The organism is Bacillus sp. SRI_025 (genome assembly GCF_057592095.1).
Genome location: NZ_JBYEGB010000008.1, coordinates 1 through 55,638, shown reverse-complemented (window position 1 = coordinate 55,638; position 55,638 = coordinate 1). Strand labels below are relative to the sequence as shown.

At 42.1% G+C, this 55,638-nt stretch carries 71 protein-coding genes, 1 pseudogene and 2 other annotated features (1 of these 74 only partly in view); all 72 genes and pseudogenes read right to left on the bottom strand.

Translation table 11 applies throughout. From position 1 onward, the window contains the following. Nucleotides 1–749 carry the 5' portion of a serine hydrolase gene (locus AC20OE_RS18120; protein WP_372556299.1) on the bottom strand. 265 nt of this gene lie to the left of the window's left edge, so only the first 749 of its 1,014 coding nucleotides appear in the window; its start codon is at nucleotides 747–749; its stop codon lies off the left edge, out of view. A gap of 106 nt (nucleotides 750–855) precedes the next feature. Next, nucleotides 856–1,329: a GNAT family N-acetyltransferase gene (locus tag AC20OE_RS18115; protein WP_156417735.1), complete on the bottom strand. Its 474-nt coding sequence runs from the start codon at nucleotides 1,327–1,329 to the stop codon at nucleotides 856–858. A 124-nt stretch (nucleotides 1,330–1,453) separates the two neighbouring features. Next, entirely contained in the window at nucleotides 1,454–1,978 is a 525-nt protein-coding gene (locus AC20OE_RS18110) for a GNAT family N-acetyltransferase (protein WP_372556298.1), read from the bottom strand. 175 nt (nucleotides 1,979–2,153) lie between these two features. After that, entirely contained in the window at nucleotides 2,154–2,546 is a 393-nt protein-coding gene (rpsI, locus tag AC20OE_RS18105) for a 30S ribosomal protein S9 (protein ID WP_039175996.1), read from the bottom strand. Between the two features lie 20 nt (nucleotides 2,547–2,566). Continuing rightward, nucleotides 2,567–3,004 carry a 50S ribosomal protein L13 gene (gene rplM, locus AC20OE_RS18100; RefSeq protein WP_003217042.1) on the bottom strand — a complete coding sequence of 146 codons (438 nt, stop codon included), beginning with the start codon at nucleotides 3,002–3,004 and terminating at the stop codon, nucleotides 2,567–2,569. A 165-nt stretch (nucleotides 3,005–3,169) separates the two neighbouring features. Continuing rightward, a complete protein-coding gene (truA, locus tag AC20OE_RS18095; protein ID WP_099662828.1) occupies nucleotides 3,170–3,913 on the bottom strand; it encodes a tRNA pseudouridine(38-40) synthase TruA in 744 nt (247 codons plus the stop codon). A gap of 11 nt (nucleotides 3,914–3,924) precedes the next feature. Then, nucleotides 3,925–4,722 carry an energy-coupling factor transporter transmembrane component T family protein gene (locus AC20OE_RS18090; RefSeq protein WP_034283880.1) on the bottom strand — a complete coding sequence of 266 codons (798 nt, stop codon included), beginning with the start codon at nucleotides 4,720–4,722 and terminating at the stop codon, nucleotides 3,925–3,927. Further along, the gene (locus AC20OE_RS18085; RefSeq protein ID WP_039175989.1) at nucleotides 4,719–5,588 is read right to left on the bottom strand and encodes an energy-coupling factor ABC transporter ATP-binding protein; all 870 of its coding nucleotides are present in this window, start codon (nucleotides 5,586–5,588) and stop codon (nucleotides 4,719–4,721) included. The genes AC20OE_RS18090 and AC20OE_RS18085 overlap by 4 nt, the downstream gene beginning before the upstream one ends. Continuing rightward, nucleotides 5,564–6,406: an energy-coupling factor ABC transporter ATP-binding protein gene (locus AC20OE_RS18080; RefSeq protein ID WP_008356549.1), complete on the bottom strand. Its 843-nt coding sequence runs from the start codon at nucleotides 6,404–6,406 to the stop codon at nucleotides 5,564–5,566. The genes AC20OE_RS18085 and AC20OE_RS18080 overlap by 25 nt, the downstream gene beginning before the upstream one ends. Nucleotides 6,407–6,532: 126 nt before the next feature. Next, the gene (rplQ, locus tag AC20OE_RS18075) at nucleotides 6,533–6,895 is read right to left on the bottom strand and encodes a 50S ribosomal protein L17 (RefSeq protein WP_003216944.1); all 363 of its coding nucleotides are present in this window, start codon (nucleotides 6,893–6,895) and stop codon (nucleotides 6,533–6,535) included. Between the two features lie 75 nt (nucleotides 6,896–6,970). Continuing rightward, complete coding sequence (locus tag AC20OE_RS18070) at nucleotides 6,971–7,915, bottom strand: DNA-directed RNA polymerase subunit alpha (protein WP_003217009.1); 945 nt, start codon at nucleotides 7,913–7,915, stop codon at nucleotides 6,971–6,973. A gap of 175 nt (nucleotides 7,916–8,090) precedes the next feature. Continuing rightward, the gene (rpsK, locus tag AC20OE_RS18065) at nucleotides 8,091–8,486 is read right to left on the bottom strand and encodes a 30S ribosomal protein S11 (RefSeq protein ID WP_003217231.1); all 396 of its coding nucleotides are present in this window, start codon (nucleotides 8,484–8,486) and stop codon (nucleotides 8,091–8,093) included. Between the two features lie 20 nt (nucleotides 8,487–8,506). After that, nucleotides 8,507–8,872 carry a 30S ribosomal protein S13 gene (rpsM, locus tag AC20OE_RS18060; protein ID WP_003217023.1) on the bottom strand — a complete coding sequence of 122 codons (366 nt, stop codon included), beginning with the start codon at nucleotides 8,870–8,872 and terminating at the stop codon, nucleotides 8,507–8,509. Nucleotides 8,873–8,893: 21 nt separating this feature from the next. After that, nucleotides 8,894–9,007, bottom strand: a complete 114-nt coding sequence (rpmJ, locus tag AC20OE_RS18055) for a 50S ribosomal protein L36 (RefSeq protein WP_003156543.1) — start codon at nucleotides 9,005–9,007, stop codon at nucleotides 8,894–8,896. Between the two features lie 31 nt (nucleotides 9,008–9,038). Further along, the gene (gene infA / locus AC20OE_RS18050; RefSeq protein WP_003217190.1) at nucleotides 9,039–9,257 is read right to left on the bottom strand and encodes a translation initiation factor IF-1; all 219 of its coding nucleotides are present in this window, start codon (nucleotides 9,255–9,257) and stop codon (nucleotides 9,039–9,041) included. Further along, nucleotides 9,235–9,541: pseudogene (locus AC20OE_RS18045) on the bottom strand (KOW domain-containing RNA-binding protein). Before AC20OE_RS18045 ends, infA begins: the two are co-directional and overlap by 23 nt. Nucleotides 9,542–9,568: 27 nt before the next feature. Continuing rightward, nucleotides 9,569–10,315: a type I methionyl aminopeptidase gene (gene map / locus AC20OE_RS18040; protein WP_003217210.1), complete on the bottom strand. Its 747-nt coding sequence runs from the start codon at nucleotides 10,313–10,315 to the stop codon at nucleotides 9,569–9,571. Beyond that, entirely contained in the window at nucleotides 10,312–10,965 is a 654-nt protein-coding gene (locus tag AC20OE_RS18035; protein WP_024425604.1) for an adenylate kinase, read from the bottom strand. Before AC20OE_RS18035 ends, map begins: the two co-directional genes overlap by 4 nt. A gap of 55 nt (nucleotides 10,966–11,020) precedes the next feature. After that, nucleotides 11,021–12,313: a preprotein translocase subunit SecY gene (gene secY / locus AC20OE_RS18030; protein WP_007496334.1), complete on the bottom strand. Its 1,293-nt coding sequence runs from the start codon at nucleotides 12,311–12,313 to the stop codon at nucleotides 11,021–11,023. Between the two features lies 1 nt (nucleotide 12,314). Continuing rightward, on the bottom strand, nucleotides 12,315–12,755 hold the full coding sequence (gene rplO, locus AC20OE_RS18025) for a 50S ribosomal protein L15 (protein WP_003216888.1): 441 nt from the start codon (nucleotides 12,753–12,755) through the stop codon (nucleotides 12,315–12,317). A gap of 30 nt (nucleotides 12,756–12,785) precedes the next feature. Next, nucleotides 12,786–12,968 carry a 50S ribosomal protein L30 gene (rpmD, locus tag AC20OE_RS18020; RefSeq protein ID WP_003217067.1) on the bottom strand — a complete coding sequence of 61 codons (183 nt, stop codon included), beginning with the start codon at nucleotides 12,966–12,968 and terminating at the stop codon, nucleotides 12,786–12,788. Between the two features lie 13 nt (nucleotides 12,969–12,981). Beyond that, on the bottom strand, nucleotides 12,982–13,482 hold the full coding sequence (gene rpsE / locus AC20OE_RS18015) for a 30S ribosomal protein S5 (RefSeq protein WP_007496332.1): 501 nt from the start codon (nucleotides 13,480–13,482) through the stop codon (nucleotides 12,982–12,984). A gap of 24 nt (nucleotides 13,483–13,506) precedes the next feature. Then, entirely contained in the window at nucleotides 13,507–13,869 is a 363-nt protein-coding gene (rplR, locus tag AC20OE_RS18010) for a 50S ribosomal protein L18 (RefSeq protein ID WP_008356544.1), read from the bottom strand. 32 nt (nucleotides 13,870–13,901) lie between these two features. After that, nucleotides 13,902–14,438 carry a 50S ribosomal protein L6 gene (rplF, locus tag AC20OE_RS18005; protein WP_008345395.1) on the bottom strand — a complete coding sequence of 179 codons (537 nt, stop codon included), beginning with the start codon at nucleotides 14,436–14,438 and terminating at the stop codon, nucleotides 13,902–13,904. Nucleotides 14,439–14,469: 31 nt separating this feature from the next. Continuing rightward, nucleotides 14,470–14,868, bottom strand: a complete 399-nt coding sequence (rpsH, locus tag AC20OE_RS18000) for a 30S ribosomal protein S8 (RefSeq protein WP_007496327.1) — start codon at nucleotides 14,866–14,868, stop codon at nucleotides 14,470–14,472. Between the two features lie 31 nt (nucleotides 14,869–14,899). After that, nucleotides 14,900–15,085, bottom strand: a complete 186-nt coding sequence (gene rpsN, locus AC20OE_RS17995) for a 30S ribosomal protein S14 (protein ID WP_008356542.1) — start codon at nucleotides 15,083–15,085, stop codon at nucleotides 14,900–14,902. 22 nt (nucleotides 15,086–15,107) lie between these two features. Next, the gene (gene rplE / locus AC20OE_RS17990) at nucleotides 15,108–15,647 is read right to left on the bottom strand and encodes a 50S ribosomal protein L5 (RefSeq protein ID WP_024425600.1); all 540 of its coding nucleotides are present in this window, start codon (nucleotides 15,645–15,647) and stop codon (nucleotides 15,108–15,110) included. Between the two features lie 25 nt (nucleotides 15,648–15,672). Continuing rightward, the gene (rplX, locus tag AC20OE_RS17985; protein WP_008356538.1) at nucleotides 15,673–15,984 is read right to left on the bottom strand and encodes a 50S ribosomal protein L24; all 312 of its coding nucleotides are present in this window, start codon (nucleotides 15,982–15,984) and stop codon (nucleotides 15,673–15,675) included. A 35-nt stretch (nucleotides 15,985–16,019) separates the two neighbouring features. Beyond that, entirely contained in the window at nucleotides 16,020–16,388 is a 369-nt protein-coding gene (gene rplN, locus AC20OE_RS17980; protein WP_003216882.1) for a 50S ribosomal protein L14, read from the bottom strand. A gap of 39 nt (nucleotides 16,389–16,427) precedes the next feature. Beyond that, entirely contained in the window at nucleotides 16,428–16,691 is a 264-nt protein-coding gene (gene rpsQ / locus AC20OE_RS17975) for a 30S ribosomal protein S17 (RefSeq protein WP_003216906.1), read from the bottom strand. 25 nt (nucleotides 16,692–16,716) lie between these two features. After that, complete coding sequence (gene rpmC, locus AC20OE_RS17970) at nucleotides 16,717–16,917, bottom strand: 50S ribosomal protein L29 (RefSeq protein WP_003217155.1); 201 nt, start codon at nucleotides 16,915–16,917, stop codon at nucleotides 16,717–16,719. Then, a complete protein-coding gene (rplP, locus tag AC20OE_RS17965; RefSeq protein WP_003156478.1) occupies nucleotides 16,907–17,341 on the bottom strand; it encodes a 50S ribosomal protein L16 in 435 nt (144 codons plus the stop codon). Before rplP ends, rpmC begins: the two co-directional genes overlap by 11 nt. A 1-nt stretch (nucleotide 17,342) precedes the next feature. Next, on the bottom strand, nucleotides 17,343–17,999 hold the full coding sequence (gene rpsC, locus AC20OE_RS17960) for a 30S ribosomal protein S3 (protein WP_003217241.1): 657 nt from the start codon (nucleotides 17,997–17,999) through the stop codon (nucleotides 17,343–17,345). 3 nt (nucleotides 18,000–18,002) lie between these two features. Further along, a complete protein-coding gene (gene rplV / locus AC20OE_RS17955) occupies nucleotides 18,003–18,344 on the bottom strand; it encodes a 50S ribosomal protein L22 (protein WP_007496316.1) in 342 nt (113 codons plus the stop codon). Between the two features lie 17 nt (nucleotides 18,345–18,361). Next, entirely contained in the window at nucleotides 18,362–18,640 is a 279-nt protein-coding gene (gene rpsS / locus AC20OE_RS17950; protein ID WP_003216920.1) for a 30S ribosomal protein S19, read from the bottom strand. 57 nt (nucleotides 18,641–18,697) lie between these two features. Then, entirely contained in the window at nucleotides 18,698–19,531 is an 834-nt protein-coding gene (gene rplB, locus AC20OE_RS17945) for a 50S ribosomal protein L2 (protein ID WP_024425599.1), read from the bottom strand. Between the two features lie 28 nt (nucleotides 19,532–19,559). Continuing rightward, nucleotides 19,560–19,847, bottom strand: coding sequence for a 50S ribosomal protein L23 (gene rplW / locus AC20OE_RS17940; RefSeq protein WP_003217016.1), 288 nt, complete (start codon nucleotides 19,845–19,847; stop codon nucleotides 19,560–19,562). Next, nucleotides 19,847–20,470 (bottom strand): 50S ribosomal protein L4, encoded by a 624-nt coding sequence (rplD, locus tag AC20OE_RS17935; RefSeq protein ID WP_007496312.1) that lies wholly within the window; start codon nucleotides 20,468–20,470, stop codon nucleotides 19,847–19,849. The genes rplW and rplD overlap by 1 nt, the downstream gene beginning before the upstream one ends. A 27-nt stretch (nucleotides 20,471–20,497) precedes the next feature. After that, the gene (gene rplC, locus AC20OE_RS17930; RefSeq protein ID WP_024425597.1) at nucleotides 20,498–21,127 is read right to left on the bottom strand and encodes a 50S ribosomal protein L3; all 630 of its coding nucleotides are present in this window, start codon (nucleotides 21,125–21,127) and stop codon (nucleotides 20,498–20,500) included. Nucleotides 21,128–21,164: 37 nt separating this feature from the next. After that, complete coding sequence (rpsJ, locus tag AC20OE_RS17925) at nucleotides 21,165–21,473, bottom strand: 30S ribosomal protein S10 (RefSeq protein ID WP_003156464.1); 309 nt, start codon at nucleotides 21,471–21,473, stop codon at nucleotides 21,165–21,167. A 218-nt stretch (nucleotides 21,474–21,691) separates the two neighbouring features. Further along, nucleotides 21,692–22,651, bottom strand: a complete 960-nt coding sequence (locus AC20OE_RS17920) for an alpha/beta fold hydrolase (protein WP_212044442.1) — start codon at nucleotides 22,649–22,651, stop codon at nucleotides 21,692–21,694. Nucleotides 22,652–22,761: 110 nt separating this feature from the next. Then, nucleotides 22,762–23,952 (bottom strand): elongation factor Tu, encoded by a 1,191-nt coding sequence (gene tuf, locus AC20OE_RS17915; RefSeq protein ID WP_034283892.1) that lies wholly within the window; start codon nucleotides 23,950–23,952, stop codon nucleotides 22,762–22,764. A gap of 118 nt (nucleotides 23,953–24,070) precedes the next feature. Next, a complete protein-coding gene (gene fusA / locus AC20OE_RS17910; protein ID WP_048240166.1) occupies nucleotides 24,071–26,149 on the bottom strand; it encodes an elongation factor G in 2,079 nt (692 codons plus the stop codon). Nucleotides 26,150–26,203: 54 nt separating this feature from the next. After that, entirely contained in the window at nucleotides 26,204–26,674 is a 471-nt protein-coding gene (gene rpsG, locus AC20OE_RS17905) for a 30S ribosomal protein S7 (protein ID WP_003216884.1), read from the bottom strand. A 121-nt stretch (nucleotides 26,675–26,795) separates the two neighbouring features. Further along, nucleotides 26,796–27,215 carry a 30S ribosomal protein S12 gene (gene rpsL / locus AC20OE_RS17900; protein WP_003216962.1) on the bottom strand — a complete coding sequence of 140 codons (420 nt, stop codon included), beginning with the start codon at nucleotides 27,213–27,215 and terminating at the stop codon, nucleotides 26,796–26,798. Between the two features lie 113 nt (nucleotides 27,216–27,328). Continuing rightward, nucleotides 27,329–27,577 (bottom strand): 50S ribosomal protein L7ae-like protein, encoded by a 249-nt coding sequence (locus tag AC20OE_RS17895; protein ID WP_024425593.1) that lies wholly within the window; start codon nucleotides 27,575–27,577, stop codon nucleotides 27,329–27,331. 145 nt (nucleotides 27,578–27,722) lie between these two features. Continuing rightward, a complete protein-coding gene (gene rpoC / locus AC20OE_RS17890) occupies nucleotides 27,723–31,322 on the bottom strand; it encodes a DNA-directed RNA polymerase subunit beta' (protein ID WP_039175975.1) in 3,600 nt (1,199 codons plus the stop codon). A gap of 61 nt (nucleotides 31,323–31,383) precedes the next feature. Beyond that, nucleotides 31,384–34,965, bottom strand: coding sequence for a DNA-directed RNA polymerase subunit beta (gene rpoB / locus AC20OE_RS17885; protein WP_003217223.1), 3,582 nt, complete (start codon nucleotides 34,963–34,965; stop codon nucleotides 31,384–31,386). A gap of 255 nt (nucleotides 34,966–35,220) precedes the next feature. Next, nucleotides 35,221–35,826, bottom strand: a complete 606-nt coding sequence (locus AC20OE_RS17880; RefSeq protein WP_039175972.1) for a class I SAM-dependent methyltransferase — start codon at nucleotides 35,824–35,826, stop codon at nucleotides 35,221–35,223. A gap of 96 nt (nucleotides 35,827–35,922) precedes the next feature. Next, on the bottom strand, nucleotides 35,923–36,288 hold the full coding sequence (rplL, locus tag AC20OE_RS17875; RefSeq protein ID WP_008345418.1) for a 50S ribosomal protein L7/L12: 366 nt from the start codon (nucleotides 36,286–36,288) through the stop codon (nucleotides 35,923–35,925). 48 nt (nucleotides 36,289–36,336) lie between these two features. Beyond that, a complete protein-coding gene (gene rplJ / locus AC20OE_RS17870; RefSeq protein WP_041084739.1) occupies nucleotides 36,337–36,837 on the bottom strand; it encodes a 50S ribosomal protein L10 in 501 nt (166 codons plus the stop codon). A 69-nt stretch (nucleotides 36,838–36,906) separates the two neighbouring features. Further along, nucleotides 36,907–37,047, bottom strand: a sequence feature (ribosomal protein L10 leader region). A gap of 49 nt (nucleotides 37,048–37,096) precedes the next feature. After that, entirely contained in the window at nucleotides 37,097–37,795 is a 699-nt protein-coding gene (rplA, locus tag AC20OE_RS17865) for a 50S ribosomal protein L1 (protein ID WP_007496292.1), read from the bottom strand. A 99-nt stretch (nucleotides 37,796–37,894) separates the two neighbouring features. Beyond that, nucleotides 37,895–38,320 carry a 50S ribosomal protein L11 gene (gene rplK, locus AC20OE_RS17860; RefSeq protein ID WP_003216956.1) on the bottom strand — a complete coding sequence of 142 codons (426 nt, stop codon included), beginning with the start codon at nucleotides 38,318–38,320 and terminating at the stop codon, nucleotides 37,895–37,897. Nucleotides 38,321–38,491: 171 nt separating this feature from the next. After that, nucleotides 38,492–39,025: a transcription termination/antitermination protein NusG gene (gene nusG, locus AC20OE_RS17855; RefSeq protein ID WP_003217197.1), complete on the bottom strand. Its 534-nt coding sequence runs from the start codon at nucleotides 39,023–39,025 to the stop codon at nucleotides 38,492–38,494. A gap of 171 nt (nucleotides 39,026–39,196) precedes the next feature. Next, nucleotides 39,197–39,373 carry a preprotein translocase subunit SecE gene (gene secE, locus AC20OE_RS17850; protein WP_008345422.1) on the bottom strand — a complete coding sequence of 59 codons (177 nt, stop codon included), beginning with the start codon at nucleotides 39,371–39,373 and terminating at the stop codon, nucleotides 39,197–39,199. A 34-nt stretch (nucleotides 39,374–39,407) separates the two neighbouring features. Next, on the bottom strand, nucleotides 39,408–39,557 hold the full coding sequence (gene rpmG / locus AC20OE_RS17845) for a 50S ribosomal protein L33 (RefSeq protein ID WP_008356502.1): 150 nt from the start codon (nucleotides 39,555–39,557) through the stop codon (nucleotides 39,408–39,410). Between the two features lie 76 nt (nucleotides 39,558–39,633). Continuing rightward, entirely contained in the window at nucleotides 39,634–40,290 is a 657-nt protein-coding gene (gene sigH / locus AC20OE_RS17840; protein ID WP_008345424.1) for an RNA polymerase sporulation sigma factor SigH, read from the bottom strand. A 63-nt stretch (nucleotides 40,291–40,353) separates the two neighbouring features. Further along, nucleotides 40,354–40,866 (bottom strand): ribosome-dependent mRNA decay endonuclease Rae1/YacP, encoded by a 513-nt coding sequence (gene rae1 / locus AC20OE_RS17835; protein WP_024425589.1) that lies wholly within the window; start codon nucleotides 40,864–40,866, stop codon nucleotides 40,354–40,356. Between the two features lie 2 nt (nucleotides 40,867–40,868). Continuing rightward, nucleotides 40,869–41,618 (bottom strand): 23S rRNA (guanosine(2251)-2'-O)-methyltransferase RlmB, encoded by a 750-nt coding sequence (rlmB, locus tag AC20OE_RS17830; RefSeq protein WP_024425588.1) that lies wholly within the window; start codon nucleotides 41,616–41,618, stop codon nucleotides 40,869–40,871. Further along, entirely contained in the window at nucleotides 41,602–42,033 is a 432-nt protein-coding gene (locus AC20OE_RS17825) for a Mini-ribonuclease 3 (protein WP_024425587.1), read from the bottom strand. Before AC20OE_RS17825 ends, rlmB begins: the two co-directional genes overlap by 17 nt. Nucleotides 42,034–42,036: 3 nt before the next feature. Beyond that, a complete protein-coding gene (cysS, locus tag AC20OE_RS17820; protein ID WP_034283904.1) occupies nucleotides 42,037–43,437 on the bottom strand; it encodes a cysteine--tRNA ligase in 1,401 nt (466 codons plus the stop codon). Then, nucleotides 43,434–44,087, bottom strand: coding sequence for a serine O-acetyltransferase (cysE, locus tag AC20OE_RS17815; RefSeq protein ID WP_059376229.1), 654 nt, complete (start codon nucleotides 44,085–44,087; stop codon nucleotides 43,434–43,436). The genes cysS and cysE overlap by 4 nt, the downstream gene beginning before the upstream one ends. 82 nt (nucleotides 44,088–44,169) lie before the next feature. Then, nucleotides 44,170–44,400: a binding site (T-box leader), on the bottom strand. Next, complete coding sequence (gltX, locus tag AC20OE_RS17810) at nucleotides 44,400–45,851, bottom strand: glutamate--tRNA ligase (RefSeq protein ID WP_059376227.1); 1,452 nt, start codon at nucleotides 45,849–45,851, stop codon at nucleotides 44,400–44,402. Its footprint overlaps the feature before it by 1 nt. Nucleotides 45,852–45,945: 94 nt before the next feature. After that, on the bottom strand, nucleotides 45,946–46,422 hold the full coding sequence (ispF, locus tag AC20OE_RS17805) for a 2-C-methyl-D-erythritol 2,4-cyclodiphosphate synthase (protein ID WP_003216928.1): 477 nt from the start codon (nucleotides 46,420–46,422) through the stop codon (nucleotides 45,946–45,948). Between the two features lie 6 nt (nucleotides 46,423–46,428). Then, nucleotides 46,429–47,115, bottom strand: a complete 687-nt coding sequence (gene ispD / locus AC20OE_RS17800) for a 2-C-methyl-D-erythritol 4-phosphate cytidylyltransferase (RefSeq protein ID WP_041084742.1) — start codon at nucleotides 47,113–47,115, stop codon at nucleotides 46,429–46,431. Between the two features lie 13 nt (nucleotides 47,116–47,128). Then, nucleotides 47,129–48,229, bottom strand: a complete 1,101-nt coding sequence (locus AC20OE_RS17795; RefSeq protein ID WP_047203808.1) for a PIN/TRAM domain-containing protein — start codon at nucleotides 48,227–48,229, stop codon at nucleotides 47,129–47,131. Nucleotides 48,230–48,382: 153 nt separating this feature from the next. After that, nucleotides 48,383–49,462 (bottom strand): DNA integrity scanning diadenylate cyclase DisA, encoded by a 1,080-nt coding sequence (gene disA / locus AC20OE_RS17790; RefSeq protein ID WP_024425581.1) that lies wholly within the window; start codon nucleotides 49,460–49,462, stop codon nucleotides 48,383–48,385. 2 nt (nucleotides 49,463–49,464) lie between these two features. Then, nucleotides 49,465–50,844 (bottom strand): DNA repair protein RadA, encoded by a 1,380-nt coding sequence (gene radA, locus AC20OE_RS17785; RefSeq protein ID WP_025092231.1) that lies wholly within the window; start codon nucleotides 50,842–50,844, stop codon nucleotides 49,465–49,467. 93 nt (nucleotides 50,845–50,937) lie between these two features. Next, entirely contained in the window at nucleotides 50,938–53,373 is a 2,436-nt protein-coding gene (gene clpC, locus AC20OE_RS17780; RefSeq protein WP_047203805.1) for an ATP-dependent protease ATP-binding subunit ClpC, read from the bottom strand. Continuing rightward, a complete protein-coding gene (gene mcsB, locus AC20OE_RS17775) occupies nucleotides 53,370–54,461 on the bottom strand; it encodes a protein-arginine kinase McsB (protein WP_039175958.1) in 1,092 nt (363 codons plus the stop codon). Before mcsB ends, clpC begins: the two co-directional genes overlap by 4 nt. A gap of 4 nt (nucleotides 54,462–54,465) precedes the next feature. After that, nucleotides 54,466–55,023, bottom strand: coding sequence for a protein-arginine kinase activator protein McsA (mcsA, locus tag AC20OE_RS17770; RefSeq protein WP_064497446.1), 558 nt, complete (start codon nucleotides 55,021–55,023; stop codon nucleotides 54,466–54,468). Nucleotides 55,024–55,037: 14 nt separating this feature from the next. Next, the gene (locus tag AC20OE_RS17765) at nucleotides 55,038–55,502 is read right to left on the bottom strand and encodes a CtsR family transcriptional regulator (RefSeq protein WP_003217184.1); all 465 of its coding nucleotides are present in this window, start codon (nucleotides 55,500–55,502) and stop codon (nucleotides 55,038–55,040) included. Nucleotides 55,503–55,638 lie beyond the last annotated feature (136 nt).

Below are 55,638 nucleotides of genomic sequence, written 5' to 3'. Positions count from 1 at the left end.
CCCTTTTCTTCTGTTGTTAACAGCTCATCCTGCAGACGTTTCATAAAATGTGCATATTGATTGGTTGTAGACTTTGTCAACTTTTGTGTCAGTAATGATTGAATACGAAAGCTTAATAAGTCCTTTTCCATTATTTTTTCCTCTAACATCTTTTTATGCTCTGGGTCATTTTTCATGATATTAAAAATCTCATTCATTAGAGATTTATATTGTTCATGAGATACACCGCTCATTTGCTTTAATGCATCCTGCTCATGATCAGATACATAAGCAGGCCACAACAACTTTGGGGTCAGCGGAATGAGTTCATCATGTTCTGTGAGACCTGCTTGTTTCATCTGATCATTGATCTTTTCTAAGTCGAGCAAGTCAATCAAATAATCAGTACAAGCATTCGAACTGAATTGCATCATTCCTTTGGCAACATCTAATAAAGTTGCATGCTCAGAAAAAGCGTTGACCTCTAGCCAGTATGTGTGAGCACCGCCATCTGTTCTATCAATATAAAACCGCTCTATGTCCGCCAATGCCACTTTTTCATCTAGCTTGATGTCACCGCTGGATACAGCTTTAACAAAATGAAACAAAACCATTAATTTTACCGTACTTGCAAGTGGTGTTTTTTGATCACCATTCCACTCTAACACCACATCTTCATTTTCAATGATTGTTACTGATACGTCCTTTTTGTTTTTTGTGACAAATGTCAAAAGGTCTTCTTTTGTTTCCTTTAAACCGATTTTCTGCAACATGTTTCTCCTTTCAAAATAGGATTTATATATTCAATATAACAAATATTTCAAATAAAGGCACAAAAAAGGCAGAGGCTCTTGAATCCTCCGCTTCTTGATATCCTTATTCATGGGGCAAATGCAGCTTCATTCCTTCATGAGTGGCTTCAAACCCTAATTTCTCATAAAAATGTCGTGCTTCTGGCCTCTGTTTATCTGTTGTCAGCTGAATCATATGACAGCCGCGGTCGCTTGCGCGTTGAATGGCCCACTTGATAAGCAGCGAACCGACTCCTTTTCCTCTATGACTCGAAGCCGTACGAACTCCTTCAATGGATGCTCTCCATCCCCCTTGATGTGTAAGAAATGGCGTCATGGTTAACTGAAGAACACCAACTGCTCCTTCCTGATCACACGCAACAATGAGTTCAATATTTGGATCAGCTTCGATTGAATGAAAGGCTTTGATATAGCTTTCTAATAATGGGCGAGTGTAACGCTCTCTCTTTTGACCTAACTTATCATCTGAAAGCATGAAGACGATTTTGTCGAGGTCTTCTTGCACGGCTTCTCTAAATGTCAATTGATTTAAATTCAATGAAAGCACCTCCTATGATGGATGGAAGACTGTTTTCACTTACCAAAATACCAGTTAAGAGCGTTCTCATATAAGATTTGATCAGCTGCTTTTTCATCAAAGTATTTCATACTATGAAAACTGATCAAGCCCTCTTCACGAACCATTCCTCTTGTAAGATGGCATAGTAACACTCATCCCACCACTCATTTCCTTGTGGTATACATTTTTTAAAATACCCCTCTCTCCTCATCCCCAATTTCTCCATCACTCTCCACGATGGCACATTTTCAGGCTGACAAGTCGCAATGATTCGATGTAAGTTCAGAGTGTGAAAACCATGATGCAGAACGGCATAAGCCGCTTCTGATGCATAGCCCTTGTTTTGATAGGCAGGATTGAAAACCCAGCCAATCTCATATGTGTGCTCACCAAAAGTTGGATGGAACACGATATGCCCGATGCATATCTGATCTACTTTTAATATGACAGCAAAATTCTTGGCTGCTTTAAGACGATTATTTTTAACAAATTCCTGCGCATTTTCTTTAGAAAAAACACCTTCCGGAATATACTTCATTACCGCCGGATCAGATGTATATGCATAAACATCATGCCAATCATCCTCAGAAAATGATCGAATGATACACCTTTCTGTTGTTAGATTCATATGACACCCTCCATAGACTTCGTTTTTTAAACAGAAACCTTGCTATGATCCTATTTTATATGTTTCCAAACAGAAAAAAACACAAATAAAAAAGCACCAGCAGGATGCTGATGCTTTTTTTATAAGGTTTGTCTGTAACAAACCTTTGTAAAACGTCCATACAATATAAAATTGATTAACGTTTTGAGAACTGAGGTGCGCGACGTGCGCCTTTAAGACCGTATTTCTTACGCTCTTTCATACGTGGGTCACGAGTAAGAAGTCCAGCACGTTTAAGTGATGTACGGTACTCAGGATCTACTTCTAGAAGAGCACGAGAGATACCGTGACGAATTGCTCCAGCTTGACCAGAGAATCCACCACCGTGAACATTTACAAGAACATCGTAGCTGTTAGCTGTTTCTGTGATGTTCAAAGGCTGTTTCACGTCTTCGATTAAAGCAGCGAATGGAATGTATTCAGTAATTTCACGATTATTAACGACGATACGGCCTTCACCTGGAACTAAGCGAACGCGCGCTACAGAACTTTTACGACGACCTGTACCGTAATATTGAACCTGTGCCAAATTGTTAACCTCCCTTATAATTAACCGCGAAGTTCGTAAACTTCAGGTTGTTGTGCTTGATGTGGATGCTCAGAACCACGGTACACATTTAATTTTTTGAACATTTGACGACCTAGTGGACCCTTTGGAAGCATACCTTTGATAGCAAGCTCCAACATTTTTTCAGGGTAGTTTGTACGCATCTCAAGAGCAGTTCTTTGTTTCAAACCACCTGGGTGCATAGTGTGACGGTAGTAAATTTTGTCCGTCAATTTCTTACCAGTTAATTCGATTTTCTCAGCATTGATGATGATGACATGATCACCTGTATCAACGTGTGGTGTATAAGTTGGTTTGTGCTTACCGCGCAAAAGTGATGCTACTTCAGTAGAAAGACGACCTAGAGTCTTGCCTGCCGCATCAACAACTAGCCATTTGCGCTCAATTGTGCTTGCGTTCGCCATTGGTGTTGTACGCATGAGTTTCCCTCCTAAATAAATCAATGAATTTTCCTTGAATCAAATGCTACGTTCTATTTCAAAACACAGATAAGTCTTCCGGGGCTTATTTGTGGGGTTGAAATACATACCATATGATATCTTATAACTTTCTGCTTCCTGTGTCAAGAACATGTTACACCTGGTTTAGTTGTCATAGAAAACTTCCCATAAATACAGTCCGTGACTAGGCGCAGTCTTGCCTGCCGCTTCGCGATTTCGGGCGGCAAGCATGGCTTTTATCTCCTCAGGGTGAAATTTACCAGAACCGATTTCAAGCAACGTTCCAGCGATAATCCGCACCATGTTGTATAAAAAACCATTCCCTCTCACACGCATTTCAAGCCCGTCTGAGACGTTTTTCCACTCGAGGGCATAAATAACCCTCACCTTGTCCTGAACCTCTGTATTGGCCGCACAAAAGCTTGTAAAGTCATGTGTCCCAATCAGGAGCTCAGCGGCTTCTCTCATTTTATCGATATCCAGCCGGTAAGGATAGTGGCAGGCATACTGTCTCGTGAACACATTTTGGTGTGTTTCTGTTGAGACCTTATAACGGTACTCCTTCGAAACAACACCAAATCTGGCATGAAACGAGTCATCGACCTCCTCAGCCTTTAAAACACGGATATCATCCGGCAGCAGGCTGTTGAGGGCAAAAGGCCATCTCTCCATCGGGATCGAGAGCGGGGTCTCAAAATGGATGACCTGTCCTTTTGCATGAACACCGCTGTCTGTCCGGCCGGAAGCCACAATCGGAATCGGTTCATCCTGTTTGTGCATTCTTGCAAGGGCAGACTCGATCTCCGTCTGTACGGTTCGCTGCCCTGGCTGCACCTGATAGCCTTTAAAATGTGTCCCATCGTAGGATACAGTACATTTGACCTTCATCTAGGAATCACCTAATTTCTAAGCAGCACAAGAAGCGCTGTTAACAGGATGAATAGAAGCAGCGTGAACGTATCCTTCATACCCCAGACGAGCTGACGGTATTTCGTCCGTCCTTCTCCCCCTCGGTAGCCCCTCGCTTCCATCGCGGTCGCCAGTTCCTCTGCACGCTTAAACGCACTGACGAAAAGCGGAACAAGCAAAGGAACGATGGCTTTCATGCGATCCTTTAGAGGTCCGCTTGTAAAATCAACGCCTCGTGCCATTTGTGCCTTCATGATTTTGTCCGTCTCTTCTAATAAAGTCGGAATAAACCGAAGAGAGATGGACATCATGAGAGCAAGCTCATGAACGGGCAGTTTGATTTTACGAAATGGGTGCAGCAGTTTCTCCATTCCGTCTGTCACTTCTATAGGCGTTGTGGTTAACGTAAGAAGTGTCGTCATCATAATGAGATAGACAAAACGGAGTGAAATGAAGATCCCCTGCTTTAAACCTTCTTCATAAATATTCAGAAAACCAAAGTGGAATAGCAAGGCGCCATCCTTTGTCATGAAAATATGCAGAATAAAGGTAAACAGGACAATCCATAGGATCGGCTTCATTCCCTTGAGAATAAAGTATAGCGGCACCTGAGAAACCATCACCACAAGAATGGTAAAGACACCTAACAGCCCGTAAGTGATGTAATTATTAGCAAAAAAGACAATAAAGACAAAAAAGAAAATTGATAACAGCTTTGTCCTTGGATCAAGACGATGGACAAAGGATGAACCTGGCACATATTTGCCGATAATCATACTATCCATCATGATGTCGTGTCCTCCTGATAAAGAGCTGTTAAGGCTTCTGCCATTTCATCCATGGTCAGAAGCGGCCTAGGAAACGTAATACCTAGCTTTTCTTCTACAGTCTGCTGGAATTTAATCGTTTCCGGGAGGTCGAGACCAAACGAAGACATGTCTGTACGATTGGCAAACAACTCTCTCGGTGTGCCTGTCGCCTTCACTGTCCCTTTATGCATCACAATCATTTGATCCGCATAATGAGCGGCGTCCTCCATACTGTGTGTGACTAGGATCGTGGTGAGGTTTGCCTTTTGATGAAGGTCATAGAACATGTCCATAATTTCCTTCCGCCCGCGTGGATCCAGTCCAGCAGTCGGCTCATCAAGCACAAGCACTTCTGGCTCCATCGCTAAAACGCCAGCAATCGCCACACGTCTCATTTGACCACCGCTTAGTTCAAAGGGAGATCGAGATAATAGGGATTCAGGAAGACCCACCAGTTTCAGCATCTCCTTCGCCTTCGCTTCTGCTTTCTCTTGAGGAACACCGAAGTTCATCGGGCCGAAGCAGATATCCTTGAGGATGGTTTCCTCAAAGAGCTGATGCTCAGGAAACTGAAACACGATGCCTACCTTTTTCCGGAGGGGTTTCATATCCTTCTGCTTTTTATTGGCTTGTAAAACTGTCTCTCCAAGCGCAATGCTCCCCTTCGTTGGTTTGAGCAATCCATTTAAATGCTGCAGCAATGTAGACTTGCCAGAGCCCGTATGACCAATGACAGCGACATAGCTGCCCTCTTTGATGGAAGCATTGACATCATACAAAGCGAGACGCTCAAACGGCGTTTTCATTTGATAACGATGCTCTAATTCTTTGATCGTAATGTCCATAGCTCTTTCACCAATCCTTCTTGTGTCAAATGGGCATTTGCAAGCGGCACACCTTGCTGCTTCAATTGCTTGCTCAATCGATAGGAGAATGGCAGATCAAGTCCAATCTGAACCAGCTGTTCATCTAGTTCAAATACTTCCTCTGGCGTTCCCTCGGCAAATTTCTTCCCGCCATTCATCACAATGACGCGGTCTGCCTTGGCAGCCTCGTCTAAATCATGTGTGATGGAAATGACTGTGACTGTTCCTTGTTCCTTCAGTAGTCTAACAGTCTCTAACACTTCTTCACGGCCAATCGGATCAAGCATTGATGTTGCTTCATCCAAGATCATGATGTCAGGGCTTGCGGCAAGCACACCTGCAATAGCGACTCTCTGCTTCTGCCCGCCTGATAGATGGTGCGGCTCTTGATCAAGAAACTCCTGCATATTGACCTGTTTGACAGCCCAATCTACACGTTCTATCATCAATTCCCGCTCAACCCCGTTATTTTCTAAACCAAAAGCCACATCATCACGAACCGTTGAGCCCACAAATTGGTTATCTGGGTTTTGAAAGACCATTCCGACCTTTTTGCGAATATCCCAGACACTTTCTTCTTTGAGCTCAATCTCTCCAACCTTGACCGTACCAGCATCCGGTAAAATGAGCCCATTCAGCACACGGGCAAGTGTGGATTTACCTGAACCGTTATGACCAACAATGGCGAGCCATTCATTTTGATTCACATGCAGTGACACTTGATCTAAAGCGGGCTTGTCCGCATCCTTGTGATAACGAAATACAATGTCCTTTACGTCAATTAATGTCTTCCCCATCTCTACCGGACCTCCTCTCAGCTCAACCTCTTCTTTGCTTATTCCTAAAAAAAGCCGTAGTACCTAAAAAAGGGCATAGATCCAGTTATGAACTGTCCCGCCCTTTCTTAGATACACGATATGTGATTAAACTAATTCAATGACAGCCATTGGTGCGCCATCGCCGCGACGAGGTCCAAGCTTCATGATACGAGTGTATCCACCTTGGCGATCTTCGTAGCGAGTTGCAACGTCAGCGAATAATTTTTGAAGTGCATCTTGGTTTGTTTCAGCGTTAGCTACTTCATTACGAATGTAAGCTGCAGCTTGACGGCGAGCATGAAGATCTCCGCGTTTGCCAAGAGTGATCATTTTTTCAACTACAGAGCGAAGTTCTTTCGCACGTGTTTCAGTTGTTTCGATGCGTTCGTTGATGATCAAATCAGTCGTTAGGTCACGAAGCATTGCTTTACGTTGTGCACTAGTGCGTCCTAGCTTTCTGTATGCCATGTGATGTCCCCTCCTTAATTAGAGATGCTGTATGAATAAAAAACACACGAAAATCCTAGTTCACAATGAAACTAGTCAATCGTCTTTACGAAGACCCAGTCCAAGTTCTTCTAGTTTCGCTTTCACTTCTTCAAGAGATTTACGTCCAAGGTTACGAACTTTCATCATATCCTCTTCTGTCTTGTTAGCAAGCTCTTGAACAGTGTTAATACCCGCACGCTTCAAACAGTTGTAAGAACGAACAGAAAGATCAAGCTCTTCAATTGTCATTTCAAGCACTTTTTCTTTTTGGTCTTCTTCTTTCTCAACCATGATTTCAGCATGCTGAGCTTCGTCAGTTAACCCAACGAAAATATTCAGGTGTTCAGTTAAAATCTTAGAACCTAGAGCGATCGCTTCTTTCGGTCCTGTGCTTCCATCAGTCCATACATCTAGTGTTAATTTATCATAGTTTGTGATTTGCCCAACACGGGTGTTCTCCACTTGATAAGTCACACGAGATACAGGTGTATAGATTGAGTCGATCGGAATCACACCGATTGGCTGATCGTCTCTTTTGTTTGCATCAGCAGGATTATACCCGCGACCTCTTTGTGCAGTTAAGCGAACACGGAAGCTCGCATTCTTGCCAAGAGTTGCGATGTGAAGATCTGGATTTAAGATTTCAATATCGCTGTCGTGTGTAATATCAGCAGCTGTTACAGTACCTTCATCTTGTACATCAATTTCAAGCGTCTTCTCTTCTTCAGAGTAGATTTTGAGTGCAAGCTTTTTAATGTTTAAGATAATCGTTGTAACATCTTCAACCACGCCTTCGATCGTTGAGAATTCGTGTAAGACACCATCTATCTGGATCGATGTTACAGCTGCACCAGGAAGTGAGGATAAAAGGATACGACGAAGGGAGTTCCCTAAAGTGGTACCATATCCACGCTCAAGTGGCTCTACGACAAACTTGCCATACTTGGCATCGTCGCTGATTTCAACCGTTTCGATTTTTGGTTTTTCAATTTCGATCATCTAATAAAACCCTCCTTCAAAACGTCGAAACCTCGAATAGAATCATATGAGATTCCATCCGAAATTCCTCATTGTTTAGTCCCGTATGTGCTCAGGCAACGAGTCGTGTATTCGTCTCATAAATAACTGTATCATAACCCATTATTGACAGGGACACAAAATCTATACAAACAAATTACACGCGGCGACGTTTTGGTGGACGGCATCCGTTATGAGGAACTGGAGTTACGTCTCTAATTGCAGTAACTTCAAGACCAGCAGCTTGAAGCGCACGAATTGCAGCTTCACGACCAGAACCAGGACCTTTAACAGTTACTTCAAGTGTTTTAAGACCATGTTCGATAGAACCTTTAGCAGCAGTTTCAGCAGCCATTTGTGCAGCGAAAGGAGTAGATTTACGAGAACCTCTGAATCCTAATGCACCAGCACTTGACCAAGAAATTGCGTTTCCATGAACATCAGTAATCGTTACAATCGTGTTGTTGAAAGTGGAACGAATATGAGCAATTCCAGCTTCAATATTCTTTTTCACGCGACGTTTACGCGTATTTTGTTTACGAGCAGCAGCCATTCTTTAACTACCTCCTTTACTTATTTTTTCTTGTTAGCTACAGTACGACGCGGACCTTTACGAGTACGCGCGTTGTTTTTTGTGTTTTGTCCACGAACAGGAAGTCCTCTACGATGACGGATTCCGCGGTAGCTTCCGATTTCAATTAGACGCTTAATGTTAAGTGAAACTTCACGACGAAGGTCACCTTCTACTTTAAGTTTGTCAATGATATCACGGATTTTACCAAGTTCGTCTTCAGTTAGATCGCGAACGCGAGTGTCTTCAGAAACACCTGCTTCTTTAAGGACTTGTTGCGCAGTCGTACGACCAATTCCAAAAACATATGTTAAAGAAATGACAACACGCTTATCACGTGGAATATCTACACCAGCAATACGAGCCATGATTTGGGCACCTCCTTGTTATTAGCCTTGTTTTTGTTTATGTTTTGGGTTTTCACAGATCACCATTACTTTTCCTTTTCTGCGAATCACTTTACATTTTTCACAGATAGGTTTAACAGATGGTCTCACTTTCATGTGTTTCCAACCTCCTTCTTCCGGAGTTGCTTTATTTGTAACGGTACGTAATTCTACCACGAGTTAAGTCATATGGAGATAATTCTACCGTAACTTTGTCTCCAGGTAAAATGCGAATGAAGTGCATACGGATTTTTCCTGATACATGAGCCAAAACTGTATGACCATTCTCTAGTTCAACTTTGAACATTGCGTTTGGCAAAGTTTCTGCTACAGTACCTTCCACTTCAATTACATCGTCTTTCGCCATTCAAGTGTTCTCCCTTCTTCAAATCAGTAACTTGCTCTCTGACAAATGTACAAATGAGAATCTCTCAATTGTTCATCTATCACCCGACCTGTTTTGAATATACTGTTCTGAACTTCCGGAGATACGCAATCATAAAAGGTTATATGATTGATATTTTTTCTTAGGAGAATGAAATTTACGCTTTTCTCCGTCTGCGATTAGTACATGGCAGCCAACGAACATGCCGATGACACCTGTATACTGATCTTGTTCTTTCTTTGGACTATACAGACAACCTGCCCGATTTGGGCCTGAAAGGCTTCAGTGAAGACCTAAATCTTAGTCAGTATATCAAAACCTGTATCTGTAATCGCAATCGTATGCTCAAAATGAGCACACTTTTTCCCATCAACCGTTACAACCGTCCAGTTATCAGCCAATGTTTTCACATATCGACTGCCTGCGTTCACCATCGGTTCGATGGCCAACACCATCCCAGGTTTTAGCCGTGGGCCTTTGTTGGGCGGACCATAATGAGGAATTTGAGGGTCCTCATGAAGATCCTGTCCGACCCCATGTCCAACATATTCTCTAACAACTGAAAAATTCTCATTTTCAACATACGTTTGTATGGCATGGGAAATGTTCGACAGACGTTCGCCTGGCTTTGCTTCCTGTAAGCCTTTATATAGAGATTCCTCTGTGACTTCCAGTAGTTTGCGGTCTTCATCACTGATTACCCCAACTGGATAAGTCCAAGCAGAGTCACCATGATAGCCATTTAACTTTGCGCCAATATCGATACTAATGATGTCACCATCACGTAAAACCCGTTTACCAGGAATACCGTGAACGAGTTCTTCATTCACCGAAACGCAAATGCTCCCGCGAAAACCATTATACCCTTTAAAAGATGGGATTGCACCCTGCTTTGTAATAAAACGTTCGGCAATTTGATCCAATTCTTTTGTCGAAATACCTGGTTTTATGTGTTTCTTCAGCTCTTCATGAGTCAGTGCGACAATACGTCCAGCTTCTCTCATAATCTCAAGCTCGCGAGGAGTTTTACAGATAATCATTTATTTAATCCTCCAAGCAGGTCCTTGATATCTGCATATACATCGTTAATGTGCTTCGCACCATCAATGTTTGCAAGATATCCTTTTTCTGAATAGAAGTTCAGTAAAGGTTCAGTCTGCTTTAAGTTCACTTCAAGTCTAGTCGAAACGGTTTCTGCATTATCATCTGCACGTTGATAAAGCTCGCCTCCACACTTGTCACAAACATTTTCTTTCGCAGGTGGATTAAATACTAAATGATATGTTGCTCCGCAATTTTTGCAAATTCTTCGGCCAGTCAGACGCTCCATCAAAGCATCTTTATCGACTTTAATATTAATGACATAATCAATCGTTCTGCCAAGGTCCTTTAGAATTTCTTCTAAAGCTTCAGCCTGAGCGACTGTTCGCGGAAATCCGTCCAGAAGAAAACCTTGTTCACAATCATTTTTGCCAAGTCTTTCTCTAACAATACCGATTGTGACCTCATCAGGAACAAGCTCTCCTTTATCGATAAAGGATTTTGCTTCGAGCCCAAGTTGTGTCTCCTCTTTCATAGCAGCGCGGAACATATCTCCTGTTGAGATATGAGGGATCCCATAATCATCAACAATTCGTTCTGCCTGAGTGCCTTTACCAGCACCCGGAAGCCCCATTAAGACTAAGTTCATTTCGGATTTCCCCTTCCTTACTTAGAGAGGTTGGGCAGCTGCCCAGCCCTCTGGTTTATTTCATAAATCCACGGTAATTTCGTTTCACTAATTGGCTTTCAAGCTGTTTCATTGTTTCAAGTGCAACACCTACAACAATGAGAAGACTTGTGCCGCCAATTTGTGCAGCGGAAGGTAATCCAGCGAATTGAATGAAAAAGATAGGAAGTATTGAAATCACGGCTAAGAAAATGGCGCCCACAAACGTGAGTCGGTACAAAATGCTCGTAATTCTATCTTGAGTCATTTTCCCTGGACGAACTCCCGGGATATAGCCACCCTGCTTTTGCAGATTTTCAGCCATTTGTTCAGGATTGACTTGGACAAAGGCATAAAAATATGTGAAAGCAACAATCAGTGCTACATAAATCGTCATACCGATTGGCTTAGTATAGTCAAAGTTGTTGGTTATCCAAGTTGTCACATTATTGGTTCCGAAGAACGATGCGATCGTCTGCGGAGTAATAATGAAAGAAACGGCAAAGATGACTGGAATCACCCCTGCTGGATTCACTTTCAATGGAAGGTGCGTTGCTTGACTAGCAGACATTTGTGCACGACCAGTACCTTTTGAATATTGAATTGCAATCTTTCTCACTGCCATTTGAATGTAAATAACACCGATAACAATGACAAGAATGGCAATTACAATAAGGGCAATTTTAAGGATTTGCATGAACAGCTGTCCATCTCCACCTACAAATTGTTGAGCGTACACTTGTTTTAATGTTTGAGGGATACCAGCGATGATACCGGCAAAGATAATAATCGAAATACCGTTACCAACACCGTGAGCAGTAATCTGCTCGCCCAGCCACATTAAAAATGCTGTTCCCGCAGTGAGTACGACCGCAATTAAGAGATACGTTGATACACCTGGGTTTTCAATCAGCATGCCTCCTGCCATATTGTTGAATCCATATGACATTCCTAACGCCTGGATAAATCCTAGAACAATTGTAAAATACCTTGTGAATTGTGCTAATTTTCGGCGGCCAACCTCTCCTTGCTTTGACCACTCAGTAAACTTCGGAACAACATCCATCTGCAAGAGCTGAATGATGATCGAAGCAGTGATATACGGCATAATCCCCATTGCAAGAATGGAGAATTGGAAAAGTGCCCCGCCCCCAAACGTGTTGAGGATTCCGAAAACACTCATTTGATCCTGTGCCTGGAGAACTTCGGCGTTCACATTAGGCACAGGGATGAAAGCACCTATACGAAAGACGACTAACATTAAAAGTGTGAATATAATCTTATTCCGTATATCTTTCACGCGCATAAAATTGGAGATTGTCTTAAACAAGTTAGATCACCTCGGCTGTACCGCCAGCAGCTTCAATCGCTTCTTTCGCAGAAGCAGAGAATTTATTGGCTTTTACAGTTAATTTTTTTTCTAATTTACCGTTGCCAAGAATTTTTACTCCTGCTTTTAACTTGCTTATTGCACCAGTCTCTAGAAGAAGTTCAGGAGTTACTTCCGTTCCTTCGTCAAAACTGTTTAATCTGTCTAAGTTGATTACCGCGTAATCTTTACGGTTGATGTTTGTAAAACCACGTTTTGGAAGGCGTTGGAATAAAGGCATCTGACCACCTTCGAAACCAGGGCGTACACCGCCGCCAGAACGAGCGTTTTGACCTTTATGACCTTTACCAGAAGTTTTACCGTTACCTGATCCGATACCACGACCAACACGGTTGCGTACTTTACGTGAACCTTCTGAAGGCTTCAATTCATGAAGTTTCATTTGGGCACCTCCTTATCGATTAAAAATGTTTTATTGTTCTTTAACAGAAACTAAATGAGACACCTTGTTAATCATGCCGCGGATCGCTGCATTGTCTTCATGTACGACTGTTTGGTTTGTTTTCTTAAGACCAAGAGTACGAACAGTGACACGCTGATCTTCTGGGCGACCGATTACACTGCGTTTGAGGGTAATTTCTAATTTATTTGCCATTATTGTTCCCTCCTTATCCTAACAGGTCTTCTACAGATTTTCCACGAAGCTTCGCTACATCTTCAGCACGTTTAAGCTCACTTAAACCTTGAAGTGTTGCGCGGATCATGTTGATCGGTGTATTAGAACCTAGAGATTTAGAAAGGATATCAGCTAGACCAGCAAGCTCAAGTACCGCACGCACTGGGCCTCCAGCGATAACTCCTGTACCTTCTGAAGCAGGCTTCAATAGAACGTTTCCTGCACCGAATCGACCGATGATTTCATGTGGAATTGTAGTTCCAACCATTGGTACTTCAATTAAATTCTTTTTCGCATCTTCAACAGCTTTGCGGATCGCTTCTGGTACTTCTTGTGCTTTACCAGTACCGAAACCTACATGACCGTTTTTGTCACCGACAACAACTAAAGCTGCAAAACGGAAACGACGTCCACCTTTAACAACTTTCGCTACGCGGTTAACCGTAACTAAGCGTTCTTCTAACTCTAATTTGCTTGGGTCAATACGACTCATTCGGATGTGTCCCTCCTTCTTTTATTAAAATTTAAGTCCAGCCTCACGAGCAGCTTCAGCTAGAGCTTTTACACGTCCATGATATAGGTATCCTCCGCGGTCAAATACCACGTTAGAGATTCCTTTTTCAACAGCACGTTTTGCAACAAGTTCGCCAACTTTCGTAGCAGCTGCAGTGTCAGAACTATTCTCGATCTTTAACTCTTTATCAAGAGTAGAAGCACTTACAAGTGTTACACCGTTAACATCATCAATTACTTGAGCGTAGATATTCTTGTTAGAACGGAAAACGTTAAGGCGAGGTCTTTCAGCAGTACCTGAAAGTTTCGCACGAACACGAGCATGTCTTTTAAGACGAGTAGCGTTTTTGCTAGTTTTCGTAATCATCCGAGTCACTCCTTTCTTCACTTTAAGCGATCTTACTTACCAGTTTTTCCTTCTTTACGGCGAACGAATTCACCTTCGTAACGAATTCCTTTACCTTTGTAAGGCTCTGGAGCACGGACAGCGCGGATGTTAGAAGCTAGAGCTCCTACACGCTCTTTATCGATACCTTTAACGATTACTTTCGTTTGAGATGGAACTTCTACTTCAACTCCAGCCTCAGGAACGATTTCAACTGGGTGAGAGTATCCAACGTTAAGAACAAGTTTGTTTCCAGATTTAGCTGCACGGTAACCGACACCGATAAGTTCTAAACCTCTTTCGAAACCTTTAGATACACCTTCAACCATGTTTGCAATCAAGCTACGTGTTGTACCATGTAATGCACGGTGTTCTTTATTTTCAGACGGACGGCTTACAGTTAAGACGTTGTCCTCAATTTTAATTTCCATATCAGGGTGAAATGCACGAGTTAGTTCACCTTTTGGTCCCTTTACTGTCACTGTGTTATCGTTGTTTGTCACAGTTACTCCTGAAGGGATCTCGATTAGTTTTTTACCTATACGAGACATACCAAGCACCTCCATTCATCTTAAACTTTTTTTACCATACGTAAGCAAGTACTTCTCCACCAGCTTGTTTAGCACGGGCTTCTTTGTCCGATAAAACACCTTGTGATGTTGAAATAATTGCGATTCCAAGTCCGTTAAGTACACGTGGTACTTCATTTGATTTCGCATATACGCGTAAACCAGGTTTACTGATTCTTTTAAGACCAGTGATAACACGTTCGTTGTTTTGGCCGTATTTAAGGAACAAACGGATAATTCCTTGTTTGCTGTCTTCGACGTACTCAACGTCACGGATAAAACCTTCACGCTTTAAGATTTCAGCAATTTCTCTTTTGATTTTTGAAGCCGGTACTTCTAGCTTCTCATGACGTACCATGTTCGCATTGCGAATACGAGTCAGCAAATCTGCAATCGGATCTGTCATAACCATTATTTAATAACCTCCTTCCCATTTATGGGGATTACCAGCTGGCTTTTTTAACGCCAGGAATTTGTCCTTTATATGCAAGTTCGCGGAAACAAATACGGCAAAGTTTAAACTTACGAATAACTGAATGTGGACGTCCACAACGTTCGCAGCGCGTATACTCTTGAACTTTAAACTTTTGTTTGCGTTGTTGTTTCGCAATCATAGACTTTTTAGCCACGATTTCGCCTCCCTTTCATTGATTATTTCTGGAACGGCATACCTACTTGAGTTAATAACTCACGTGCTTCTTCGTCCGTATTGGCAGTAGTAACGATAACGATATCCATACCGCGGACCTTTGTTACTTTATCGTAATCAATTTCTGGGAAGATTAACTGTTCTTTAATACCAAGCGTGTAGTTTCCACGACCGTCGAAAGATTTCTTAGAAATCCCGCGGAAGTCACGTACACGTGGTAAAGACACAGAAATAAGTTTATCAAGGAAATCATACATGCGCTCTCCGCGAAGTGTTACTTTCGCACCGATTGGCATTCCTTCACGTAGACGGAATCCAGCAATAGACTTCTTCGCACGAGTAACGACAGGTTTTTGACCAGCGATAAACGTTAATTCTTCAACAGCAGTATCGATTGCTTTAGCGTTTTGAACGGCGTCACCAACACCCATGTTGATCACGATTTTTTCGATTTTTGGCACTTGCATTACTGAAGTGTATTCAAACTTAGAAACTAATGCAGGTGTAATTTCTTTTACATACTTTTCTTTAAGGCGGTTCATGAGAAAGACCTCCCTTCCTTATTTACTATTTATCTAGAACTTGCCCAGATTTTTTCGCTACACGGACTTTCTTTCCGTCCTCAACTTTATACCCAACACGTGTCACTTCACCCGTTTTAGGATCAAGCGGCATTACGTTTGATACGTGGATCGGCGCTTCTTGTTCAGAAATCCCGCCTTGAGGGTTAGCTTGGGTTGGTTTAGAGTGTTTTTTCACAAGGTTAATACCTTCTACTAAAACACGTTCCTTTTTAGGGAAAGCAGCAAGGATGACACCTTGTTTACCTTTATCTTTACCAGAGATAACCACTACTTTATCGCCCTTTTTAACATGCATTTAATCGCACCTCCTTGAGTCGCGGATTGTATTCATTAAAGTACTTCTGGTGCTAGAGAAACAATTTTCATATAGTTGTTTTCACGAAGTTCACGTGCTACTGGTCCGAAGATACGAGTTCCACGTGGGCTCTTGTCGTCACGGATGATGACACAAGCATTTTCGTCGAAACTGATGTAAGATCCATCGTTTCTGCGAGCTCCGCTCTTAGTACGAACGATAACTGCTTTCACAACTTCACCTTTTTTGACAACGCCTCCAGGTGTTGCTTGTTTAACCGTACAAACAATGACATCACCGATGTTAGCCGTTTTACGTCCAGAGCCACCAAGAACTTTAATCGTTAGTACTTCGCGTGCGCCAGAGTTGTCAGCTACTTTTAAACGAGTCTCCTGTTGAATCATTAATGTTACCTCCTTTCGGAAAAAGAAATCCGAACTTTATTAGATAATAACGGCTTCTTCGACAACTTCAACTAGACGAAAGCGTTTAGTCGCAGATAAAGGACGAGTTTCCATGACCTTTACGATGTCTCCGATTTTTGCTTGGTTGTTTTCATCATGTGCTTTGAACTTTTTAGAGTATCTTACACGTTTGCCATAAAGTGAATGCTTTTTGTATGTTTCAACTACAACAGTGATGGTTTTATCCATTTTGTCAGAAACAACACGACCTTGATACACTTTACGTTGGTTACGTTCGCTCATGTTTGCGGGGCCTCCCCTCTAATTATTATTTATTAGCAGCGATTTCTCTTTGACGAATCACAGTTTTCATGCGTGCGATTGATTTACGCACTTCACGAATGCGAGCAGTATTTTCAAGCTGCCCAGTCGCTAATTGGAAACGAAGATTGAAAAGTTCTTCTTTAAGAGACTTTACTTTTTGTTCAATTTCAGCAGTGGTAAGGTCACGAATTTCATTAGCTTTCATTTGATTCACCACCAATTTCTTCACGTTTTACGAACTTCGTTTTAATTGGCAATTTGTGAGATGCAAGACGAAGAGCTTCACGAGCCACTTCTTCAGACACACCAGAAATTTCAAATAAAACTTTGCCCGGTTTTACTACAGCTACCCATCCTTCTGGAGCACCTTTACCGGAACCCATGCGGACCTCTAGAGGTTTAGCTGTGTATGGCTTAGAAGGGAAAATTTTAATCCAAACTTTACCGCCACGTTTCATGTAACGAGTCATAGCAATACGAGCAGCTTCGATTTGACGGTTTGTGATCCAAGAAGCTTCAAGAGCTTGGATACCGTACTCACCGAAATGTACTTCAGTACCGCCTTTTGCACGACCACGCATTTTTCCACGATGTTCTCTGCGATACTTCACGCGTTTTGGCAATAACATATTATTTTCCTCCTTCCGCAGTATTCTTCTTAGTTGGAAGGACTTCTCCACGATAGATCCATACTTTTACGCCAAGCTTACCATAAGTAGTATCAGCTTCAGCAGTAGCATAGTCGATGTCAGCACGAAGTGTGTGCAATGGAACAGTACCTTCACTGTAATATTCAGAACGAGCAATATCTGCACCGCCAAGACGACCAGAAACCATTGTTTTGATTCCTTGTGCTCCAGCACGCATTGTGCGTTGGATTGTTTGTTTTTGTGCACGACGGAATGAAATACGGTTTTCAAGTTGACGAGCGATGTTTTCAGCAACTAGCTGAGCATCAAGATCTGCTCTCTTGATTTCAAGAATGTTGATGTGTACACGTTTGCCAGTTAGGCTGTTAAGAGCTTTACGAAGTGCTTCAACTTCAGATCCGCCTTTACCAATTACCATACCTGGTTTAGCCGTGTGGATTGTGATATTTACGCGGTTTGCAGCACGTTCGATTTCTACTTTAGAAACAGACGCGTCAGACAAACGCTTGCTGATGAATTCACGGATTTTCAAGTCTTCATGTAAGAAGTCAGCGTAATCTTTTCCTGCGAACCATTTAGATTCCCAATCACGAATGACGCCAATACGAAGACCTACTGGATTTACCTTTTGACCCACGGATTATCCCTCCTTCTTTTCTGATACAACGATTGTAATGTGGCTAGTACGTTTGTTAATTGCGCTCGCACGACCCATAGCACGTGGACGGAATCTCTTAAGTGTTGGACCTTCGTCAACGAATGCTTGAGTAATCACTAGGCTGTTAGCGTCCAACTCGTAGTTGTGCTCAGCGTTTGCGATAGCAGATTTTAATACTTTTTCAATAATTGGTGAAGCAGCCTTAGGTGTAAGGTTTAAGATAGAAACTGCTTCTCCTACTTGCTTACCTCGGATCAGGTCCATTACTAGACGTGCTTTACGAGGAGCAATACGGACTGTTCTTGCGACAGCTTTAGCTTGCATTTAAAAGCCTCCTCTCATTAGCGTCTTGTTTTTTTATCGTCACTAGCATGACCTTTGTAAGTACGGCTTGGTGCGAATTCGCCCAATTTGTGACCTACCATATCTTCAGAAATGAAAACAGGTACATGTTTGCGTCCGTCATAGACAGCGATTGTGTGACCGATGAATTGTGGGAAAATTGTAGAACGACGAGACCAAGTTTTTACGACTTGCTTTTTGTCAGTTTCATTCAATTTCTCGACTTTAGCCATCAAATGATCATCAACAAATGGTCCTTTTTTTAAGCTGCGAGCCATTGTGGAACCTCCCTTCGTGATTGAACTACGGTCCTAAATGAACCGTAGACAACCCCGTTACTTGTTTTTACGACGACGTACAATGAATTTATCAGACTTGTTGGTTTTCTTACGAGTCTTGAATCCAAGAGTCGGTTTACCCCATGGAGACATTGGTGATTTACGTCCGATTGGAGCGCGTCCTTCACCACCACCGTGTGGGTGATCGTTAGGGTTCATTACAGAACCACGAACTGTTGGGCGTACGCCTTTCCAGCGAGAACGTCCAGCTTTACCGATGTTAATTAATTCGTGTTGCTCGTTTCCAACTTGACCGATAGTCGCACGGCAAGCAGAAAGAATCATGCGAACTTCTCCTGAGTTCAAACGTACAAGAACGTATTTACCTTCTTTACCTAGAACTTGAGCAGAAGTACCAGCAGAACGAACTAATTGTCCACCTTTACCTGGTTTTAATTCAATGTTATGCACAACTGTACCAACTGGGATGTTGATAAGTGGAAGAGCATTACCTGGTTTGATGTCAGCTTCTGGTCCAGAAGTAACTTCAGTACCAACTTGGATTCCTTTCGGAGCAAGAATGTAACGTTTCTCACCATCTGCATAGTTTACAAGAGCGATGTTCGCTGAACGGTTTGGATCATACTCGATTGTAGCAACGCGTCCAGGTATACCGTCTTTATCACGCTTAAAGTCGATGATACGGTATTGACGTTTGTGACCGCCACCTTGATGACGAACAGTCAATCTACCTTGGTTGTTACGTCCGCCTTTTTTGTGTAGCGGTGCAAGCAACGATTTTTCTGGTTTGTCAGTCGTGATTTCAGCAAAATCTGAAGTAGTCATGCCACGACGACCATTACTGGTTGGTTTATACTTTTTAATCGCCATTTTGAATTTCCCTCCTTCTTTTTAAGATTTACGCTTCAAAAATTTCGATTTCTTTGCTGTCAGCAGTTAATTTCACGATCGCTTTTCTGCGACGGCTAGTCATACCAGTGTAGCGTCCAACGCGTTTTGATTTTCCTTTGTAGTTTTGAACGTTGACTTTCTCAACTTTCACTCCAAAGATTTCTTCAACAGCGTCTTTCACTTCTGTTTTGTTAGCTCTGACATCAACTTCGAACGTGTACTTCTTCTCTGTCATTAGATCAGCAGAACGTTCAGTAATGATAGGGCGCTTTAGAACATCACGAGGATCTTTCATTATGCAAGTCCCTCCTCTACTTTTTCAACCGCTGCTTTAGTGATCAGAAGTTTGTCGTGGTTGACAACGTCAAGAACGTTGATACCGTTAGCTTCAACAACTGTTACTCCAGGGATGTTACGAGCAGATAAAGCAACTGTTTCGTTTGCATCCGCAGTGACGATCAACGCTTTCTTCTCAACAGATAATCCTTTAAGGATGCCTGCGAATTCTTTCGTTTTCACTGCATCAAGAGTCAGATCTTCAAGAACGATGATGTTGTTGTCGATTACTTTAGAAGACAATACTGACTTGATAGCCAAGCGGCGAACTTTTTTAGGTAATTTATAAGAATAGCTGCGTGGTGTTGGACCGAATACGATACCGCCTCCGCGCCATTGTGGTGAACGGATAGAACCTTGACGAGCACGACCTGTACCCTTCTGCCTCCAAGGCTTACGACCTCCGCCACGTACTTCAGAACGAGTTTTTACTTTGTGAGTTCCTTGACGTAAGGAAGCTCTTTGCATAAGAATAGCATCGAATACTACGCTTTCGTTTGGCTCAATTCCAAACACAGAAGCGTTTAATTCGATTTCACCGTTAGTAGAACCGTTTTGGTTAAATAATGCTACTTTTGGCATGACTTGTTTCCTCCTTTCCTAAGAGAGTTATTTAGATTTAACTGCACTCTTTACAGTTACTAGAGATTTTTTAGCTCCTGGTACGTTTCCTTTGATCAATAGAAGATTGCGTTCTGCATCAACTTTAACGATCTCAAGGTTTTGGACAGTGATTTGCTCTCCGCCCATACGACCTGGAAGAAGTTTACCTTTGAATACACGGTTTGGATCAACAGGTCCCATTGAACCAGGACGACGATGGTAACGTGAACCGTGAGTCATTGGTCCGCGTGATTGTCCGTGGCGTTTGATAGCCCCTTGGAATCCTTTACCTTTTGATGTTCCTGTTACATCTACGATATCTCCATTTGCGAAAATATCAACTTTGACTTCCTGACCAACTTCATACGCATCTAACTCCGCACCGCGTAATTCTTTTACGAAGCGCTTAGGAGCAGTTTCCGCTTTAGCAACGTGGCCTTTCTCTGGTTTGTTAGAAAGCTTTTCACGTTTGTCATCAAAACCGATTTGGATTGCTTCATAGCCATCCGTGTCAACAGTCTTCTTTTGAAGAACAACGTTAGCAGCAGCCTCAACAACAGTTACAGGGATAAGATCACCGTTTTCTGCGAATACTTGCGTCATACCAATTTTTCTACCTAAGATTCCTTTGGTCATTAGTCACACCTCCTATAATATGTGTTTTCTATTTGAATTAAAGTTTGATTTCGATATCTACACCAGATGGTAAATCTAAACGCATAAGTGCATCAACTGTTTGTGGAGTTGGATTCACGATGTCGATTAGACGTTTGTGAGTACGCATCTCGAATTGCTCACGAGAATCTTTGTACTTATGCACCGCACGAAGGATTGTGTAAACTGATTTTTCAGTTGGAAGCGGGATTGGACCAGATACACTAGCACCAGAACGCTTAGCCGTTTCAACAATCTTCTCAGCAGATTGATCAAGAATTCTATGATCATATGCTTTTAAACGAATACGAATTTTTTGTTTTGCCATTATTTTCCCTCCTTTTCGCCTACTTACGTTAGACAGTTCTCCGTGAGAAAAACCTGATCACCTCGCCATGGCAAAGCGGCCGGGTGTGTCAGCAACCTCTCACTTCATCGCAGTCAAAGACCAACATGCACTATTGTACCAAATTGGCCTGCGTGTTGCAATAATAAATCGGATAAATTTATGATTTGCACACTTTTCATATTATACAGGGATTCAGCCTATAAATCAAGCTTTCCCTGAAGATGATGTATAGCAGTCTTTCTGATGATACGTATAAATTCATCTGGCTCCTCGATGTGCGGGGAATGGGCAGAGTCTTTAAAGGTAAACCATTCTTTGATGGGTGCTTTTAATTGATCAACATATGGTTTTGATACAGCAGCTGGGGTAATCATGTCGTGATCACCAATGAGAAAGTAGCACGGTATTAATATAGTAGAAACTCGGTATTGAATACTCTCATTCATGAGCTGATTCCATAGCTTGTCTTGACTAAACTTCTGCCCTTTCATGAACTTCAATTTATCTTTCAGCTGATATTGCTTACTAAAAAGAAACCCTTTTAGCATTTCAAAAACCGGCTTCCATCTATGCGTGAGACCTACGCTTGCAAACTCTTTATATAGAGAGAACAAGGCATGAGCTGATGTCCGTTTCCAAGGAGGCGGCGTCAGTAATCGCAGACACCCAGTAAACAGCCAATTACGATGGTATTTCTTCATAAGAAGGTCGTACGATACGATATCTTCCTTTAACACGTCTACTACCTGACTAATCCCGTAATAAGCATGATAAAGATCTGGACGCTTATGTACTGCTTGTATGGCAATTAATGATCCCCACGAGTATCCTGCGATATACAATTTTGAGTGACCTAGATATGATAGGAGCTTCTCAGTCAGTTCAATCGTGTCTTCTATAAATTGCTTAATGGTCATCGATGCATCGGGAAGATTCTCTTGATAGGAAAGTCCTGCGCCTCGCTGATCCCAATGGACAACTGTAAAGTCCTGATCAAGCTCCTCGTGAAAGGAATCAATATAACTGATTTGAGCTGAGCCGGGCCCGCCGTGTAAAAATAAGAGTATAGGCTTTGTTTCACTCGTCTCATCTTCTTTCATCATAATCCATTGGTCAATCCCGCCGATCAACCATTTTTTTAAATATGTCTTTGCCATTCCAGCGATCCTCTCGGTTCCATTTAGATTCTATAGCTTATAGTAGCCGTTCTGATCTGGAAAAGCAAAAAAAGAGACCCTTTTGCAAGGAGTCTCTTTTGTATGTTTAATTACTTAATGATAGTTGAAACGACACCAGAACCTACAGTACGTCCACCCTCACGGATAGAGAAACGAGTTCCTTCTTCGATAGCGATAGTAGAGATAAGTTCAACTTCCATCTCAGTGTTATCGCCAGGCATTACCATTTCAGTACCTTCTGGAAGATGTACGATACCAGTTACGTCAGTTGTACGGAAGTAGAACTGCGGACGGTAGTTAGCGAAGAATGGAGTATGACGTCCACCCTCTTCTTTAGAAAGTACATAAACTTCAGCTTTGAAACGGCTATGTGGAGTGATTGTACCTGGTTTAGCAAGTACTTGACCACGTTGGATATCTTCACGAGATACACCACGAAGTAGTGCACCGATGTTGTCACCAGCTTCAGCATAGTCAAGAAGTTTACGGAACATTTCAACACCTGTAACAGTTGTTTTACCGTTTTCTTCTTGAAGACCGATGATTTCAACTTCGTCACCGACTTTAACTTGTCCACGCTCAACACGACCAGTAGCAACTGTTCCACGACCAGTGATTGAGAATACGTCCTCAACTGGCATCATGAATGGCTTCTCAGTGTCACGCTCTGGAGTTGGGATGTACTCATCAACCGCATCCATAAGTTCAAAGATTTTTGCTTCGTAATCAGCATCTCCTTCAAGAGCTTTAAGAGCAGAACCTTTGATAACTGGTACATCGTCACCAGGGAAGTCATAGTCAGAAAGAAGGTCACGAACTTCCATTTCAACAAGTTCAAGTAACTCTTCATCGTCAACCATGTCACATTTGTTAAGGAATACTACGATGTAAGGTACACCTACGTTACGAGAAAGTAGGATGTGCTCACGTGTTTGTGGCATTGGACCGTCAGCAGCAGATACTACTAAGATCGCGCCGTCCATTTGAGCAGCACCAGTGATCATGTTTTTAACATAGTCAGCGTGTCCTGGGCAGTCTACGTGTGCATAGTGACGAGTTTCAGTTTCATACTCAACGTGTGCAGTTGAGATTGTGATTCCACGCTCGCGCTCTTCTGGAGCACCATCGATTTGGTCATAAGCCATAGCTGTACCTTTACCAGACTTCTTATGAAGAACTGTTGAGATAGCAGCAGTTAGAGTTGTTTTACCATGGTCAACGTGTCCAATTGTACCAATGTTAGCATGCGATTTGGAACGGTCGAATTTTTCTTTAGCCATTCTAAAAATCCTCCTTAAAGGTTCATTGTATTTGGTATAGAGTGATAGAAAGTGAAGAGTTACCTCTCACTTTCTGATCTTCAATAGTAGTTATACTTTAGTTTAAAGGCAAAATCAATTATTCACCTTTATTTTTTTTGATGATTTCTTCACTGATGCTCTTAGGCACTTCTTCGTAGTGATCCATGTGCATAGTGAAAGTACCGCGTCCTTGTGTGTTAGAACGGAGTGCAGTTGCATATCCGAACATTTCAGAAAGTGGAACCATAGCGCGAACAACTTGAGCGTTACCGCGAGCTTCCATACCTTCTACACGTCCACGACGAGATGTGATATCACCCATGATGTCTCCCATGTATTCTTCAGGGATAACAACTTCCACTTTCATCATTGGCTCAAGTAGAACTGGGTTACATTTGCTGACAGCATTTTTCAATGCCATAGATGCAGCAATTTTGAACGCCATTTCGTTCGAGTCAACATCGTGGTAAGATCCATCAAATAATTTTGCTTTGATGTCGATTAATGGGAATCCAGCTAATACACCATTTTCAAGTGAATCTTCAAGACCTGCTTGAATTGCTGGGATGTATTCACGTGGAACAACCCCACCGACGATTGCATTTTCAAATTCAAAGCCTGCGCCTTCTTCGTTTGGTTCGAATTCGATCCAAACGTGTCCGAACTGACCGCGTCCACCAGACTGACGTACGAATTTACCTTCAACTTTTGCACCAGAACGGAATGTTTCACGGTACGCAACTTGAGGAGCACCTACGTTAGCTTCAACCTTGAACTCACGCTTCATACGGTCAACAATGATATCAAGGTGAAGCTCACCCATACCAGAGATGATCGTTTGACCAGTTTCAGGGTTTGTTTGTGTACGGAATGTTGGATCCTCTTCAGCTAGTTTAGCTAAAGCGATACCCATTTTATCTTGGTCAGCCTTTGATTTAGGCTCGATAGCTACATCGATAACTGGCTCTGGGAATTCCATAGACTCAAGGATAACAAGATCTTTCTCGTCACAAAGAGTGTCACCAGTAGATGTATCTTTAAGACCTACAGCTGCTGCGATATCCCCTGCGTATACAGTAGAGATTTCTTCACGGCTGTTTGCGTGCATTTGAAGGATACGTCCAACACGTTCACGCTTGTTCTTAGAAGAGTTCTTCACGTATGAACCAGAATCAAGTGTTCCAGAGTATACGCGGAAGAAAGTTAGTTTCCCAACATAAGGGTCAGTCATAACTTTAAATGCAAGAGCTGCGAATGGTGCGTCATCAGTAGACTCACGAACAACCTCTTCATTTGAATCTGGCAGGATACCTTTGATTGCAGCAACATCAGTTGGTGCAGGAAGGTAGTCAAGCACAGCGTCAAGTACAAGCTGAACACCTTTGTTTTTGAAAGCAGATCCAACAAGAACTGGGTAGAATTCAACATTCAATGTTCCTTTACGGATTGCAGCTTTCAATTCAGGAATTGTGATTTCTTCACCCTCAAGGTATTTTTCCATAAGCTCTTCATCAAGCTCAGCGACAGCTTCAATTAGGCTGCTGCGAAGCTCTTCAGCTTTGTCTTTATACTCTGCAGGGATTTCTTGTGCATCAGAGCGAGTTCCAAGGTCATCTTCGTAGAAGTATGCTACGTTTTCTACAAGGTCGATGATTCCTTCGAATTGATCTTCAGCGCCGATCGGCAATTGAATTGCATGAGCGTTCGCTTGAAGACGATCTCTTAATGTGCTTACAGAGTAAAGGAAGTCCGCACCGGTTTTATCCATTTTGTTAACGAATACGATACGAGGTACTCCGTAAGTTGTTGCTTGGCGCCAAACTGTTTCAGTTTGTGGCTCTACACCTGATTGTGCATCAAGGACAGCAACCGCACCATCAAGTACACGTAAAGAACGTTCAACTTCAACAGTGAAGTCTACGTGTCCTGGTGTATCGATGATGTTTACACGGTAACCTTTCCATTGTGCTGTAGTAGCAGCAGAAGTGATTGTAATACCACGTTCTTGCTCCTGCTCCATCCAGTCCATTTGTGAAGCTCCTTCGTGAGTTTCACCAATTTTATGGATACGACCAGTGTAGTACAAGATACGCTCAGTCGTTGTCGTTTTACCGGCATCGATGTGAGCCATGATACCAATATTACGAGTTTTGTCTAAGGAGAACTCTCTTGCCATTGGGTAATTTCTCCTTCCTCATTAGGGAATAGTTTTTTTAGTTTGGTATAAATCCTACCAGCGGTAGTGAGCGAATGCTTTGTTCGCTTCTGCCATTTTGTGTGTGTCTTCACGTTTCTTAACAGCAGCACCAGTGTTGTTAGCTGCGTCAAGGATTTCGTTAGCAAGACGCTCTTCCATCGTTTTTTCTCCACGAAGACGAGCGTAGTTTACTAACCAGCGAAGACCTAAAGTAGTACGACGGTCTGGGCGAACTTCTACAGGAACTTGGTAGTTAGCTCCACCTACACGACGTGCTTTAACTTCAAGAACTGGCATGATGTTTTTCAAGGCTTGTTCGAAAACCTCCATCGCTTCATTACCAGTACGTTCTTTGATGATATCAAATGACTTGTAGAGAATAGTTTGTGACTTTCCTCTTTTACCGTCGATCATCATTTTGTTGATCAAACGAGATACAAGTTTAGAATTGTAAATTGGATCTGGCAATACGTCTCTTTTTGCTACAGGACCTTTACGTGGCATCTGAATAGCCTCCCTTCTCTTTTAAAAGGATTTCTATCTGTCTCTCATCTCAATATCATTGTCAGCTTCCTGACTCCACTGATCTGTTATCAACTTCTAAAAACCCTTATGTTTGTTTATATTATTTGCTTTGTTTAGGGCGTTTTGTTCCGTATTTAGAACGTCCTTGCATACGACCGTCAACTCCGGCAGTATCAAGCGCACCACGAACGATGTGGTAACGTACACCCGGTAAGTCTTTTACACGTCCGCCACGGATAAGTACTACACTGTGCTCTTGTAGGTTATGTCCGATACCAGGAATGTAAGCTGTTACCTCAATCAGGTTAGACAAACGTACACGAGCATATTTACGTAGTGCTGAGTTTGGTTTTTTCGGTGTCATTGTACCGACACGAGTACAAACCCCGCGCTTCTGTGGAGATGTTACGTTAGTGTGCTCTTTTTTGAAACTGTTGTATCCTTTGTTAAGTGCAGGAGACTTTGAGTTTTCAACTTTACTCACGCGTCCTTTGCGTATTAGCTGATTAATTGTAGGCATGTTGTTATTCCTCCCTTCATTACTTTTTTTATAACCCACATACCCAGGTGGTTCATCAAAAGGCAAAAAACAATGCTTTTGCATTTTAAGCATGCAAAAACAAAACAAGTACGCTATAACATAATGGCAACAGCTGCTGCCCCAACTTCAATTCCGCAGGCCTTGCCGAGCTTTTTCATGGAATCTACCACTAAAATGTCTACACCCTTCTCTTGCGCTAGTTTCAATACACTAGCAGTTAAAGCAGGATCAGCATCTTTCGCTACGACGACTTCCTTTACTGAATCTCGTTTCAGAGCTTTTACTGTTTGCTTCGTACCAATAATAATGGATTGAGCCTGTGATACTTTATCATAAGACATCGAATATCCTCCAAAGTAACAGGTTTTATTTTGAGCACCTTGGTTATATTATCATCATGGCAGAAGGATGTCAATATGATATGACAGATTATCTTGACATCCTTCACCATTTTTTGATGATTTTATAGGAATCTCACGAGAAAGATTACTCTACAGGAACCATGTCGTCAGACGGCTGCACTTGCGAAACCGGCTTAACTTTACGGTAGTTCGGCATTCCCGTTCCAGCAGGAACAAGTTTACCAATGATAACATTCTCTTTCAAGCCAAGCAGTTCATCACGTTTTCCTTTGATCGCTGCATCTGTTAGGACACGAGTCGTTTCTTGGAAGGATGCCGCAGACAAGAATGAGTCTGTTTCAAGCGAAGCTTTTGTAATACCAAGAAGAACTGGACGGCCTGTTGCAGGACGTTTGCCTTCGAATAGTACTTTTTTGTTTGCTTCAGTGAATTGATGTACATCAAGAAGTGTGCCTGGTAATACGTCTGTATCCCCTGCATCAGCGACACGCACTTTGCGAAGCATTTGGCGAACCATTACCTCTACGTGCTTATCTCCGATTTCTACCCCTTGCATACGGTATACTTTTTGTACTTCATGAAGCAGATATTCTTGAACAGCTGTCATGTCAGTCACTTTAAGAAGTTCTTTCGGATCGATTGAACCTTCTGTAAGCACTTGACCACGAGTGACTTTGTCACCTTCAACAACTTTTAGACGTGCATTGTAAGGAGCTGTGTAAGAGCGAGTTTCAACTTCGCCTTGAACCACAATTTCCTGCTGCTTGTCACGAACATCGTTAATTTCAGCAACGACACCATCAATTTCAGAAATTGTCGCTTGCCCTTTCGGATTACGCGCTTCAAACAGCTCTTGGATACGAGGTAGACCTTGAGTGATATCGTCTCCTGCTACCCCACCGGTGTGGAACGTACGCATTGTAAGCTGAGTTCCTGGCTCACCGATTGATTGTGCAGCGATGATTCCAACTGCTTCACCGACTTCAACGTCAGTACCAGTTGCAAGGTTACGGCCGTAGCATCGTTTACATACACCATGAGGCGTGTTACATGTAAATGCAGAACGGATCCATACTTCCTCAATTCCTGCTTCAACTACTTCAAGTGCTTTATCTTCATCAATTAGTTCGTTTTCGGCTACAATGACTTCGCCTGTTTCAGGATGAACAATTGGTTTTCTTGCAAAACGTCCGATTAGACGTTCTTCAAGCTTCTCAATAATTTCATTTCCTTCTTTAATGGACTTCGCCAAGATTCCACGGTCTGTACCGCAATCTGTTTCACGGATGATGACATCCTGTGCAACGTCAACGAGACGACGCGTGAGGTAACCTGAGTCAGCTGTTTTAAGGGCTGTATCGGCAAGACCTTTACGCGCACCGTGAGTGGAAATAAAGTATTCCAATACGGTTAAACCTTCACGGAAACTAGATTTAATCGGAAGTTCAATGATACGTCCAGCCGGGTTGGCCATCAGACCACGCATACCAGCCAGCTGAGTGAAGTTAGATGCGTTACCACGCGCTCCGGAGTCACTCATCATGTAGATTGGGTTGACTTCATCAAGGGACTTCATCAGTTTACCTTGGATGACATCTTTAGAAGAACTCCAGATTGAAATCACTCTCTCATAACGCTCTTCTTCAGTAATCAAACCACGTCTGAATTGCTTCATGACGTTATCTACTTTTGCTTGTGCTTCTTCAAGAATTTGCTGCTTATCATCTAATACGACGATATCAGACACACCAACCGTAATACCGGCTTTAGTAGAGTATCTGAAACCAAGATTTTTCATGCGGTCAAGCATTTTAGATGTCTCAGTGATATGGAATCTCTTAAAGATTTCTGCAATGATTTTACCTAAAATACCTTTTTTGAACGGCGCATTGATTTCTTGTTTCTCGATCGCAGCTTTTACATCCTCACCTTTTTCAAGGAAGAAACGATCAGGCGTTTTTTCTTCAATATTGCTCTTTGTCGGCTCATTCATGTATGGGAATGATTCCGGTAAGATTTCGTTAAAGATCAGTTTTCCAACTGTTGTAATCAACAATTTAGAACGCTGTTCATCAGTGAATGTCACATTCTTCAACGAGCTAGCTGCAACAGCTACACGTGTATGAAGATGCACATAACCATTTTGATAAGCAAGAAGGGCTTCGTCAGTATCTTTGAAGACCATACCTTCTCCGATAGCACCTTTGCGCTCAAGTGTAAGGTAGTAGTTACCAAGCACCATATCCTGAGATGGCGTAACAACTGGTTTTCCATCTTTCGGGTTCAAAATGTTTTGAGCAGCAAGCATTAAGATACGAGCTTCAGCTTGAGCTTCAGCAGATAATGGTACGTGAACCGCCATTTGGTCACCGTCAAAGTCAGCGTTGTAGGCTGTACATACAAGTGGATGCAGACGAATTGCGCGTCCTTCCACAAGTGTAGGTTCAAACGCTTGAATACCAAGTCTGTGAAGAGTCGGTGCGCGGTTTAGTAAGACTGGATGCTCACGAATAACTGATTCTAAAACATCCCATACTTCTGGCTGCACGCGCTCAATTTTACGCTTCGCACTCTTGATGTTGTGAGCTAATCCTTTTTCAACAAGCTCCTTCATCACGAATGGTTTGAATAATTCAAGAGCCATTTCTTTCGGAAGTCCACACTGATACATTTTCAAATGTGGTCCTACGACGATAACGGAACGTCCAGAATAGTCAACACGTTTACCAAGCAAGTTTTGACGGAAACGTCCTTGTTTCCCTTTCAGCATGTGAGAAAGAGATTTCAATGGTCTATTTCCTGGTCCTGTTACTGGTCGGCCTCTACGTCCATTATCAATCAAGGCATCGACAGCTTCTTGAAGCATACGCTTCTCGTTCTGAACGATGATGCTTGGCGCTCCAAGATCTAATAAACGCTTCAGACGATTGTTACGGTTGATGACACGACGATAAAGGTCGTTCAAGTCAGAAGTAGCAAAACGTCCACCATCAAGCTGAACCATTGGACGTAATTCTGGCGGAATTACCGGAAGTACATCAAGAATCATCCAAGATGGTTTGTTTCCTGAGTTACGGAAGGCTTCTAATACTTCAAGGCGTTTGATCGCACGTGTACGACGCTGTCCTTGAGCAGTTTTCAGCTCTTCTTTCAGTGTATCTACTTCTTTTACAAGATCGATATCTTGAAGAAGTTTGTTGATTGCTTCTGCACCCATAGCTGCTTGGAATGTATTACCGTATTTATCTAAATAAGCACGGAATTCTTTCTCAGAAAGAAGTTGTTTCTTCTCAAGCGGTGTGTTGCCCGGATCTGTCACGACGTAAGAAGCGAAGTAGATCACTTCTTCTAACGCACGTGGTGACATATCAAGAACAAGACCCATACGGCTTGGGATACCTTTGAAATACCAAATGTGGGAAACTGGGGCAGCCAGTTCGATATGCCCCATTCTCTCACGACGGACTTTTGCCCGTGTTACTTCTACACCACAACGGTCACATACAACACCCTTATACCGAACGCGTTTATACTTCCCACAATGACATTCCCAGTCTTTTTGTGGTCCGAAGATACGTTCACAAAAGAGACCATCTTTTTCAGGTTTCAGTGTACGATAGTTAATCGTTTCAGGCTTTTTCACTTCACCAAAAGACCAAGAACGGATTTTATCAGGTGATGCGAGACCGATGTTCATATACTCAAAATTGTTCACATCTAGCAAGGGGCCTACCTCCCTTTTAATCTTCGGGTTATACCCTAGTCACTTGCTCTAATCGTTTCTGCTATTCTTTTGTGACTGCGTCACGTTCAAGATCGACAGGTGCGAGGTCTGCAGCATCTTCGTCATTAGATAACGCTAATCCGTCTGCTTTCTTCGTTTCCTCATCGTCTTCTAAATCTCTCATTTCTATCTCTTCTTCATCGCCAGATAGGATTTTCACATCCATACCTAAACTTTGAAGTTCTTTGATTAACACTTTGAATGATTCAGGGACACCTGGTTCAGGTACGTTATCCCCTTTGACGATGGCTTCGTATGTTTTCACACGACCCACAACGTCATCTGATTTAACTGTTAAGATCTCTTGAAGTGTATATGCTGCACCGTAAGCTTCAAGTGCCCATACTTCCATCTCTCCGAAACGCTGACCACCAAACTGTGCTTTACCGCCAAGTGGCTGCTGCGTAACAAGTGAGTATGGTCCAGTTGAACGAGCGTGAAGTTTATCGTCAACCATGTGAGCCAGTTTGATCATGTACATGATTCCGACAGATACACGGTTGTCGAATGGTTCACCAGTTCGACCGTCATAAAGGACTGTTTTCGCATCACGGGACATACCTGCTTCTTCAAGCGTTTCCCAAACATCTTCCTCGCGCGCACCATCAAATACTGGTGACGCAATGTGGATGCCAAGGTAACGTGCAGCCATACCCATATGAAGCTCAAGTACCTGACCGATGTTCATACGAGATGGTACCCCTAGAGGGTTCAACATGATATCGATCGGTGTTCCGTCTGGAAGATACGGCATATCTTCTTCTGGAAGAATTTTAGAGATAACCCCTTTGTTACCATGTCGTCCGGCCATTTTGTCACCTTCAGAAATCTTACGCTTCTGAACGATGTATACGCGGACTAACTGGTTTACACCTGGAGGTAATTCATCTCCATCTTCACGGTTAAAGACTTTTACATCGTGGATAATTCCGCCGCCGCCGTGTGGAACACGTAGAGACGTATCACGCACTTCACGAGCCTTTTCACCGAAGATTGCATGTAATAGACGTTCTTCAGCTGTTAGTTCTGTTACACCTTTAGGCGTTACTTTCCCTACAAGAAGATCTCCGTCTTTTACTTCTGCACCAATACGGATGATTCCGCGCTCGTCAAGGTTGCGTAAAGCATCTTCCCCAACGTTTGGAATATCACGAGTGATTTCTTCTGGTCCAAGCTTTGTATCACGAGCTTCTGATTCATATTCTTCAATATGAATAGACGTGTAGACGTCATCTTTTACAAGGCGCTCACTCATGATGATCGCATCCTCGTAGTTGTAACCGTCCCAAGTCATGAAGCCGACCATGACGTTACGTCCTAGAGCCAATTCACCTTTTTCCATAGAAGGTCCGTCTGCAAGGATTTCTCCTTTAACGACTTCATCTCCAACACTTACGATAGGACGCTGGTTGTAGCAAGTCCCTTGGTTAGAGCGGACAAATTTCAGCAAGCTGTATTTGTCTAGGTTTCCTTTGACTTGTTGTCCGTCAACGTCTTCATAACGGCGAACCCAAATATTTTTTGCTTCTACGCGTTCTACAACACCTGGGTAACGGCAGATGACAGCAGCACCAGAGTCTTTACCTGATACGTACTCCATACCTGTACCAACAATCGGTGATTCTGGCTGCATCAAAGGCACAGCCTGACGCTGCATGTTCGCTCCCATTAGAGCACGGTTAGAGTCATCGTTTTCTAAGAATGGGATACATGCTGTCGCTGCAGAAACAACCTGCTTTGGCGAAACGTCCATGTAGTCAACGCGGTTTCGAGGAACAACGGTGTTTTCCCCTCTGAAACGAGCAATGATATTATCATCAATAAACGAACCATCTTCACCTAATATAGCGTTCGCTTGTGCTACTACGTAGTTATCCTCTTCATCAGCAGTTAAGTAATCGATTCTCGGTGTCACTTTACCAGTTTCAGGATCAACCCGACGGTAAGGTGTTTCGATAAATCCGAAGCGATTCACTTTTGCGAATGAAGATAGAGAGTTGATCAAACCAATGTTTGGACCCTCTGGTGTTTCAATCGGACACATACGTCCATAGTGAGAGTAGTGAACGTCACGAACTTCCATTCCTGCACGCTCACGTGTCAAACCACCCGGTCCAAGCGCTGACAGACGACGTTTGTGCGTCAATTCAGCAAGCGGGTTTGTTTGATCCATGAACTGAGATAGCTGAGAACTACCAAAGAACTCTTTGATAGAAGCGATCACAGGACGAATGTTGATCAGCTGCTGAGGTGTGATTGTGTTTGTGTCTTGAATTGACATTCTTTCACGAACAACACGCTCCATTCTGCTTAAACCAATACGGAATTGGTTTTGCAGAAGTTCACCTACGGAACGCAGACGACGGTTACCAAGGTGGTCGATATCATCTGTGTCACCTACACCATGAAGAAGGTTGAAGAAGTAACTGATTGATGCAATGATGTCAGAAGGCGTGATGTTTTTCACAGCTTCCTCTACATATGCATTTCCAATCACGTTAATCACTTGCTCGCCTTCTTGATCAGACGGTGCATAAATCTTAATAGATTGAAGTTCTACTTCATCTTCTACTACGCCACCATTAGGATAAAGCTTTCTAAATCCGATGCCGTTTTCTAAGTATGGAAGAACTTTATCAAGAACTCTTCTGTCTAAAATTTGACCTTTTTCTGCTAGAATTTCACCTGTTTCAGGGTCAACTAACGTTTCAGCCAATTTTTGATTGAACAGTCTATTTTTAATATGAAGCTTCTTATTAATCTTGTAGCGTCCAACATTTGCTAGGTCATATCTCTTCGGATCGAAGAAGCGAGAGTCTAGCAAGCTTTTCGCATTTTCAACAGTTGGCGGCTCTCCAGGGCGGAGGCGCTCGTAGATTTCGAGAAGTGCTTTATCCGCATTCTCTGTATTGTCTTTTTCCAGCGTGTTGCGTAAGTATTCATTCTCGCCAATGAGGTCAAGAATCTCTTGATCAGAGCTGAAGCCGAGAGCACGCAAAAGAACCGTAACCGGCAACTTACGTGTGCGATCGATGCGTACATAGACTACATCCTTCGCATCAGTTTCGTATTCTAACCATGCGCCACGGTTTGGAATGACAGTCGCAGTAAAACCTTTTTTACCGTTTTTGTCTACTTTACCACTGAAATATACACTTGGAGAACGCACTAACTGAGAAACGATTACACGTTCCGCACCATTAATGATAAAAGTACCTGTGTCTGTCATGATTGGAAAATCACCCATGAACACATCTTGGTCTTTTACTTCTCCAGTTTCTTTGTTAATTAAACGAACTTTTACTCTTAGTGGAGCAGAGTAAGTTACATCACGTTCTTTTGATTCTGCTACAGGATACTTAGGATCCCCTAGGCTGTAATCAATGAATTCAAGAGAAAGGTTACCAGTAAAATCCTCAATTGGGGATATATCTTGAAACATCTCTCTAAGACCCTCATCAAGAAACCACTGATAAGAAGAGGTTTGAATTTCAATGAGATTTGGTAATTCTAACACTTCGCTTATGCGTGCGTAGCTTCTGCGCTGGCGGTGTCGTCCATACTGAACTAGTTGACCTGTCAACTGATTCACCCCTCAAATCATGCGTATTATATGTGTAAAAAGTATTTCTGTCTTTCAAATGTCAGTAAAGAAATACTTTTACAAGACAAAAGAAAAAAGGGTTTCTAAAATAAGAAAACCACATCCAAAAACAAATACCGATTTTATTAGTTTTCCCAAGTATGCATAATTTATACAAAATAGTTGTTTTTTAAGCCTATCAAGCAAAATATACACATTGGCATTTTATAATGTTAACACAGCTAGGAAACTGCGTCAAACTTTTTTAGCTTTGATTATATAGTAGCCCTTTTTTTTCAATACAACCTCGACTTCTCCAAAGAGCTGCTCTAATTTTTCAATCGCAGATGGTCCACCTTGCTTTTTCTGAATAACCACCCACAACTCACCTTCCGGCAATAAATGATCAGCACTTTTTTCAAAGATCGCATGTACAACTTTCTTCCCTGCCCGTATTGGGGGATTGGTCAGTATAGAGGCAAAAGCAGCTGAGGAATGAACATTCGAGAACAAATCACTTTGATAGATGTGAACATTATCAATGCGATTATGTTTAGCGTTTTCCTTTGAAAGTTCGACTGCTCTTTCGTTCACATCAATCATATGAATGGTACGGCTAGTCATTTCGTTTGCTAACGATAAGCCGATCGGTCCATAACCGCAACCGACATCTAAGACATCGCCATCCAAGTCAGGTTCTTCGAAAGCTTCAATTAAAAGCCTTGAACCAAAGTCGACTTCTTTCTTAGAAAACACTCCACTGTCACTTGTAAAAGTAAAGGTACGGTTTCTCAAGGTGAAGTCCCATGTCTGTTTATTGCTTTTCACTGATGGCTTTTCCGTATAATAGTGGTCACTCATGGTGAATGGACCTCCTCTGGATTCAATCGTTTCAGGAGATTAGAAAAGAAAAAGCCCGCCAGTAAAAGCGAGCTTTCCCAAAAGATTAGGCGAAGATTACTTAACTTCTACAGAAGCGCCAACTTCTTCAAGCTTAGCTTTAAGTTCTTCAGCTTCTTCTTTAGCAATACCTTCTTTAAGTGGTTTTGGAGTGTTGTCAACAAGTTCTTTAGCTTCTTTCAAGCCAAGACCAGTGATTTCACGAACCACTTTGATAACTTTGATTTTTTGGTCTCCAGCACCAGCAAGTACTAGATCAAAATCAGTTTTTTCTTCAGCAGCAGCACCGCCACCAGCAGCTACAGCTACAGGAGCAGCAGCAGTTACGCCAAATTCTTCTTCGATTGCTTTTACTAAGTCGTTTAACTCAAGTACAGTTGCTTCTTTAACTGAAGCAATGATTTCTTCGATATTTAAAGCCATTTGTAATTCCTCCATTTTAAGTTTTTTTACGTAAACGTAAAGTAGGCATTAAGCGCCTTGTTCTTCTTTTTGTTCTGCAACTGCTTTAGTAGCAAGAGCAAGATTACGAACTGGAGCTTGAAGAACGCTAAGCAACATAGAAAGTAAGCCTTCGCGAGACGGAAGTTCCGCAAGAGCCTTCACTTCTTCTACAGTCGCTACGTTTCCTTCGATGACACCAGCTTTGATTTCTAAAGCTTCGTGGCTTTTCGCAAATTCGTTGATGATTTTCGCAGGTGCGATAACATCTTCGTTACTGAATGCGATAGCGTTTGGACCTGTTAAGAAATCGTTTAAACCCGTTAGTTCAACTTGTTCAACTGCACGGCGAGTCAAAGTGTTTTTGTAAACTTTGAATTCTACGCCAGCTTCACGAAGCTGTTTACGAAGTTCAGTCACTTCAGAAACTGAAAGACCGCGGTAATCTACAATGACAGTAGACATACTATCTTTAAATTTAGAAGTAATTTCATCAACGACAACTTTTTTAGTATCGATTGCATTGCTCATGGTTACACCTCCTGTACATTCTTTGTGTAACACTTATACCGATCAGGCCATCACGTTCCTAACGAACGGTTCTCCATATAAAAAGCCTCCATTAAGACATGGAGGCTGTATATACAAGCATACGTTAACGTAAGACTGTGACATATACACCTCGGCGGGTTAATTAAGCCATAAGGCCCCTGCTGTCTACGGTATAAATGGACATTATTCTATTTTACAACATTTTGATATTATCAAAATGGTTGTCATAAGTCAAGAATTATTTTGCAGAGAAAGAAGATGGATCCACTTTCACGCCAGGGCCCATAGTAGATGTAACAGAAACGTTTTTCACGTATACACCTTTAGCCGCTGCAGGTTTTGCTTTAAGGATTGTGTCATAGATTGTTGCAAAGTTCTCAACAAGCTTTTCGTCCTCGAAAGAAACCTTTCCGATTGGCGCGTGGATGTTACCAGCTTTATCAACGCGGTATTCTACTTTACCAGCTTTGATTTCATTGATTGCTTTTTCAACTTCAAACGTTACAGTTCCTGTTTTAGGGTTTGGCATAAGACCTTTTGGTCCAAGTACACGACCGATCTTACCAACTTCACCCATCATGTCAGGTGTCGCAACGATTACATCGAATTCGAACCAACCTTGTTGGATTTTAGTGATGTAATCAGAATCTCCAACGTAGTCTGCTCCAGCAGCTTCTGCTTCTTTTGCTTTTTCGCCTTTAGCGAACACAAGAACGCGTTGAGTTTTACCAGTTCCGTTAGGAAGTACAACTGCACCGCGGATTTGTTGATCGTTTTTACGAGGGTCTACGCCCAAACGAAAAGCAACTTCTACAGTCGCATCAAATTTCGCTGTATTTGCTTTTTTTGTAAGAGAAACAGCTTCAGCTACATCATACGCTTTAGTACGTTCGATCAGCTTAGCAGCTTCTACATACTTTTTACCTTTTTTAGCCATTATAAAAATCCTCCTTATGTGGTTTTAGCGGAATAACCTCCCACGAATAAGGGTTGCGAACTTGTCAAAACCAAACTCGCAACCCAACAAGACAAAAAATTAATCTTCGATGACAATACCCATACTGCGTGCAGTACCTTCAACCATGCGCATAGCTGATTCAACGCTAGCAGCGTTTAAGTCAGGCATTTTTGTTTCCGCGATTTCGCGTACTTTATCACGCTTAACAGTTGCCACTTTATTACGGTTAGGTTCACCAGAACCAGACTCAATACCAGCTGCTTTTTTAAGTAAAACTGCAGCAGGTGGAGTTTTAGTAATAAATGTAAATGAACGGTCTTCAAAAACCGAAATTTCAACAGGAATGATAAGACCAGCTTGGTCAGCTGTACGAGCGTTAAACTCCTTACAGAATCCCATGATATTAACACCGGCTTGACCTAGTGCAGGTCCAACTGGTGGAGCTGGGTTAGCTTTTCCAGCAGGAATTTGCAATTTAACAACTTTAACTACTTTTTTAGCCACGAGACACACCTCCTTAAAGTCCGTGATGTGGTAATAGGGGAATCCCCCTCCCACTCAACAACTTCATTCTTTATATGAATGACGAAATAACTAGCTAGCGATCTTGAGTGAACTCAAGACGTACCTTTGCTATATTACCACTTCTATACACTCATTTCAAGCTCTTTTGAATTACAATTTATCGATCTGCGTGAACTCAAGTTCAACAGGTGTTTCTCTACCAAACATATTAACGAATACTTTGACTTTGCTTTTATCGTAATCAATTTCTTCAATAGAGCCAGTGAAGTTAGCAAACGGCCCATCGATAACCTTAACTGTTTCTTTGAGCTCAAAGTCGATTTCTGTTTTGCGTTCTTCAAGACCCATTCTCTTCAGAATGGTTTCAGCTTCGCCTGGCAGCAGCGCAGTTGGCTTTGAGCCTGACCCAGCTGATCCAACGAATCCAGTGACACCCGGTGTATTACGAACAACATACCAAGAGTCGTCAGTCATCACGATTTCCACTAGGACATAGCCAGGGAATACTTTCTTTTTGACGACTTTTTTCTTACCATTTTTAATATCCGTTTCTTCTTCTTCTGGTACGACGACGCGGAAGATTTTATCCTGCATGCCCATTGATTCAACACGCTTTTCCAAGTTCGCTTTTACTTTGTTTTCATAGCCAGAGTACGTATGCACAACATACCAATTCTTTTCCATTTTCGTTCAGGACTATTTAGTCCTTCCCTCCCCACATTTCATAATGTCTATTTGACGAATCTCGAGTACCGGTAAATATTTTCAAGCAATTGAAAAAACCCGTAAAACGGGTTTTTTGGCAAGTCATATTATGATCTATTATAGCACGTTCAGCAGACCATTATTCAAGTATTAATGAATTAATTCGATTAATTGTGAGATTCCTATATCAAGAAAAGAGAAAAAGATTGCAAAGAATACGACTGTTAAAATAACAGTGATTGTGTAGCGGACCATTTCGTTCTTCTTTGGCCAGCTGACCTTTTTCATTTCTTTTCCGACACTTTTTAAGAAACTGATAATACGCATGTAAAAGACCTCCACAGAATAAAGAACGCAAATCTTACTTCGTTTCTAAATGTGTTTTATGTGAATTACAAGTCTTGCAATATTTCTTAACTTCTAATCTTTCAGCTGCTGAAGCAACACTTTTCATTGTCGTATAATTGCGGCTTCCGCAGTCTTTACAGGCTAGAGTAATCTTTTTCCTCATATTTACACCTATTTTCTCGACATCATTTCATTAGTACCTTATCACAGTGTCGAAAAAGCTGTCAATATAGGTTTGATTAGAGACTAATCTCGCGAAGCTCTAAATATTTCTCTAATTTTCTCTTTACTCTTTGGAGTGCGTTATCAATTGATTTCACATGACGGTTTAAATCTTCAGAAATCTCTTGATAGGATCTGCCATCAAGATAAAGCACAAGTACCTTTCTTTCCAGCTCGCTAAGCAGTTCACCCATCTTCATTTCGATATCATCAAATTCTTCTTTGCTAATGATTAAGTCTTCTGGGTTAAGCGCTTTAGCACCGGAAATGACATCTAATAATGTTCTGTCCGATTCTTCATCGTAGATCGGCTTGTCTAATGATACATAGGAATTTAACGGGATATGTTTTTGGCGAGTAGCTGTTTTAATTGCGGTGATAATTTGGCGGGTAATACATAACTCTGCAAAAGCCTTAAATGAAGTAAGCTTGTCCTCTCTGAAATCGCGGATAGACTTATAAAGTCCGATCATTCCCTCTTGGACAATGTCCTCTCGATCCGCTCCTATCAAGAAATAAGATCTTGCTTTCGCACGTACAAAATTGCGGTATTTCGTTATTAAATAATCTAGCGCATCACTATCTCCGACATGAACCCTTTCAATGACTTGTTCATCTTCCAACTGGCAAAATTGCTCTCTGATGGACTTACCCTTGCTGTTGTTTAGATTCACTTCGATCCCCCCGACCGCACCTAGATAGAAATATTATACATTAATGGTTGAAATATCGTCAAGCTATTCCAGATTCCCGCGCCGCCATTTTTCAAACGTTTTCAATACATCTTCTGACAATTCAATCTTAGATGCTGGTTTATCAGAAGTAATCTTTTTGACTCTCGTTTCAATCTTTCGTTCTATCACTTCAATCTCTCTTAAAAGCTCACGAGCCGACTTCCGAAGAGCTCCTTGTCCAAAAATAGCCCATTGTTCCGTAAAATCTGAGGTTGCCACATGAATTTGCGTCCGAATATTATTCAAATCCTGCGCCAGCTTTTCAATCCGCTCATCCGCCGTTTCATTCTCTCTCGTAAAGATGACCTCTACTCGGTGATTGGTTCGCTTCTTTTCAATTCCTTTGACCATATGGGCATCGAATACGACAATGACTCGATACCCTGTGTATGCTTGATATTCTGCTAAATGTTGAATCAGCACGTCTCTGGCTTCTTCAAAGCTGTTTTCCTTTAAGTGCTGCAGCTGAGGCCATGCACCTATCATGTTGTATCCATCGACTAAGAGGATATCCATCTCTATTCTCCTAACGGATAACGTTTTCGATACACTTCATACATCAATAGACCAGCGGCAACTGATGCATTTAAAGAAGTAACCTTCCCGGCCATAGGCAGTTTAATTAGAAAATCACACTTTTCCTTAATCAATCGGCCAATTCCTTTACCTTCACTCCCAATCACAAGAGCCAGCGGCATTGTACCATCAAATTGTCTGTAATCCTGTTTAGCAGACGCATCTGTTCCCGCAACCCAGATTCCTCTTTCTTTCATTTCATCAAGGGCTCTTGAAAGATTGGTCACTTTTGCAACAGGAATATGCTCAATTGCTCCAGTGGATGCCTTAGCAACTGTTGTTGTTAGACCGACCGCTCTCCTTTTTGGAATGACAATCCCGTGTGCCCCTACAGCATCTGCCGTACGCATAATCGATCCTAAATTATGCGGATCTTCAATTTCATCTAAAATCAGAAAGAATGGCTGCTCATTGCGCTTTTCAGCGATTTGATACAGATCGTCCAATTCTGCATATTCATATGCTGCTACTTGTGCAACGATTCCCTGGTGCTGACCTGTAACCATTTGATCAAGCTTTTTCCTCGGAACATACTGAATGGTGATATTTTGCTTTTTAGCGAGTTCAATGACCTGCTGGGCTTGTCCTTTTACAGTGTTTTCTGCCATCCAGAGCTTGTATAACTCCCGATCTGACTTCAGTGTCTCAATCACTGCATTTTTCCCAATGACATAATCATGTTGCTGACTCATTTGTCTTCCTCCCTGACGTTCCGATTTCAATCGCCTGACCAATCAGCTCTTCTAAGCGTTCGTCCTGCTTTTCGATAAATAAATAACCCATGAGCGCTTCAAACGCTGTACTATAACGATACGTTTGAACGTCCGTGTTTTTAGGCACTGTGCCTGATTTTGCGTTTCTTCCTCTTTTCAGCACCGCTTCTTCTGCTTCAGTGAAAAAGCCTTGCTGCTGAAGCGTAAATAAAATAGCAGCCTGTGATTTAGCTGAAACAATTTTGCTTGCTCGTTTGTGCAGCTCATTTGGTTTTGTTGCCCCCGTTTGGAGGAGGTGATGCCTCACATATACTTCAAAAATGGCATCACCCATATAAGCTAGCGCAAGTCCGTTCAACTGTTTACCGTCTTTCAGCTTTTCAAAATTCAACATTGCCTATTCTCCTCTTTTCCAGCGAGTACCTTGAGGAGTGTCCTCCAACACAATATTCATGTTCTTTAATTGGTCACGAATTTGATCAGATAGGGCAAAGTCACGATTTCTTCTAGCTTCATTACGTTTTTCAATTAACGCTTCTACCTCTTCGTCAAGCGTGTGCTTTTCTTCTAATGAGAAGCCAAGAACAGACGTAATTTCTTGGAACAAGCCGATAAATGCCTTGATCACTTCCTCCGAAGTATGATCATTTTCCATATAATAATTCGCCTGTTTCGCTAATTCGAATAAAACAGAGATCGCATTTGCTGTATTGAAGTCATCATTCATTTCAGAAATAAATGTCGCACGCTGTTCTTCAATTTTTGCCAGCCATTCAGCATTGTCTTCCGTGATATTCGTGCTGCTCTCGAGACGGTGATGTAAATTCGCATACGATGTTTTGAGTCGGTTAAACGCACTCTTTGTACTTTCTAATAAATCCATTGAGTAGTTAATTGGGTGGCGATAGTGAACCGACAACATAAAGAAGCGGAGCACATCAGGATCTTGTTCTTTCACAATGTCATGCACCAGCACAAAGTTGCCAAGTGATTTTGACATTTTTTCATTATCAATATTAATATACCCGTTATGCATCCAATACTTCGCAAAAGGCTTCCCTGTCAAAGCCTCAGATTGGGCAATTTCATTCTCATGGTGCGGGAATGTTAGATCCTGTCCGCCAGCATGAATGTCGATCGTATCACCTAAATATTTTTTGACCATTGCCGAGCATTCGATGTGCCAGCCTGGGCGTCCTTCGCCCCATGGGCTATCCCATGAGATTTCCTGATCCTTTGCAGCCTTCCATAGGGCAAAGTCCAGTGCATCTCGCTTCTTTTCACCTACACGAATACGGGCACCTGTCTTCAGTTCATCAATCGATTGATGTGAAAGCTTTCCATAGCCTTCAAATGAGCGTGTGCTGTAATACACGTCGCCATCTGCTTCATAGGCGTAGCCTTTTTCAATCAATGTCGCAATAAACGCAATGATATCATCCATGTTTTCCGTTACTCGCGGGTGAAGGTCTGCTTTTTTGCAGCCTAGTGCACTAACGTCTTCAAAGTAGGCTTGGATAAACCGGTCAGCAATTGTCGGCACATCTTCTCCGAGTTCATTGGCTGCTTTGATGAGTTTATCATCCACATCTGTAAAGTTTGATACAAAGTTCACATCGTAACCGCTGTATTCTAAATACTTACGTACAGTGTCATAAACAATAGCAGGTCTAGCATTCCCGATATGAATGTAGTTATAAACGGTTGGTCCGCACACATACATCTTGACCTTTCCTGGCTCAAGCGGGACAAATTCTTCTTTCTTACGTGTCAATGTATTATAAATATTGATTGTCATGATTGTTCTTCCTTTCTGCTCAATGAAGCCAGCTCACCTTTTAGCTTTTCCATTTCTCGTTCCAATTCTTTAAAACGATCGGAAATTGGATCTGGCAAATCTTGATGATTGAGATCACGATTGATTTTCTTTCCATTTTGAACGACGACTCGCCCAGGTATACCGACAACGGTGGAATGGTCGGGTACGTCCTTTAACACGACCGATCCCGCTCCAATCTTGGCTCCTTTTCCAACTGTAATGGAACCAAGCACCTTGGCACCTGTCGCAATAAGGGCATCGTCTAAAATGGTCGGATGCCGCTTTCCCTTTTCTTTCCCTGTTCCCCCTAATGTCACGCCTTGGAAAACAGTGACGTTGTCTCCAATTTCACATGTTTCCCCGATCACAACGCCCATGCCGTGATCAATGAAGAACCGCCTGCCAATGGTTGCCGCCGGGTGAATTTCTACCCCTGTGAAAAAACGGCTGATCTGAGAAATGATTCGCGCAATAAAATACAGCTTCCGCTTATAAAATGCGTGCGCAATACGGTGAGCCCAAATCGCATGAAGCCCTGAATAGGTTAGCACTACTTCAATATAGCTTCTAGCAGCAGGATCTTGATCAAACACAGTATCAATATCTTCTTTCAGCATTTTGAAAAACACATGCTCCCCCCGTTCTTCCCCATCAATCTCTCTTAGGACTTGCTCTCTTTTTTTGGACAAATAAAAAACGCCTCTGCCAAATGACAGAGACGTTTTGAAAACGCGGTTCCACTCTGTTTAGAAAGCCACTTATCTTTCAGCCTTCTCAACTTAATCCCATAACGGAGGATACCGCCCTTGCATACTAACGTACGTGTTCCTCAAGGGTCTTGAGGGTGCATTTCCAACGTCTGCCCATAAGTCTCTTTCAGCCGGTGGAGACTCTTTCTGTGATGGACGAGTACATTGTACTTCTCCCTCGCAACGATTTCCTTATATTTGTTTAATGCGGTTTAATACCGTTTCTTTACCTAGTAATTCAATACTTTGCGGAAGTTCTGGGCCATGCGTTTGTCCTGTGACAGCCACACGAATCGGCATGAATAGTTTCTTGCCTTTATGCCCTGTTTCTTTTTGTACCGCTTTAATGGCAGCCTTGATTTCATCAGGTGTGAAAGACTCAAGCTGTTCAAGCTGACCTGCAAAAGATGCCATGACTTCTGGTACTTGCTCCTCTGCTAGAACTTCCTTTGCCTCTTGATTATACTCAATTTGCTCCTTAAAGAACAACTCTGTTAACTCAACAATTTCTGCTCCGTAGCTTAATTGTTCGTGATACAGAGAAATAAGCTTGCGTACCCACGTGTTTTCTTCTTCTGTCAGCTGCTCACTTACCTTGCCTGCTTTTTGAAGATGCGGAAGTGTTAGTGCCACAACCTGATCAAGATCAAGTGCTTTCACGTATTGGTTGTTCACCCATTTTAGTTTATGCATATCAAATAGAGCTGGTGACTTAGAAAGTCGATTCACATCGAAAATGTCGATGAATTGCTCTTTTGTAAACAGTTCTTCTTCGCCTACTGGAGACCATCCAAGTAATGCAATGAAGTTAAACAGAGCTTCAGGTAAATATCCTAAATTCTTATATTGCTCGATGAATTGAATAATTGATTCATCACGTTTACTTAATTTCTTGCGGTTCTCGTTCACAATCAACGTCATATGTCCGAATAGCGGAACATCCCAGCCAAATGCATTAAAAACCATAATTTGTTTAGGCGTATTTGAAATATGATCCTCTCCGCGAAGAACGTGAGTCATTTTCATCAAATAATCATCCACGGCTACGGCAAAGTTATAAGTTGGCGTGCCATCTTTCTTCACAATAACAAAGTCACCGATGCCGTCTGTTTCAAACGAAATATCGCCTTTAACCATGTCGTCAAATTTGATGATTTCTCCTTTTGGCACTCGGAAGCGGATGCTTGGCTCTCTTCCTTCAGCAACCAGCTTGTCCTCTTCTTCTTTTGATAAATGACTGCATTTACCAGAATATCGAGGCATTTCACTGCGGGCGATTTGTGCTTCACGCTCTGCCTCTAGCTCTTCAGCCGTACAATAGCACTTATACGCCAAGTCCTTCTCTAAGAGCTCGTCATAATATTTTTTGTAAATATCATTTCGCTCTGATTGTCTGTAAGGACCGTAACCGCCATCTTTATCAATGCTCTCATCCCAATCAATACCGAGCCATTGCAGGTGGCGAAGCTGGCTTTCCTCCCCGCCTTCTACATTACGCTTTTGATCCGTATCCTCGATTCGAATAATAAATTTGCCGCCTTGGCTGCGTGCGAACAAATAGTTGAAAAGAGCCGTTCTAGCATTCCCAATATGTAAATGACCAGTTGGACTCGGTGCATAACGAACACGCACTTCATTTCCCATGAGTTTAACTTCCTTTCATCTGCATCATGTTGTCTGACACCAATTTTTTATAAACGTATTTTATCATCAAAACCCATTCTCATCAAAATGGATTTTACTTTTTCTGAAGAAGCACTGTTGCCTGAGAGGCAATTCCTTCGCCTCTTCCTGTAAATCCGAGTTTCTCTGTCGTTGTTGCTTTGACGTTCACCTGTGTGACATCTGCCTCAAGTGCTTCTGCGATTTTCTCACACATTGGTTGAATGTAAGGTGCCATTTTTGGTTTTTGAGCCATGATGGTGCAGTCAATATTCACAAGTGTGTAACCTTTTTCTTTCACAAGTGCCCACACATGCTGCAATAATTTAAAAGAATCTGCATCCTTAAACTCAGGATCTGTGTCTGGGAAATGTCTGCCGATATCTCCTTCAGCAATCGCACCCAGGCAGGCATCTGCCACTGTGTGAAGCAGTACGTCAGCGTCTGAATGCCCTAGCAGTCCCTTTTCATAAGGGATGGTGACCCCGCCGATAATCAGAGGTCTTCCCTCTGTTAATTGATGTACATCAAAGCCTTGTCCTATTCTCAACATGATCTATTACCCTCTTTCCGCATCCATAATTGCCTTGGCAACCAATAAATCATCCGGTGTTGTCAGCTTAATATTGGTATAGTCTCCTTGGACAATATACACATTCTCGCCATGTAATTGTTCAACAAGACTGGCGTCATCTGTTCCAAGGAAGCCTGTCCGCTCCGCATGTTCATGCGCCTCTTTTAAAATAGAATGACGAAAAGCTTGTGGGGTCTGAACCGCCCACAAGCTCTGACGTTCAATGGTTTGTTCCACTTTTCCTTCTTGAACGCGTTTGATTGTGTCTTTCACTGGTACCGCTACAACTGCGGAGCCTTTTTCAATCGCTGCTTTAACGAGCAAGTCAATCTGTGTATGCTTAATAAAAGGCCTTGCCCCATCATGAACAAGCACGATGTCCGCATCTTTCACAGCCTTTAATCCTTCGTATACACTTTGCTGACGTTCTTCACCGCCAGTGACAAGTGAAACAGGCGTTTGAAAAGCGTGTACCTTGAGTAGCCTTTCAAAGTCTTGACGCTCCTCCTCATTGATCGCTAGGATCATGCGTTTGCATTGTGAATGAGCGTCAAACACCTTTAATGTATGAATGATGACCGGCATTCTTTTCAGCTCGATAAAAAGCTTATTGCGGCCGGCCTTCATTCGTTTCCCCTGCCCCGCAGCCGGAATAACTACTTCATAATACATGTTCGTTCTCCCTTTAGAGCGCCTTCTCCAGAAGTTTTGGCTTCGCAAAAATCATTCTTCCAGCAGCAGTCTGCAGCACACTTGTGACGAGTACATCGATGTCTTTTCCAATGTAATTGCGTCCTTCTTCGACCACAATCATCGTACCGTCATCTAGGTAAGCAACACCTTGGTTATGCTCTTTCCCATCTTTGATGACCTGTACCTTCATTTCTTCCCCAGGCAGTACAACCGGTTTAACCGCATTGGCTAGATCATTGATGTTTAACACTGCTACTTTTTGAAGTTCGCATACTTTATTTAAATTAAAATCATTGGTCACAACAACACCTGAAGTTAATTTCGCGAGCTTCACAAGCTTGCTATCAACCTCTTGAATGTCTTCGAAGTCACCTTCGTAAATTTCAACTTTAATATCCAACTCTTTTTGAATACGATTTAAAATATCAAGACCTCTCCGGCCTCTATTTCTCTTTAATACATCTGAGGAGTCTGCAATATGCTGTAATTCCTCGAGTACAAATTGAGGAATAACCATGACGCCTTCTAAGAATCCAGTTTGGCAAATATCTGCGATTCTTCCATCAATGATAACACTTGTGTCTAAAATTTTCAGCTTTTTATCTTCTATTTCAGGTTCATCATCAGCTGCTCCTTTTTTCTTGCTGACCTTTGCAGACCGGGAGAACAGCCCCATCATTTCATCCTTCTTCTTAAAGCCTACCTGAAACCCAAGGTATCCTAAAAAGAAAGCCAGGAAAATCGGAATAATGGTACCAAAAATATGATATGGGATATTGTTTAGCGGGATCACGTTTACAATAAGATATGCTAGAATAAGTCCAAATACTAATCCGAAACTTCCAGATATAAGATCAGGAAGAGGCGCCTTCAATAGAGAATCCTCGATCCATTTCACCCAATTTACCACATAACCTGTGCACCATTTGCCGATGATCAAGAATACAGCGGCTCCTATTAGTGCTGAAGAGTAAGCATTTGTTATGAAAGGTATGTCCTTTACATTTAAAAGCAGAAATAACTCTGGAATGATAAAAATCCCCACAACTGCACCAAAAATGATAAAAAACGCCTGAACGATTCTTTTTAACATACCTTCACCTCCTTTATTTTTCATCTGTCAATCCACCTTCATCTGACATTGATATATGTTTAAGTTTCCTATCATGAGCAACAGAAAACAAAACCATCATTAATATACCCATATTCATCCATTTTTAACCGTAATAGAGAAAAATTTCTCTTCTTAAAGCTGACGGTCGATATAATGTTTTTCTTGTAACCTTTTTAATCCTTTTTTTATCTTTTTCGCTCTTACTTCTCCAATTCCTTCTACTTCATCCAATTCTTGTACATCCGCTTCCATAATTCGATCTAGCACACCGAATGCTTCAACCACATTTTCAACGATCGGCATTGGCAGTCTAGGGATTTTATGGAGCAACCTGTATCCTCTTGTGTACACATATTCGTCAATATTTGTAGAAGCTGGATATCCAAGTAACTTGTACAGAATGGAATCATCTAAAAGCTCAAAGCTCGACATATCTTGAAGTTGTTTAAGCAGCACATACGGATCTTTGATCTTTTCTTTCACGTAATCTTTAATAAATAAAGCCGCTTCCTGCTCCATATCTGTAATCAGCTCATTGACTTGCAGACGGATCAAGTGTCCCTCTGTTCCAAGCTCTTTGATATACATATTGATTTCATTTTTGATTCTAAGAACCATTTCGTAGCGGTGCAGCACGGATAATACATCACCAAAGGTCACAAGCTCTTCAAATTCTAGGGCGCTTAACGCAGAAATGGCGTGATCTAAAATGGTTTTATATTTCTCAAGTGTTTGAATGGCTTGATTCGCCTTTGTTAAAATAAAACCAATATCTTTCAGCGTATAACGACGATTCCCTTGGTATAAGGTAATGACGTTCCTCCGTTCAGAAATGGCGATGATTAAGCAGCCTGTCTGCTTCGCTACACGTTCAGCCGTCCGGTGCCTCATGCCTGTTTCCGATGAATGGATGGTGGCATCTGGCATCAGCTGTGTATTCGCATACAAGATTTTTTGACCAGAATCGCTAAGAATAATAGCCCCGTCCATCTTCGCCAATTCATATAAATGTGCTGGAGAGAAGGCAGAATTAATGTGAAATCCTCCATCTACCACACTCTTTACTTTGTCATTATAACCAACAACAATGAGCCCGCCAGTATTGGCTCTCAAGACGTTTTCAATCCCTGCCCGCAGAGGTGTTCCTGGTGCCACAAACTGTACAATATCTAAGAGATCGAGTTCTCTCGCTCCTTTTTTCTCTTTTTCCATTCCTATGATCCCCCTAGTGAAATTCGAAGTGCCTCCGCTACATTTTCTACACCAACTAACTCAATCCCTCTCGGCTTTTTCCATCCGTCTATATTCGCCTGAGGAATAAACATTCGCTTAAATCCTAGTTTCGCAGCTTCCTGCACTCGCTGTTCAATTCTTGATACTCTTCTGACTTCTCCCGTCAGACCGACCTCTCCTATAAAGCAATCCGCTTGATGCGGCGCTGCGTCTTTAAAGCTTGATGCAATACTGACGGCAATAGCTAAGTCAATCGCCGGTTCGTCAAGCTTCACACCGCCTGCGACCTTTAAATACGCATCTTGGTTTTGCAAGAGCAGCCCCACGCGTTTTTCTAAAACTGCCATGAGCAGCGATACTCGATTATGATCAAGGCCAGTGGCCATTCTTCGCGGATTTCCAAAGCTTGTCGGGGAAATTAATGCCTGTATCTCGACAAGTACGGGTCTTGTTCCTTCCATTGAGGCAACAACACACGAACCAGATACACCTGCCGACCGCTCTTCTAAAAAGATTTCTGATGGGTTTAATACTTCCGTGAGTCCTTCCTCTCTCATTTCAAAAATCCCCAATTCATTCGTTGAACCAAATCGGTTTTTGACCGCCCGTAAGATACGAAATGTATGATGACGCTCGCCTTCAAAATAAAGAACCGTGTCCACCATATGCTCTAAAAGTCGCGGACCTGCGATCGAGCCTTCTTTGGTCACGTGACCAACGATAAAAATAGGAATCCCATTTGTCTTGGCAATTTTCATCAGCTGTGCTGTACATTCTCTTACTTGAGATACAGAGCCGGGAGCTGACGTGATATCGCTTTGATAAACGGTTTGAATCGAATCCACCACAACAAAAGCAGGTTTCATCTCCTGTATAGCAGACGTTATATACTCCATATCGGTTTCAGCCAAAACATGTAAAGAGGCGCTTTCAATACCAAGGCGGTCCGCTCTTAGCTTCGTTTGTTTAATGGACTCCTCACCAGATATGTACAACACATTCTGATTTTTGTCTGAGAGCTGTGCTGATACTTGTAATAATAAAGTGGACTTCCCAATCCCAGGATCTCCGCCAATGAGAACAAGAGAGCCTTTGACAATTCCACTTCCTAATACTCGGTTAAATTCTTCTAAATTCGTTTTAATTCGGGGTTCTTCGGATGTTTCAATTGCAGATATAGGTGAAGGTTTTTGAATGGTTTGAACAGAATGATTAAAAGCACTACGACGGTTTGCCGGCTCTTTGCGAACGACCTCTTCTGTCATACTGTTCCACGTGCCGCAGCCTGGACATTTCCCCATCCATTTGGCTGACTCATAACCGCACGATTGGCATATAAATTTTGATTTTGTCTTAGCCATAGATTGAAGAATACAACTCCTTATACTGGTCAGAAAATAAGTAAAGGGAGGCATACACCTTGCTGGTATGCCTCACACTTTTTTCTTACTATATTAGTTCGTAGCAGCCGTCGCTTTTACGACAATTTCTCCATCTTCCACATCTAATACGATATGTTGACCTTTTTCAATATTGCCCTTCAGAAGCTCCTCAGAAAGTCGATCTTCTACATGCTTTTGAATCGCTCTTCTTAACGGACGCGCACCGTACTCAAGATCTACTCCTTCGTCGGCAATCTTCGCTTTTGCTGCTTCCGTCAATTCAATTGATAGGTCTTGTTCTTTTAATCGTTTTGTCAATTGATCAGACATGAGAGACACGATCTCTTTTAGATGTTTCTTCTCTAGCGAGTGGAAGACAATGATTTCATCAATACGGTTGATAAACTCAGGTCTAAATGCACGTTTCAACTCGCCCATCACTTTGCCTTTCATATCCTTGTAATTTTGACTTTCATCCTGCACGTTAAAGCCAACGTATTTATTACGCTTCAACTCACTAGCTCCAACGTTTGATGTCATGATCAAAATCGTATTTCTAAAGTCAACGGTACGCCCTTTAGAATCAGTCAGACGACCATCTTCTAATACTTGCAGTAAGATATTAAATACATCTGGATGCGCCTTTTCAATCTCGTCTAATAGAACGACAGAATAAGGTTTTCTTCTCACTTTTTCAGTCAGCTGTCCACCTTCATCATAACCGACATATCCTGGAGGTGACCCAACAAGTCTGGATGTAGAGTGTTTCTCCATGTATTCAGACATATCAATACGGATCATTGCTTCTTCATCACCGAAAATAGACTCGGCGAGTGCTCTTGCAAGCTCCGTTTTACCTACCCCTGTTGGCCCTAAGAAGATAAAGGAGCCGATTGGACGCTTCGGATCTTTCAGGCCAGCACGCGCACGTCTCACCGCTTTTGCAACAGCGACAACCGCTTCATCCTGCCCAATCACACGAGAGTGGAGCAATTGTTCCATATTCAGAAGCTTATCTGTCTCCGTTTGAGCAATTTTTGCAACAGGCACTCCCGTCCAGCTGGAAACAACCATTGCGATATCATCTACAGATACCTCTGAATTCTCTTGTCCCTGCTTTTCTTTCCATGATTTCTTTGTGACTTCTACTTTTTCACGCAAACGCTGCTCTGTATCGCGAAGAGAAGCTGCTTTTTCAAATTCTTGACTTTGAACTGCCGCATCCTTTTCCTTGCGTACTTCATCCAACTTTTGCTCTAGTTCTTTTAGGTTAGGCGGTGTTGTGAACGAACGCAAACGGACTTTCGAACCTGCCTCATCAATTAAATCAATCGCCTTATCTGGAAGGAATCTGTCAGAGATATAACGGTCAGACAGCTTCACCGCCGCCTCAATCGCTTCATCTGTAATAGACACACGGTGATGTGCTTCATACCGATCTCTAAGTCCTCTTAAGATTTGAATACTCTCATCAACAGAAGGCTGATCTACTTGAATTGGCTGGAAACGTCGTTCAAGCGCAGCATCCTTTTCAATGTATTTACGATACTCATCTAACGTTGTCGCCCCAATACATTGAAGCTCACCACGTGCTAAAGATGGTTTTAGAATATTAGACGCATCAATCGCACCCTCTGCTCCACCAGCACCAATGAGTGTATGAAGCTCATCGATAAAGAGAATGATATTTCCTGCCTGACGAATTTCGTCCATGACTTTTTTCAAACGATCCTCGAATTCACCACGATATTTCGTTCCAGCTACAACAGTTCCCATATCCAGTGTCATCACTCGTTTATCACGCAGGATTTCAGGCACTTCGTTATGAATAATTTGCTGTGCAAGACCTTCTGCGATGGCTGTTTTACCAACACCAGGCTCACCAATCAGCACAGGGTTATTTTTTGTTCTTCTACTTAGGACCTCAATGACACGTTGAATTTCTTTGCTTCGGCCAATGACTGGGTCCAAGCTGTCCTCTTTTGCGATAGCAGTCAAATCTCTTGCCAAGCTATCAAGTGTTGGTGTATTTGCATTGCTATTAGAGCCTGCCGCAGATGCACCTGTTTCATTGCTTCCAAGCAGCTGCAGGACTTGCTGACGTGCTTTATTTAAGCTCACTCCGAGGTTATTTAAGACACGGGCAGCGACACCCTCTCCCTCACGAATAAGACCTAATAGAATATGTTCTGTCCCTACATAGGAATGACCTAGCTTTCTTGCTTCATCCATTGAAAGCTCAGTGACCTTCTTCGCTCTAGGCGTATAATGAGGAATAGCTTGAGACACCTCTTGCCCTCTTCCAATCAAGCTTTCGACTTCTTTTTGGATTTTATCTGAAACAAGGCCCAGTGCTTCTAACGCTTTGGCAGCAATGCCCTCCCCTTCACGTACAAGGCCAAGTAAAATGTGCTCAGTACCAATATTCTTATGGCCTAGGCGAATGGCTTCTTCTTGTGCAAGTGCTAATACCTTTTGAGCTCTTTCAGTGAATCTTCCAAACATCATATCGTTTCATCCTCCTGTCCATTCCTATGCATTTCTAAGCGCAGCCTTTCTCTAATAATCGCTGCTCGTTTTATATCTCGTTCATTTGGCTCCAAGGCTCCTCCTGAATATTGTTGAAGGAAGCCAGGCTGGGTCAAAATCATGAGTTCATTCAGTATATTACTTGAAAGCCCCTTAATGATACCTAAATCTATTCCAAGCCGCACATCTGACAAACACTTTGCTGTTTCTTTTGATTCAATCATACGACAATTGGCCAAAATCCCTAAGGACCGGTACACTCTGTCCTCAAGTTCAATTTTAGATGTTTGATATAATGCTTTTCGTGCAGATCGCTCTTGTTCAATGAGCTGAGCAGTCACACTATTCAAGTCATCTACAATGTTTTCTTCTGATTGACCAAGTGTCATTTGATTTGAAATTTGAAAGATGTTCCCTATTGCTTCGCTGCCCTCACCATAAATTCCTCTGACCACAAGACCTAATTGATTAATGGCAGGAATAATGCGATTCATTTGTCTTGTGAGCGCTAATGCCGGTAAATGCATCATGACCGAAGCCCTAATACCTGTACCTACATTAGTCGGACAGCTTGTTAAGTATCCTCGCTTTTCAGAAAATGCATAATCCACTTGCTCTTCAATCCAGTCATCTACCTGATTAGCCGCTTTTAGTGCATTGGCTAGCTGAAAACCTGGGAATAAACATTGGATTCGAATATGGTCTTCTTCATTCAACATCACACTGATTTCTTCATTTTCAGAAAGCAAACAGCCGCCAAATCTTGATTCAGCTAAATTGGGGCTGATCAAATGTTTTTCAACAAGTACCCTCTTTGCTAAAGGCTGCGTTTCATTCATTCGAATCAGAACAAAGTTTCCAATGTCCTTCACTTCCTGGCTAGCAAACTTTTGCTCGAATTGCTGGAGAACAGCTTCAGCTTCTTCTTGAGAAAACTGAGTTGGGAAACGAACATGCTCTAGATTGCGCGCTAGCCGGATTCGACTGCTTAGAACAATGTCACTTTCTGGTCCTTTTTGTTTCATCCACTGACTTAGAGCGTCTTGAATAAAATGCTGGAGCGACATGTCGTTAATCTCCCTCCCTCTGCTGAGATTGCTCATGCTCTAATGCACGAATTTGATCTCGAACTTCCGCTGCTTTTTCGAACTCTTCCTGTTCAATCAGCTGCTTCAGCTCTTGCTGCATTAACTCAAGTTTCCGGCGGACATGCAGGCTGCCGGCAATTCGTTTTGGGACTTTCCCATTATGGACTGTATTTCCACTATGGACTTTCCGTAAAACAGGGTTCAGATACTGATCAAATGTACGATAGCATTCTGCACAGCCAAATCGGCCTGTTTTTCTGAACTGCTGAAAGGTTAAGCCACACTTAGGACATTGATCCACTTCTTTTGCTTCTTGAAAAATAGACGAGCTCTTGTTAGCACTTGTGGTGAAGCTAGGATCAATATTTAATAAGCCTGATAATAAGTTGTGAATCGAGAAACCTTGGTTTCCACTCATAGCATATGAATCACTGTTTTCTTTTGCACATTGTTCACATATGTGCATTTCTTGTTTTTCTCCATTTATAACTTTCGTAAAGTGAAAAGTGGCTGGTCTCTCATTACATTCTTGACAAATCAATCTTTTCACCCGCTTTACTTTAATTTCAAAGCATTTAACATCGCTTTCATCATCCGAGCCCGGAGTTCATCACGTTCAGGTAAATCAATATGCAATACAGAACGGTCCATGACACTAATCATCATCTTAGCTTCTCTTTCAGATAAAATGTTATTTTCAACAAGACGCATGATGATGTGATCAGATGCAGCCTGTGATAAACGATGATATATTTGGGAAATAATGTTGTTCAATAAGTCCACTTCATCATTCATTTTGACTTTAATGATGCGGATATAGCCACCGCCGCCACGCTTACTTTCAACGATATAGCCTCTCTCGCTCGTAAAGCGTGTATTGATAACATAGTTAATTTGTGAAGGTACGCATTGAAACTTATCTGCAATTTCATTGCGTTTAATTTCTAATATTTCTCGACCGTTCTGATCCAAGACTTCCTTCAAATACTGCTCGATGATATCAGAAATATTTTGTGCCACTCCGCCTCCTCCTCCATTGACTTTGACTATATTTGACTTTAATCTTACTATAAATTTTTTCGGTCGATTTTTCAAGATAATCGCTCAACTAACAATATTATTTCCACATTTATATGGTGCCAAACCTCCAAAAAAC

Excerpts from the sequence above, each read along its gene's own strand:
- AC20OE_RS18110 (WP_372556298.1), bottom strand. The coding sequence starts at position 1,978 with ATGAATCTAACAACAGAAAGGTGTATCATTCGATCATTTTCTGAGGAT.
- rplM (WP_003217042.1), bottom strand. The coding sequence starts at position 3,004 with ATGCGTACAACACCAATGGCGAACGCAAGCACAATTGAGCGCAAATGG.
- truA (WP_099662828.1), bottom strand. The coding sequence starts at position 3,913 with ATGAAGGTCAAATGTACTGTATCCTACGATGGGACACATTTTAAAGGC.
- AC20OE_RS18090 (WP_034283880.1), bottom strand. The coding sequence starts at position 4,722 with ATGATGGATAGTATGATTATCGGCAAATATGTGCCAGGTTCATCCTTT.
- AC20OE_RS18085 (WP_039175989.1), bottom strand. The coding sequence starts at position 5,588 with ATGGACATTACGATCAAAGAATTAGAGCATCGTTATCAAATGAAAACG.
- AC20OE_RS18080 (WP_008356549.1), bottom strand. The coding sequence starts at position 6,406 with ATGGGGAAGACATTAATTGACGTAAAGGACATTGTATTTCGTTATCAC.
- rplQ (WP_003216944.1), bottom strand. The coding sequence starts at position 6,895 with ATGGCATACAGAAAGCTAGGACGCACTAGTGCACAACGTAAAGCAATG.
- AC20OE_RS18070 (WP_003217009.1), bottom strand. The coding sequence starts at position 7,915 with ATGATCGAAATTGAAAAACCAAAAATCGAAACGGTTGAAATCAGCGAC.
- rpsK (WP_003217231.1), bottom strand. The coding sequence starts at position 8,486 with ATGGCTGCTGCTCGTAAACAAAATACGCGTAAACGTCGCGTGAAAAAG.
- rpsM (WP_003217023.1), bottom strand. The coding sequence starts at position 8,872 with ATGGCTCGTATTGCTGGTGTAGATATTCCACGTGATAAGCGTGTTGTC.
- rpmJ (WP_003156543.1), bottom strand. The coding sequence starts at position 9,007 with ATGAAAGTGAGACCATCTGTTAAACCTATCTGTGAAAAATGTAAAGTG.
- infA (WP_003217190.1), bottom strand. The coding sequence starts at position 9,257 with ATGGCGAAAGACGATGTAATTGAAGTGGAAGGTACTGTAGCAGAAACT.
- map (WP_003217210.1), bottom strand. The coding sequence starts at position 10,315 with ATGATTATCTGTAAAACTCCTCGCGAGCTTGAGATTATGAGAGAAGCT.
- AC20OE_RS18035 (WP_024425604.1), bottom strand. The coding sequence starts at position 10,965 with ATGAACTTAGTCTTAATGGGGCTTCCGGGTGCTGGTAAAGGCACTCAG.
- rplO (WP_003216888.1), bottom strand. The coding sequence starts at position 12,755 with ATGAAACTTCATGAATTGAAGCCTTCAGAAGGTTCACGTAAAGTACGC.
- rpmD (WP_003217067.1), bottom strand. The coding sequence starts at position 12,968 with ATGGCAAATAAATTAGAAATTACCCTCAAACGCAGTGTAATCGGTCGC.
- rpsE (WP_007496332.1), bottom strand. The coding sequence starts at position 13,482 with ATGAGTCGTATTGACCCAAGCAAATTAGAGTTAGAAGAACGCTTAGTT.
- rplR (WP_008356544.1), bottom strand. The coding sequence starts at position 13,869 with ATGATTACGAAAACTAGCAAAAACGCTACTCGTCTTAAAAGACATGCT.
- rplF (WP_008345395.1), bottom strand. The coding sequence starts at position 14,438 with ATGTCTCGTATAGGTAAAAAACTAATCGAGATCCCTTCAGGAGTAACT.
- rpsH (WP_007496327.1), bottom strand. The coding sequence starts at position 14,868 with ATGGTTATGACAGATCCGATTGCAGATTTGCTGACTCGTATTCGCAAT.
- rplE (WP_024425600.1), bottom strand. The coding sequence starts at position 15,647 with ATGAACCGCCTTAAAGAAAAGTATGTAAAAGAAATTACACCTGCATTA.
- rplX (WP_008356538.1), bottom strand. The coding sequence starts at position 15,984 with ATGCATGTTAAAAAGGGCGATAAAGTAGTGGTTATCTCTGGTAAAGAT.
- rplN (WP_003216882.1), bottom strand. The coding sequence starts at position 16,388 with ATGATTCAACAGGAGACTCGTTTAAAAGTAGCTGACAACTCTGGCGCA.
- rpsQ (WP_003216906.1), bottom strand. The coding sequence starts at position 16,691 with ATGAGCGAACGTAACCAACGTAAAGTGTATCAAGGTCGTGTTGTTTCT.
- rpmC (WP_003217155.1), bottom strand. The coding sequence starts at position 16,917 with ATGAAAGCTAATGAAATTCGTGACCTTACCACTGCTGAAATTGAACAA.
- rplP (WP_003156478.1), bottom strand. The coding sequence starts at position 17,341 with ATGTTATTGCCAAAACGCGTGAAGTATCGCAGAGAACATCGTGGAAAA.
- rplV (WP_007496316.1), bottom strand. The coding sequence starts at position 18,344 with ATGCAAGCTAAAGCTGTCGCAAGAACAGTCCGTATTGCTCCTCGTAAA.
- rpsS (WP_003216920.1), bottom strand. The coding sequence starts at position 18,640 with ATGGCTCGCAGCTTAAAAAAAGGACCATTTGTTGATGATCATTTGATG.
- rplB (WP_024425599.1), bottom strand. The coding sequence starts at position 19,531 with ATGGCGATTAAAAAGTATAAACCAACCAGTAATGGTCGTCGTGGCATG.
- rplW (WP_003217016.1), bottom strand. The coding sequence starts at position 19,847 with ATGAAAGATCCTCGTGATGTTCTAAAGCGCCCTATCATTACTGAACGT.
- rplD (WP_007496312.1), bottom strand. The coding sequence starts at position 20,470 with ATGCCAAAAGTAGCATTATTTAACCAAAACGGTTCTACTAACGGTGAA.
- rplC (WP_024425597.1), bottom strand. The coding sequence starts at position 21,127 with ATGACCAAAGGAATCTTAGGTAGAAAAATTGGTATGACGCAAGTATTC.
- rpsJ (WP_003156464.1), bottom strand. The coding sequence starts at position 21,473 with ATGGCAAAACAAAAAATTCGTATTCGTTTAAAAGCATATGATCATAGA.
- AC20OE_RS17920 (WP_212044442.1), bottom strand. The coding sequence starts at position 22,651 with ATGGCAAAGACATATTTAAAAAAATGGTTGATCGGCGGGATTGACCAA.
- tuf (WP_034283892.1), bottom strand. The coding sequence starts at position 23,952 with ATGGCTAAAGAAAAATTCGACCGTTCCAAATCGCATGCTAACATTGGT.
- fusA (WP_048240166.1), bottom strand. The coding sequence starts at position 26,149 with ATGGCAAGAGAGTTCTCCTTAGACAAAACTCGTAATATTGGTATCATG.
- rpsG (WP_003216884.1), bottom strand. The coding sequence starts at position 26,674 with ATGCCACGTAAAGGTCCTGTAGCAAAAAGAGACGTATTGCCAGATCCA.
- rpsL (WP_003216962.1), bottom strand. The coding sequence starts at position 27,215 with ATGCCTACAATTAATCAGCTAATACGCAAAGGACGCGTGAGTAAAGTT.
- AC20OE_RS17895 (WP_024425593.1), bottom strand. The coding sequence starts at position 27,577 with ATGTCTTATGATAAAGTATCACAGGCTCAATCCATTATTATTGGTACG.
- AC20OE_RS17880 (WP_039175972.1), bottom strand. The coding sequence starts at position 35,826 with ATGAGTGACCACTATTATACGGAAAAGCCATCAGTGAAAAGCAATAAA.
- rplL (WP_008345418.1), bottom strand. The coding sequence starts at position 36,288 with ATGGCTTTAAATATCGAAGAAATCATTGCTTCAGTTAAAGAAGCAACT.
- rplJ (WP_041084739.1), bottom strand. The coding sequence starts at position 36,837 with ATGAGCAATGCAATCGATACTAAAAAAGTTGTCGTTGATGAAATTACT.
- rplA (WP_007496292.1), bottom strand. The coding sequence starts at position 37,795 with ATGGCTAAAAAAGGTAAAAAGTATGTAGAAGCTGCTAAGCTGATCGAA.
- nusG (WP_003217197.1), bottom strand. The coding sequence starts at position 39,025 with ATGGAAAAGAATTGGTATGTTGTGCATACGTACTCTGGCTATGAAAAC.
- secE (WP_008345422.1), bottom strand. The coding sequence starts at position 39,373 with ATGCGTATTATCAGTTTCTTAAAAAGTGTCGGAAAAGAAATGAAAAAG.
- rpmG (WP_008356502.1), bottom strand. The coding sequence starts at position 39,557 with ATGAGGAAAAAGATTACTCTAGCCTGTAAAGACTGCGGAAGCCGCAAT.
- rae1 (WP_024425589.1), bottom strand. The coding sequence starts at position 40,866 with ATGGATATCCTCTTAGTCGATGGATACAACATGATAGGTGCATGGCCT.
- rlmB (WP_024425588.1), bottom strand. The coding sequence starts at position 41,618 with ATGAGTCAGCAACATGATTATGTCATTGGGAAAAATGCAGTGATTGAG.
- AC20OE_RS17825 (WP_024425587.1), bottom strand. The coding sequence starts at position 42,033 with ATGTTGAATTTTGAAAAGCTGAAAGACGGTAAACAGTTGAACGGACTT.
- cysS (WP_034283904.1), bottom strand. The coding sequence starts at position 43,437 with ATGACAATCAATATTTATAATACATTGACACGTAAGAAAGAAGAATTT.
- gltX (WP_059376227.1), bottom strand. The coding sequence starts at position 45,851 with ATGGGAAATGAAGTGCGTGTTCGTTATGCACCGAGTCCAACTGGTCAT.
- ispF (WP_003216928.1), bottom strand. The coding sequence starts at position 46,422 with ATGTTGAGAATAGGACAAGGCTTTGATGTACATCAATTAACAGAGGGA.
- ispD (WP_041084742.1), bottom strand. The coding sequence starts at position 47,115 with ATGTATTATGAAGTAGTTATTCCGGCTGCGGGGCAGGGGAAACGAATG.
- AC20OE_RS17795 (WP_047203808.1), bottom strand. The coding sequence starts at position 48,229 with ATGTTAAAAAGAATCGTTCAGGCGTTTTTTATCATTTTTGGTGCAGTT.
- disA (WP_024425581.1), bottom strand. The coding sequence starts at position 49,462 with ATGGAAAAAGAGAAAAAAGGAGCGAGAGAACTCGATCTCTTAGATATT.
- radA (WP_025092231.1), bottom strand. The coding sequence starts at position 50,844 with ATGGCTAAGACAAAATCAAAATTTATATGCCAATCGTGCGGTTATGAG.
- clpC (WP_047203805.1), bottom strand. The coding sequence starts at position 53,373 with ATGATGTTTGGAAGATTCACTGAAAGAGCTCAAAAGGTATTAGCACTT.
- mcsB (WP_039175958.1), bottom strand. The coding sequence starts at position 54,461 with ATGTCGCTCCAGCATTTTATTCAAGACGCTCTAAGTCAGTGGATGAAA.